The organism is Prescottella sp. GW823-FHT02E09, from assembly GCF_058797375.1.
In genome coordinates, this window is record NZ_JBXAJP010000003.1 from 227,360 (window position 1) to 284,595 (window position 57,236).

57 protein-coding genes (2 of these 57 running past the window's edge) are annotated in these 57,236 nt (G+C 68.4%); 17 read left to right on the top strand and 40 right to left on the bottom strand.

Annotated features, from left to right (window positions below; translation table 11 throughout):
• Positions 1–1,519, top strand: partial view of an AMP-binding protein gene (locus AC1RIF_RS08680; protein ID WP_492600959.1) — the 3' portion only. It extends 110 nt beyond the left edge of the window; 1,519 of the gene's 1,629 nt are visible here — the last part of the coding sequence; its start codon lies off the left edge, out of view; it ends in the stop codon at positions 1,517–1,519.
• On the opposite strand, the gene AC1RIF_RS08685 is transcribed toward AC1RIF_RS08680, so the two are convergent.
• The 5 genes from AC1RIF_RS08685 to AC1RIF_RS08705 all read right to left on the bottom strand — a co-directional run bounded on the left by AC1RIF_RS08685 (position 1,516) and on the right by AC1RIF_RS08705 (position 6,988).
• A complete protein-coding gene (locus tag AC1RIF_RS08685) occupies positions 1,516–2,823 on the bottom strand; it encodes a GAF domain-containing protein (RefSeq protein ID WP_492600960.1) in 1,308 nt (435 codons plus the stop codon). The genes AC1RIF_RS08680 and AC1RIF_RS08685 overlap by 4 nt on opposite strands.
• Positions 2,824–2,873: 50 nt before the next feature.
• Complete coding sequence (gene mftG / locus AC1RIF_RS08690; protein WP_492600961.1) at positions 2,874–4,364, bottom strand: mycofactocin dehydrogenase MftG; 1,491 nt, start codon at positions 4,362–4,364, stop codon at positions 2,874–2,876.
• 2 nt (positions 4,365–4,366) lie between these two features.
• On the bottom strand, positions 4,367–5,764 hold the full coding sequence (gene mftF, locus AC1RIF_RS08695) for a mycofactocin biosynthesis glycosyltransferase MftF (protein ID WP_492600962.1): 1,398 nt from the start codon (positions 5,762–5,764) through the stop codon (positions 4,367–4,369).
• 73 nt (positions 5,765–5,837) lie between these two features.
• Complete coding sequence (mftE, locus tag AC1RIF_RS08700; protein WP_492600963.1) at positions 5,838–6,530, bottom strand: mycofactocin biosynthesis peptidyl-dipeptidase MftE; 693 nt, start codon at positions 6,528–6,530, stop codon at positions 5,838–5,840.
• Entirely contained in the window at positions 6,530–6,988 is a 459-nt protein-coding gene (locus AC1RIF_RS08705) for a MarR family winged helix-turn-helix transcriptional regulator (protein ID WP_492600964.1), read from the bottom strand. The genes mftE and AC1RIF_RS08705 overlap by 1 nt, the downstream gene beginning before the upstream one ends.
• A 91-nt stretch (positions 6,989–7,079) precedes the next feature.
• Here AC1RIF_RS08705 and AC1RIF_RS08710 point away from each other — a divergent pair, with 91 nt between their 5' ends.
• Positions 7,080–7,427 (top strand): DoxX family protein, encoded by a 348-nt coding sequence (locus AC1RIF_RS08710; RefSeq protein WP_492600965.1) that lies wholly within the window; start codon positions 7,080–7,082, stop codon positions 7,425–7,427.
• A 42-nt stretch (positions 7,428–7,469) separates the two neighbouring features.
• Here the strand turns inward: AC1RIF_RS08710 and AC1RIF_RS08715 are convergent, their stop codons facing one another.
• From AC1RIF_RS08715 to mftA, 8 genes are all read right to left on the bottom strand, one after another.
• Positions 7,470–7,760, bottom strand: a complete 291-nt coding sequence (locus AC1RIF_RS08715) for a hypothetical protein (protein WP_492600966.1) — start codon at positions 7,758–7,760, stop codon at positions 7,470–7,472.
• Between the two features lie 251 nt (positions 7,761–8,011).
• The gene (locus AC1RIF_RS08720) at positions 8,012–9,958 is read right to left on the bottom strand and encodes a mycofactocin system FadH/OYE family oxidoreductase 2 (RefSeq protein ID WP_492600967.1); all 1,947 of its coding nucleotides are present in this window, start codon (positions 9,956–9,958) and stop codon (positions 8,012–8,014) included.
• Positions 9,959–9,968: 10 nt separating this feature from the next.
• Positions 9,969–10,781 (bottom strand): mycofactocin-coupled SDR family oxidoreductase, encoded by an 813-nt coding sequence (locus AC1RIF_RS08725; RefSeq protein ID WP_492600968.1) that lies wholly within the window; start codon positions 10,779–10,781, stop codon positions 9,969–9,971.
• Positions 10,782–10,790: 9 nt separating this feature from the next.
• Entirely contained in the window at positions 10,791–12,725 is a 1,935-nt protein-coding gene (locus AC1RIF_RS08730) for a mycofactocin system FadH/OYE family oxidoreductase 1 (protein ID WP_492600969.1), read from the bottom strand.
• 12 nt (positions 12,726–12,737) lie between these two features.
• Entirely contained in the window at positions 12,738–13,916 is a 1,179-nt protein-coding gene (gene mftD / locus AC1RIF_RS08735) for a pre-mycofactocin synthase MftD (protein WP_492600970.1), read from the bottom strand.
• Positions 13,917–13,951: 35 nt separating this feature from the next.
• Positions 13,952–15,172 (bottom strand): mycofactocin radical SAM maturase, encoded by a 1,221-nt coding sequence (gene mftC, locus AC1RIF_RS08740; protein WP_492600971.1) that lies wholly within the window; start codon positions 15,170–15,172, stop codon positions 13,952–13,954.
• 61 nt (positions 15,173–15,233) lie between these two features.
• On the bottom strand, positions 15,234–15,554 hold the full coding sequence (mftB, locus tag AC1RIF_RS08745; RefSeq protein ID WP_492600972.1) for a mycofactocin biosynthesis chaperone MftB: 321 nt from the start codon (positions 15,552–15,554) through the stop codon (positions 15,234–15,236).
• Positions 15,539–15,631 carry a mycofactocin precursor MftA gene (mftA, locus tag AC1RIF_RS08750; RefSeq protein WP_492600973.1) on the bottom strand — a complete coding sequence of 31 codons (93 nt, stop codon included), beginning with the start codon at positions 15,629–15,631 and terminating at the stop codon, positions 15,539–15,541. The genes mftB and mftA overlap by 16 nt, the downstream gene beginning before the upstream one ends.
• Before the next feature lie 124 nt (positions 15,632–15,755).
• Between mftA and mftR the strand changes: the two genes are divergently transcribed.
• The 5 genes from mftR (at position 15,756) to AC1RIF_RS08775 (ending at position 19,755) form a co-directional block, all read left to right on the top strand.
• Positions 15,756–16,397, top strand: a complete 642-nt coding sequence (gene mftR, locus AC1RIF_RS08755; RefSeq protein ID WP_492600974.1) for a mycofactocin system transcriptional regulator MftR — start codon at positions 15,756–15,758, stop codon at positions 16,395–16,397.
• Positions 16,387–17,190 (top strand): mycofactocin oligosaccharide methyltransferase MftM, encoded by an 804-nt coding sequence (gene mftM, locus AC1RIF_RS08760; protein ID WP_492600975.1) that lies wholly within the window; start codon positions 16,387–16,389, stop codon positions 17,188–17,190. The genes mftR and mftM overlap by 11 nt, the downstream gene beginning before the upstream one ends.
• Before the next feature lie 151 nt (positions 17,191–17,341).
• Positions 17,342–18,397, top strand: coding sequence for a 2Fe-2S iron-sulfur cluster-binding protein (locus AC1RIF_RS08765; protein ID WP_492600976.1), 1,056 nt, complete (start codon positions 17,342–17,344; stop codon positions 18,395–18,397).
• A 262-nt stretch (positions 18,398–18,659) separates the two neighbouring features.
• On the top strand, positions 18,660–19,022 hold the full coding sequence (locus tag AC1RIF_RS08770) for an SPW repeat protein (RefSeq protein WP_492600977.1): 363 nt from the start codon (positions 18,660–18,662) through the stop codon (positions 19,020–19,022).
• Positions 19,023–19,146: 124 nt separating this feature from the next.
• Entirely contained in the window at positions 19,147–19,755 is a 609-nt protein-coding gene (locus AC1RIF_RS08775) for a TetR/AcrR family transcriptional regulator (RefSeq protein WP_492600978.1), read from the top strand.
• Between the two features lie 10 nt (positions 19,756–19,765).
• Here the strand turns inward: AC1RIF_RS08775 and AC1RIF_RS08780 are convergent, their stop codons facing one another.
• The 3 genes from AC1RIF_RS08780 to AC1RIF_RS08790 form a co-directional block, all read right to left on the bottom strand.
• The gene (locus tag AC1RIF_RS08780; protein ID WP_492600979.1) at positions 19,766–20,533 is read right to left on the bottom strand and encodes a glutamate racemase; all 768 of its coding nucleotides are present in this window, start codon (positions 20,531–20,533) and stop codon (positions 19,766–19,768) included.
• A gap of 18 nt (positions 20,534–20,551) precedes the next feature.
• A complete protein-coding gene (locus tag AC1RIF_RS08785) occupies positions 20,552–21,754 on the bottom strand; it encodes an NAD(P)/FAD-dependent oxidoreductase (RefSeq protein WP_492600980.1) in 1,203 nt (400 codons plus the stop codon).
• A gap of 101 nt (positions 21,755–21,855) precedes the next feature.
• Positions 21,856–22,554, bottom strand: a complete 699-nt coding sequence (locus AC1RIF_RS08790) for an SDR family NAD(P)-dependent oxidoreductase (protein ID WP_492600981.1) — start codon at positions 22,552–22,554, stop codon at positions 21,856–21,858.
• Positions 22,555–22,709: 155 nt separating this feature from the next.
• On the opposite strand from AC1RIF_RS08790, the gene AC1RIF_RS08795 reads away from it, so the two are divergent.
• The 6 genes from AC1RIF_RS08795 to AC1RIF_RS08820 are packed head-to-tail and all read left to right on the top strand — an operon-like array spanning position 22,710 to position 25,930.
• The gene (locus tag AC1RIF_RS08795; RefSeq protein ID WP_492600982.1) at positions 22,710–23,186 is read left to right on the top strand and encodes an Asp23/Gls24 family envelope stress response protein; all 477 of its coding nucleotides are present in this window, start codon (positions 22,710–22,712) and stop codon (positions 23,184–23,186) included.
• Complete coding sequence (locus AC1RIF_RS08800) at positions 23,183–23,500, top strand: Asp23/Gls24 family envelope stress response protein (protein ID WP_492600983.1); 318 nt, start codon at positions 23,183–23,185, stop codon at positions 23,498–23,500. The genes AC1RIF_RS08795 and AC1RIF_RS08800 overlap by 4 nt, the downstream gene beginning before the upstream one ends.
• Positions 23,497–23,676: a hypothetical protein gene (locus tag AC1RIF_RS08805; protein ID WP_005518282.1), complete on the top strand. Its 180-nt coding sequence runs from the start codon at positions 23,497–23,499 to the stop codon at positions 23,674–23,676. The genes AC1RIF_RS08800 and AC1RIF_RS08805 overlap by 4 nt, the downstream gene beginning before the upstream one ends.
• Positions 23,669–24,658: a DUF6286 domain-containing Asp23/Gls24 family envelope stress response protein gene (locus AC1RIF_RS08810; protein WP_492600984.1), complete on the top strand. Its 990-nt coding sequence runs from the start codon at positions 23,669–23,671 to the stop codon at positions 24,656–24,658. The genes AC1RIF_RS08805 and AC1RIF_RS08810 overlap by 8 nt, the downstream gene beginning before the upstream one ends.
• Positions 24,655–25,281 carry a hypothetical protein gene (locus AC1RIF_RS08815; protein WP_492600985.1) on the top strand — a complete coding sequence of 209 codons (627 nt, stop codon included), beginning with the start codon at positions 24,655–24,657 and terminating at the stop codon, positions 25,279–25,281. Before AC1RIF_RS08810 ends, AC1RIF_RS08815 begins: the two co-directional genes overlap by 4 nt.
• 4 nt (positions 25,282–25,285) lie before the next feature.
• Complete coding sequence (locus AC1RIF_RS08820; RefSeq protein WP_492600986.1) at positions 25,286–25,930, top strand: pentapeptide repeat-containing protein; 645 nt, start codon at positions 25,286–25,288, stop codon at positions 25,928–25,930.
• Positions 25,931–25,946: 16 nt separating this feature from the next.
• Here AC1RIF_RS08820 and AC1RIF_RS08825 read toward each other — a convergent pair whose 3' ends face one another.
• The gene (locus AC1RIF_RS08825; protein WP_492600987.1) at positions 25,947–26,345 is read right to left on the bottom strand and encodes a YybH family protein; all 399 of its coding nucleotides are present in this window, start codon (positions 26,343–26,345) and stop codon (positions 25,947–25,949) included.
• A 99-nt stretch (positions 26,346–26,444) separates the two neighbouring features.
• Between AC1RIF_RS08825 and AC1RIF_RS08830 the strand changes: the two genes are divergently transcribed.
• Both AC1RIF_RS08830 and AC1RIF_RS08835 read left to right on the top strand, forming a co-directional pair.
• A complete protein-coding gene (locus AC1RIF_RS08830) occupies positions 26,445–27,341 on the top strand; it encodes a LysR family transcriptional regulator (protein ID WP_492600988.1) in 897 nt (298 codons plus the stop codon).
• A gap of 56 nt (positions 27,342–27,397) precedes the next feature.
• Positions 27,398–27,877 (top strand): ester cyclase, encoded by a 480-nt coding sequence (locus AC1RIF_RS08835; protein WP_492600989.1) that lies wholly within the window; start codon positions 27,398–27,400, stop codon positions 27,875–27,877.
• An 18-nt stretch (positions 27,878–27,895) separates the two neighbouring features.
• Here the strand turns inward: AC1RIF_RS08835 and AC1RIF_RS08840 are convergent, their stop codons facing one another.
• The 8 genes from AC1RIF_RS08840 to AC1RIF_RS08875 form a co-directional block, all read right to left on the bottom strand.
• Entirely contained in the window at positions 27,896–29,380 is a 1,485-nt protein-coding gene (locus AC1RIF_RS08840; protein WP_492600990.1) for an FAD-dependent monooxygenase, read from the bottom strand.
• A 122-nt stretch (positions 29,381–29,502) separates the two neighbouring features.
• On the bottom strand, positions 29,503–30,693 hold the full coding sequence (gene tuf, locus AC1RIF_RS08845; RefSeq protein ID WP_225019343.1) for an elongation factor Tu: 1,191 nt from the start codon (positions 30,691–30,693) through the stop codon (positions 29,503–29,505).
• Between the two features lie 89 nt (positions 30,694–30,782).
• Positions 30,783–32,885: an elongation factor G gene (gene fusA / locus AC1RIF_RS08850; protein WP_492600991.1), complete on the bottom strand. Its 2,103-nt coding sequence runs from the start codon at positions 32,883–32,885 to the stop codon at positions 30,783–30,785.
• A 151-nt stretch (positions 32,886–33,036) separates the two neighbouring features.
• Positions 33,037–33,507 (bottom strand): 30S ribosomal protein S7, encoded by a 471-nt coding sequence (rpsG, locus tag AC1RIF_RS08855; protein WP_492600992.1) that lies wholly within the window; start codon positions 33,505–33,507, stop codon positions 33,037–33,039.
• Complete coding sequence (gene rpsL, locus AC1RIF_RS08860) at positions 33,507–33,881, bottom strand: 30S ribosomal protein S12 (protein ID WP_127915634.1); 375 nt, start codon at positions 33,879–33,881, stop codon at positions 33,507–33,509. The genes rpsG and rpsL overlap by 1 nt, the downstream gene beginning before the upstream one ends.
• A 400-nt stretch (positions 33,882–34,281) precedes the next feature.
• Positions 34,282–34,824: a DUF3558 domain-containing protein gene (locus tag AC1RIF_RS08865; protein ID WP_492600993.1), complete on the bottom strand. Its 543-nt coding sequence runs from the start codon at positions 34,822–34,824 to the stop codon at positions 34,282–34,284.
• A gap of 1 nt (position 34,825) precedes the next feature.
• Positions 34,826–35,353 (bottom strand): DUF3558 domain-containing protein, encoded by a 528-nt coding sequence (locus tag AC1RIF_RS08870; protein ID WP_492600994.1) that lies wholly within the window; start codon positions 35,351–35,353, stop codon positions 34,826–34,828.
• 18 nt (positions 35,354–35,371) lie between these two features.
• Positions 35,372–36,013: a TetR/AcrR family transcriptional regulator gene (locus tag AC1RIF_RS08875; RefSeq protein WP_492600995.1), complete on the bottom strand. Its 642-nt coding sequence runs from the start codon at positions 36,011–36,013 to the stop codon at positions 35,372–35,374.
• Positions 36,014–36,188: 175 nt separating this feature from the next.
• Here AC1RIF_RS08875 and AC1RIF_RS08880 point away from each other — a divergent pair, with 175 nt between their 5' ends.
• Positions 36,189–36,317 carry a hypothetical protein gene (locus tag AC1RIF_RS08880; protein WP_492600996.1) on the top strand — a complete coding sequence of 43 codons (129 nt, stop codon included), beginning with the start codon at positions 36,189–36,191 and terminating at the stop codon, positions 36,315–36,317.
• Between the two features lie 70 nt (positions 36,318–36,387).
• Here the strand turns inward: AC1RIF_RS08880 and AC1RIF_RS08885 are convergent, their stop codons facing one another.
• The 12 genes from AC1RIF_RS08885 to AC1RIF_RS08940 all read right to left on the bottom strand — a co-directional run bounded on the left by AC1RIF_RS08885 (position 36,388) and on the right by AC1RIF_RS08940 (position 51,145).
• Positions 36,388–37,179 carry an enoyl-CoA hydratase family protein gene (locus tag AC1RIF_RS08885; protein WP_492600997.1) on the bottom strand — a complete coding sequence of 264 codons (792 nt, stop codon included), beginning with the start codon at positions 37,177–37,179 and terminating at the stop codon, positions 36,388–36,390.
• Positions 37,180–37,189: 10 nt separating this feature from the next.
• The gene (locus AC1RIF_RS08890; RefSeq protein ID WP_492600998.1) at positions 37,190–38,353 is read right to left on the bottom strand and encodes an acyl-CoA dehydrogenase family protein; all 1,164 of its coding nucleotides are present in this window, start codon (positions 38,351–38,353) and stop codon (positions 37,190–37,192) included.
• Entirely contained in the window at positions 38,350–40,344 is a 1,995-nt protein-coding gene (locus AC1RIF_RS08895) for an acetyl/propionyl/methylcrotonyl-CoA carboxylase subunit alpha (protein ID WP_492600999.1), read from the bottom strand. Before AC1RIF_RS08895 ends, AC1RIF_RS08890 begins: the two co-directional genes overlap by 4 nt.
• A 20-nt stretch (positions 40,345–40,364) precedes the next feature.
• On the bottom strand, positions 40,365–41,963 hold the full coding sequence (locus AC1RIF_RS08900) for an acyl-CoA carboxylase subunit beta (protein WP_492601000.1): 1,599 nt from the start codon (positions 41,961–41,963) through the stop codon (positions 40,365–40,367).
• On the bottom strand, positions 41,960–43,108 hold the full coding sequence (locus tag AC1RIF_RS08905) for an acyl-CoA dehydrogenase family protein (protein ID WP_492601001.1): 1,149 nt from the start codon (positions 43,106–43,108) through the stop codon (positions 41,960–41,962). Before AC1RIF_RS08905 ends, AC1RIF_RS08900 begins: the two co-directional genes overlap by 4 nt.
• Complete coding sequence (locus tag AC1RIF_RS08910) at positions 43,105–44,844, bottom strand: acyclic terpene utilization AtuA family protein (protein WP_492601002.1); 1,740 nt, start codon at positions 44,842–44,844, stop codon at positions 43,105–43,107. The genes AC1RIF_RS08905 and AC1RIF_RS08910 overlap by 4 nt, the downstream gene beginning before the upstream one ends.
• Positions 44,841–45,632, bottom strand: coding sequence for a TIGR03084 family metal-binding protein (locus AC1RIF_RS08915; protein ID WP_492601003.1), 792 nt, complete (start codon positions 45,630–45,632; stop codon positions 44,841–44,843). The genes AC1RIF_RS08910 and AC1RIF_RS08915 overlap by 4 nt, the downstream gene beginning before the upstream one ends.
• 110 nt (positions 45,633–45,742) lie before the next feature.
• A complete protein-coding gene (locus tag AC1RIF_RS08920; protein WP_492601004.1) occupies positions 45,743–46,093 on the bottom strand; it encodes a hypothetical protein in 351 nt (116 codons plus the stop codon).
• A 151-nt stretch (positions 46,094–46,244) separates the two neighbouring features.
• The gene (locus tag AC1RIF_RS08925) at positions 46,245–47,783 is read right to left on the bottom strand and encodes a DHA2 family efflux MFS transporter permease subunit (protein WP_492601005.1); all 1,539 of its coding nucleotides are present in this window, start codon (positions 47,781–47,783) and stop codon (positions 46,245–46,247) included.
• The gene (locus tag AC1RIF_RS08930) at positions 47,780–48,250 is read right to left on the bottom strand and encodes a MarR family winged helix-turn-helix transcriptional regulator (protein WP_492601006.1); all 471 of its coding nucleotides are present in this window, start codon (positions 48,248–48,250) and stop codon (positions 47,780–47,782) included. Before AC1RIF_RS08930 ends, AC1RIF_RS08925 begins: the two co-directional genes overlap by 4 nt.
• 152 nt (positions 48,251–48,402) lie before the next feature.
• Positions 48,403–49,368: an NADPH:quinone oxidoreductase family protein gene (locus AC1RIF_RS08935; RefSeq protein ID WP_492601007.1), complete on the bottom strand. Its 966-nt coding sequence runs from the start codon at positions 49,366–49,368 to the stop codon at positions 48,403–48,405.
• 82 nt (positions 49,369–49,450) lie between these two features.
• Complete coding sequence (locus AC1RIF_RS08940) at positions 49,451–51,145, bottom strand: FAD-dependent oxidoreductase (protein ID WP_492601008.1); 1,695 nt, start codon at positions 51,143–51,145, stop codon at positions 49,451–49,453.
• A 223-nt stretch (positions 51,146–51,368) separates the two neighbouring features.
• Here AC1RIF_RS08940 and AC1RIF_RS08945 point away from each other — a divergent pair, with 223 nt between their 5' ends.
• Complete coding sequence (locus AC1RIF_RS08945; protein WP_492601342.1) at positions 51,369–52,157, top strand: acyl-[acyl-carrier-protein] thioesterase; 789 nt, start codon at positions 51,369–51,371, stop codon at positions 52,155–52,157.
• Here AC1RIF_RS08945 and AC1RIF_RS08950 read toward each other — a convergent pair whose 3' ends face one another.
• From AC1RIF_RS08950 to rpoB, 3 genes are all read right to left on the bottom strand, one after another.
• Complete coding sequence (locus AC1RIF_RS08950; RefSeq protein ID WP_492601009.1) at positions 52,158–52,358, bottom strand: hypothetical protein; 201 nt, start codon at positions 52,356–52,358, stop codon at positions 52,158–52,160.
• 120 nt (positions 52,359–52,478) lie between these two features.
• Positions 52,479–56,438: a DNA-directed RNA polymerase subunit beta' gene (locus tag AC1RIF_RS08955; RefSeq protein WP_492601010.1), complete on the bottom strand. Its 3,960-nt coding sequence runs from the start codon at positions 56,436–56,438 to the stop codon at positions 52,479–52,481.
• 121 nt (positions 56,439–56,559) lie between these two features.
• On the bottom strand, positions 56,560–57,236 hold the end of the coding sequence (rpoB, locus tag AC1RIF_RS08960; RefSeq protein WP_492601011.1) for a DNA-directed RNA polymerase subunit beta. The gene runs 2,830 nt beyond the window's last position; only the last 677 of its 3,507 coding nucleotides appear in the window; the start codon falls outside the window, past its right edge; its stop codon occupies positions 56,560–56,562.

Below are 57,236 nucleotides of genomic sequence, written 5' to 3' on the forward strand. Positions count from 1 at the left end.
GGCGAACAAGACGGCGCAACTGCTCGCACGGGCCGGCATCGCGCCCGGGCAGCACGTGTCCCTGTTCCTGAAGAACAGCGTCGAGCACGTCACGTCGGTCCTGGGACTGATCAAGATTCGTGCGGTCCCGATCAACGTCAACTACCGCTACACGCCCGCCGAGCTCGAGTACATCTTCACCAACTCGGACTCGGTCGCGGTCGTGGTCGAACTCCCCGAGCACCAGCGCACCCTCGCCGGGCTGCTCGACAGCTGCCCGCTCGTGCGGACCGTGATCGTCGTCGGCGACACCACCGACGAACTGCGGACGGCAGCCGAGGCGCGCTCCGTCTCGGTGGTGCCCTTCAGCGGCGCACACGACCTCCCGGCCACCGCAGAGTTCGCGCCGCGCAGCGGCGACGACCTGTACGTCCTCTACACGGGGGGAACCACCGGATACCCGAAGGGCGTCATCTGGCGTCACGACGACTTCTTCCGCAAGCCCCTCTCCGGCGGCAACCCCTACGGCGAGGACGCGCGGAAGGATCTCGCCGAGGTCGCCGCTGCCGCGAAGGAGTTCCCCGACCTCTCGTTCCTGATCGCCGCGCCCCTGATGCACGGGGCCGCGCTGTACTCCCTGTTCACGTTCTTCACCCTCGGCGCACGGGTGGTCCTGATGCGCGACTTCGTCCCGCGCAAGGTCGTCGAGGCGATCGAGAAGGAGTCGCTGCAGGTGATCCTCATCGTCGGCGACGGCATGGGACTGCCGCTGGTGGACGAGATGGAGCGCCGCAAGGGCGAGGTCGACTTCAGTTCGCTGTTCTCCATCACCTCGGGCGGCGCCATCTGGTCGCTGAGCGTGCGTGAGCGGATGCTCGCCGTGAAGCCGGAACTGTTGCTGCGCGACAACTTCGGCGCCTCCGAGTCCGGCAACGACGGCGCGTTCACGATCGACGAGAACGGCAGCCTGCGGATGCCGCCGTCGCCCAACATGATCCTGGTCGACGAACGACTCGAACAGATCCCCGCCGGATCGGACCAGGTCGGGTACATCGCCCGTATCGGCAACGTCCCCCTCGGCTACTACAAGGACGAGGAGAAGACCGCCCGTACCTTCCCCACCCGCGCGGACGGCACCCGCATCTCGGTGCTCGGCGACATGGGCACGATCGAGGCCGATGGCACCATCGTCTTCCTCGGACGCGGCTCGCAGTGCATCAACACCGGCGGCGAGAAGGTCTTCGCGGAGGAGGTCGAGGCCGCCCTCCACGCGCACCCGGCGATCTCCGACGCCCTCGTCGTGCCGGTCCCCGACGAGCGGATGGGCCAGCGGGTCGCGGCCGTGATCGCGGTCTACCCCGATGCGGCGGAACTGACGCTCGACGGCGTCCAGGAGCACTGCCGCAAGACGCTCGCCGGCTACAAGGTCCCGCGCGCCGTGGTGACCGTCGACGAGGTCAAGCGCACCCCCGCCGGCAAGGCCGACTACCGCTGGGCCACCGCCGTCGCAGCGTCGGAATCCGTAGCGGCACAGGGCTAGTAGCCCGCACCGAACCGTCGGTCGAGCACGCGCAGGTGAGCCTCCACCTGCGCGTGCAGCGGCGAGTCACGGTCGAGGGTCGACAGGTAGGCCACCCAGGCGTCGCGATCGTGACGGCCGTGGACCGAACTGGTCCACGACGCGAGCAGACGCGCATCGCCGCCACGCAGGACCGTCGCCTGCACCCGCATGCGCAGCTCCTCCCGAACGTCCTCGATGCCGGGCGCGTCCGAGCCCGGCAACACCGGGCCGTCGTACAGGCGCAGTGCCGACACGAGGTCGCCGCGGTCGAGCAGCGACCGCACGTCCCCGACGTCGGACTCGAGCGGCCCGAGCAGTCGGTACGGTCGCGAACCCAATCGATCGGCACCGAAAACCTTACGTAGCCGTGACATCTCGGCCCGGACGGTCACCGCGTCCAGTTCGTCCTCGTCGAGCAGCACGGCGAGTTCATCGGCGGCGAGACCCTCGGGGTATTCGGCGAGCAACAGCAGGATCTCGGCGTGCCGGCGCGACAGCTCGTGCCGCTCACCGTTCACGATCAACCCCGGATGCCCCGACACCAGCACCTCGAGGCGGGGCGCCGACGTCGCCGGCGGTCGGGGCGCCGACAGGGCCTGCAACCGCAGCTCCGCCTCCGCCGCCGCCACCGTGGCACGGACGAGAGCGAGCGCCTCGGGCACCGCCACCCGGGGTCCGCCGGTGATGTCGAGCGCGCCGATCGTCCGTCCCGTCGTCGGGTCGTGGATCGGGGCCGCCGAACAACTCCACTCGTGGACAGCACGGTTGAAGTGTTCGGCCGCGAAGATCTGGACGCCGTGGTCGAGCGCGAGCGCGGTGCCGGGAGCGTTGGTCCCCACCCGATCCTCGCTCCAGTCCGCGCCCTCGACGAAGTTCATGCGCAGCGCGCGGTCCTTCGCCGCCGAATCCCCCTCGACCCACAACAAACGGCCGTGAGCGTCACTGATCGCCACGAGCAGACCGGTGTCCGCAGCGTCCTCGACCAGCAATTGTCGTACCACCGGGCGGATTGCGGACAGCGCATGAGCGGCGCGGTACTGCTCGAGCGCGGCCCCGTCGAGTGCCCCCGCGTCGTCGACGACGTCCGGGCTCACCCCGCTCCCCCGGCTACGCAGCCACGACTCGCGGACGACCGACCGGACGGCGTCGGTCGCGGTGCCGTCGCGCTCCGACTCCACGAACAGTTGATGCGCCGACGACGTCCGCTCGGCGAGCACCGCGAGGTCGTCGCCGGGACGCACCGCAATCCACGGATTGCGCGAACCGAACTCCTGACCTGCCATCGACGCCCTCCATCAATCCCCGACGCCCCCGACAGCCACTGTAATGCCGCTCACACGAAGGTGCTGGCACGCTCCGCGACCATGACGGCGGTGGCGTGCGGTCCACGACTCGGCACCGACGGCAGGATCGACGTGTCGACCACGTACAGGCCGTCGATTCCGTGGACACGGCACCGTTCGTCCACTACCGACGCCTCCTCGTCGGCGCCCATCCGGCAACTCCCCGACAGATGCAGCGACGTCCCGAGATGGTCGGAAAGCCAGTCGTCGGACGTCTCGATGCGCTCGGGCTCGAGCAACCGGCTCATCGGCCCGGAGTGCATGAGGTCGGCGGCGTGTGCCACCCCCGAGCGCAGCGCCTCCCGGTCCCCGGCCGACTCCAGGTACCGGTACGACACCGTCGGTGCATCCCCGGGATCGGCGGACACCAGACGGATCTCGCCGCGACTGCGGGGCTTCATCAGCACCACACCCAGACACGGCTTGCCGATTCCCGATCCGGGTATCAGATCACCGAATGCGGCTGTGTAGGGACGCATTTCGATGTCCTCGGCATTGAGCGTCACCTGCAGCACCGGGGTCCGCGTGGTCCGAGCGACCGGGCGTCGGTAGCGGTACGGCAGCACCACCTCGGGATGGTCGCTGAACTCCGAGCCGACCGCCGGCAGGTCCGCGACCACCGGGATGCCCAGCGCCGTCAGATGTTCAGCGTCGCCGATCCCGGACAGCATCAACAGGTGCGGGGTCGCGACGGCGCCGGCGGTGAGGACCACCGTCGACGCCCGGATCGTCCCCAGGCGCCCGTCGGTGGCGACCTCGAGTCCCACCACCCGCGTACCGGAGAACAGCACCCGGGTCACGGTCGTGTCGGACCGGACGGTGAGATTCGGCCGGCCCAGGTTGGGCAACAGGTAGGCCGACGCGGGACCCACCCGGACACCGTCACGGATGTTCAACGGCACCGGGCCGATGCCGTGCGACCCGGGCGCGTTCTTGTCGGGGTCGTCGGGATGCCCCGCGGCGTGGGCGACGTCGGCGAACGCCGCGCTCACCGGATGCCAACGGTCGGCGGGTTCGCGCCGCACCGGGATGGGGCCCGTCGAACCGTGCCACGGACCGTCGAAGTCGGCGTCGGACTCGAGCGCCTTGAAGTACGGCAGCACGTGGTCGTAGGACCACGACGCCGGCCAGTGCGCAAAGTCCTCCACCTGCGCCCGCACGAAGTACCCGCCGTTGACCGCACCCGAACCGCCGAGCACTCGGCCTCTGGCAATCCAGCCGGCGCGGCTGCTCGTGAGCTCCACCGGGTACGGCCAGATCCAGCGACTGTCGGGCCCCACCGGGAGCACACCCGCATCGACGAGTTCGGGCGGGAACTCGGCGGGAATCCGATGGCCCGGACCGGATTCGACGAGCAGAACCCGACGGTTCGGGTCCTCGCTGAGACGTCCGGCGACAACGCTTCCGCACGAACCGCCGCCGATCACGACGACGTCCGCCGACACCGGGATCTCCTGGATCTCCGGGCCGTCCCGGTCCACTGTCAGCTGCCGATGCGCGGCGTCAACGCCCGCAGGTCACGGGCACGGGCGGCCCCCTGCCACAGCCCCGCGCCGTACGCGACGTCGTCGAGACGTTTGAACGCGGTGTACCGCACCGGGCCCAGCCCGCCGGGCTCGCGGTGCGTCGACCAGTCCACGACGCCCTCGGTGATCGCCACGACCAAGGCCAGTCGCCGGATCCGGCGGGACAGCAGGACCGCGAGCAGTGTCACCGGCCAGTAGTGCCGGCACATGGCGGACGCGAGCTGCCACGCGCCACCGACGAAACCACGCGCCGCGAGGACCGCGGCGATACGCGTGGGCTGATCCAGCTCGCGGAACGTGCGGCGCAGCCGCAGCATCGTCACCAGCATGGTGGCGATGCTGCCGAGCAGCCCGATCCGGGTGCACGTCGCGGCCGCGAGGACCGCGAACAGCGTCCACTTCGACATCGCAACCGGCGGCACCATGCCCTCGTGCCGGGCCGCAAGTGGTGCCGCCCCGGTCCCGTAGAACAGCTTGCGGGTGAACCACTTCCCGAACGCCACCCGGTGGTCGTGGGCGACGTGCGAGACCGGCTCGTAGCGCAGGCGCCAGCCGCCCTCCTGGAGCCGCCAGCACAGGTCGACGTCCTCGGCGACGTGCATCGTCTCGTCGAACCCGCCCAGCTCGACCAGGACGTCCCGGCGCACCAGCATCGCGGCGCTGGGTACGTACGACACCGGGCTGCCGGAGCGGACCGCAGCCTCCTTACGTCCGAGATCCAGCGACGACCGCGCGTGCTCGTAGCGGGCCAGCATCGACCCCTCGGGTTCGAGGGCGACGATCCGCGGCGCGACCAGCGCCACCGCGGGATCACTGAAATGACCGAGCATCCGTTCGAGCCAACCCGTCTTCGGAAGCACATCCGAATCCAGAAATGCCACGAAAGGCGTTTCAGCGGAACGTAATCCGGTATTTCGTGCCGCGGCCGGACCACGCGAGGTCTCGTGCCGCAGCAGCGTCACGTGCGCCGTGCACCCGGAGAGGTCCGGCAACTCGAGCGGGGTCCGCGAGCCGTCGTCCACGACGACGACGTTGAGACCCTTCAGCGCCGGGACGAGTCGGGCGATGCCGTCTACATTGTCCCGCAGCGGCACCACGACGGTGACGTCGCTGGGCGACGGGGTGGTCATGGGGCGCGGGTTCGCGACACCGGAGTCCAGCAGGTGTCGGGCGACCACCGCGGTCTGCGAGTCGACGACCTCGAGATATCCGTCGCCGATCATTGCGGCGGCGGCCGGCGCGAGCTTGAGCATGCGCATCGGTGAGCCGCCGATCAGGACCCTGCCACCCGAGTAGGCGCGCACCTTGGGATCGATGCGGATCCCGAACCCATCGGGGAGGCGAGCATGCTGCATCAGACGATCGTAAGGCTCGATCCGACAACGGGCAGAACTTGCTGCAAAAAACCCGGACGAATCGCAACACCGGTCACACGAGCCGCCCGTCGGGGCGCACAGCCCAGCCCGCGATCGCCGCGTCGGCCCGGCGGACGAGGTCGACGAACAGTCGTTCGCCTTCCTCCGCGGACGCTCCGGTGGGGTCGCCGAGAATGCCGTTGGGCGTCGCGGCGAGCATGCCGCCCGACCGCAGCCGCGGCATCAGCTCGGCGATCGGCGCACTGTTCCCCGGCTCGGCTCGGTCCACCGCGACGGCGCGGGGTGAAAGATGTAGCAGCAGGGAAGTTTCGGTTCGTCCGGCATGCGCGTCGGCGCCGGGGACCGCACACGGCAGCCAGGCCACGTCGCGCCCCTCGTAGCGCAGCAACTCGACGGCCTTCACCAGTGCCGGACCGTTGCCGCCGTGCCCGTTGACGAACACGACACGCCGCGCCCACCGGCACACCGAGCGTCCGTACTCGACGAGCACCGTCTCGAGCACATCCGAGCCGATGGAGACGGTGCCGGGGAAACCCTCGTGCTCCCCACTCGCGCCGTACTCGATCGCGGGCGCAGCGGTCACGCCGGTCAGCGCCCCCACCACAGCCGACGCGATCCGAGTATCGGTATCGAGCGGCAGATGCGGGCCGTGCTGCTCGAACGACCCGACCGGAACCGCGACGGTGAGAGCGTCTCGCGCGATGTCCGGCCACGGGGTGGAGGCGAGGCTCGTCGAGGCGTCCATCAGTCCTCGACGCATTCGACACCGTTCGCATCCACCTGAATGCGCCCCAGAAGAGCCTGCAGCGTGGCCGATTCCTTCTGCGACAGCGCGGCGAACAGCTCGTCCTCGGCAGCGGCGAGGGCCTTCTCGATCCGGGCGACAGTACGCGCACCCTCGGGCGTGATCTCGACGATGTGCCGGCGGCGGTCCGCGGGATCGCGTCGACGCTCGGCGAGCCCCGCCGATTCGAGGTCGTTGAGGATCGCCACCAACTGACTCGGGTCGACGCCCATCGTCTCGGCGAGCTGACGCTGTCCGATCGCCCCGTGACCGAGGTGCAACAGCGTCATTGCCTGACGCGACCGAAGTCCGGTGACCGACAGCGCGCTCCGCAGCCGGATTCCGACCAGTTCACCGCGGAAGGCGAGGAGGAAGCCGAGGCGTTCGGTGGGAACTGCCGCTGCGCGCGTCGACGTCATCCTCCCACCGTATCAGGGCCCCCATTGTTTTTGTCCCGAAATCATTGATACCTTCCAACTATTAAGTCACCTCAATCCATGGGAGCCGTACATGTTCATCGCCTACGCTGTCGTCGCCGTTCTGCTGACCCTCGCGCTGGCCGCGTCCGCGTTCATGACCGCCACCCGAAACGAACAGGTGGTCACGAGCATGCGCAACGCGGGAGCGCGCGACTCCTGGTTCCCGAAACTCGCCGCACTGAAGACACTCGGCGCCATCGGACTCGTCGCCGGATTGTGGGTGCCGTGGATCGGCGTCGCCGCCGCCGTCGGCGTCACGCTCTACTTCGTCGGCGCCACCACCATGCACCTGCGCGCCGGTGACAAGAACATCGGCGGATCCGTCGTCCTCGGACTCCTCGCCGTCGCCGCAATCGTCCTGCGTCTGCTCAGCGCCTGAGCCGAGCAGGTCGACGCCGATGCGTACGGCCGGAGCGGCGCCTTACAGCCGGGCGAGGACAAGGAATGTGAACGGCACACCGTAGGCGACGGCACCGAGCAACATGCCGAAACCGAACGCCCGGAGAGGTTGCGCCTTCGTCCAGACGAGAAGAGCGAACGCGCCGACCAGAATTGGACCGATCAGCAAGGCGTTGACCATCCAGTGCCCGAACACTTCGGGCACCGCGAGCTGAAGACCGGTCCACAGTGCGGCACCGAGCATCGAACCGACGACGACCTGGACAGCGACGATGCCACTCCGTGCGACAACACCGCGCTGCGATTCCCGCACTGCACCCCTCCCGGATCGGTTCGTCGTCCCGTTCGGACACCATCCCACAGCCGACGGCGTGCGGTCGGCATTGCACGTCACCTCGCATGACGCGCCAGAGACATTCGGCCACTTGCCGTTCGAGGTCGGCGTCGCGTCGGACGACAACATCCCGACCTCGTACCCTGTGCCGCTACCACCACCGACTACCGACAAGAAACCCATCCCCGCCCACAACCGGGCAGGACCACTCGCGGCAGAGGCGTTGAGCTCTACAACGACACAGCCACGCGATGCCCTTCGAGCACTGCGGCGTGCGAGCTCCGTGGTGCGACGGCGTCCCCGATGCGGCGCACCTCGAATCGCACCGAATCTCTGCGCGACAGCACCTTCCACAGGCTGTCGTCGGGTTCCTGATGGGTCGCGCAGACCACCCAGTCGAACACGCCCGTGCGCGCCTCTCCGGTCAGGTGGTACTCCATTGCCACCCGAAGCCTGCCCGATTCCTCGGCGACACCGGAGACCCCGACATCGGTCCACTGCTCGATACCGGCGCGGTGCGCCCGCCGCTGCCATCCCTCCATGTCCAGGGTGACCCCGAGATCCTGACCGACAATCATGCCGGGCGCCGCAATCGTCACCGCGCACCCACGCGCCGCCAACGTCTCCGCAGTCGACGGCCCCTGCTGGAAACCCAGTTCGTCCACCACGAGCACACGGCCGCACGGACCAGCCCGCCCCTCGAGTACGTCCCGCGCATGGACGACGCGTACACACTCCCCTGCCCACCACGGCCGGACCGGGCGCGCACCCGTCGCCACGACGACGACATCGGGAGCCAGTCCGTCGAGCAGATCCACGTCGACGTCGACCCCTGTCTCGATCAGCACGCCCCGGCGCTCGCACTCCCCGACCAGGTTCCGCACCAGATCGCCGAGTTCACCGCGGCCGGCCGCCGACGCCGCCACCCGGATCTGCCCACCCAGCACGCCCGACCGCTCGTACAGCGTCACGCTGTGCCCACGCTCGGCCGCGGTCGCGGCGGCAGACAACCCGGCCGGGCCACCGCCAACCACCACGACACGACGTCCGGGCATGTGGGGCTGCGGCAGCGGCACCGATTCCCTGCCGGCACGGGGATTCTCGACGCATCCGAGCCACCGCCCCAACCCCATGCGTCCGACGCATTCCTGGTTGCACGACAGACAGGTGCGGATCTCGTCGGCGGCACCCCGCCGGGCCTTCGCCACGAACTCCGGGTCGGCGATCTGGCCGCGCACCACACCGATCAGATCGCAGCGGCCATCCACGAGCGCGCGCTCCGCCTCGGCGGGATCCTTGAGCCGCCCCACCCCGACCACCGGGAGCGAGACACCGCGCCGGATCGCCTCGGAGATGTGCAATGCATAGCCGCGTGGTGTCGCCATGGACGGCTCCACCAGATGCAGCGTCTCGGTCGCCACCCCCATCGTCGTGTTGATGTAGTCGACGGAGCCCGTCGCCTCCACCAGTCGGGCCACGGCCACCGCCTCGTCGAGCACGATGCCGCCGGGCACCTGCTCGTCGCCCGAGAGGCGCACGCCGAGAATCAGGTCCGGACCGATGGCCGCCCGGACCGCCGCGATCACCTCGAGCAGGAACCGCGCACGGCTCTCCAGCACGCCGCCGTAGCCGTCGGTCCGCAGATTCGTCTGCCGCGCCAGGAATCCGCGGATCAGCGAGGACTGCGACCCCTGCAGTTCGACGCCGTCGAATCCGCCGTCTCGGCAGTGCCCGGCCACGGTGGCGTAGCCGGCGACGAGTTCGGCGATCTCGTCGGACTCGAGGGCCTTGGGCACCTCCCGGAACAGCGGATCCGGCACCGGGCTCGGCGCCCACAGCGGACGGCGCGAATACATGCCCGAGCCCTGGCCGCCGTTGTGGTTGAGCTGAGCGAGGATCACCGCGCCGTGGCCGTGCACGGCGTCGGTGATCCTGCGATAGCCCTCGACCACCTCCGGGCGATACCCGTGAATCACCTTCTCGTACGGCCAGTCCGAAGGGTGGACGCACTGTTCCTCGGTGATGATCATCCCCGCCCCGCCGGCGGCCCGGGCCGCGTAGTACGCGGCGTGCTGCTCGGTGGGCAGGCCGCCGCACGCATAGTTCGTCAGGTGCGCGGTGAACACGACCCGATTGGCCAGCGTGTGCGAGCCCAGGCGAAGTGGGGAGAACAACATCGGATACTGGTCAGACCTTGGTGTTGCCCTGGTCCAGGGCCACCTGGCTGGCGGTGACGGTCTTGGAGCCGTCACCCGCGAGCCACAGCACCGCATCCGAGATGTCGTCCGGATCGGCGATCGGCTTCTCGGTGAGGATCGGCGCGAAACTCGGCCCGTAGTGCGGGTACTGCTGCAGGATCACGAGGCTGCCCTGATCGGTGCCCATGTGCGTATTGACGCCGTACGGGTGGATCGAGTTGACCCGAATCCGGTACTCGCCCAGTTCCTTCGCTGCGGCCTGCGTCAGGCCGACGAGGCCGAACTTCGACGCCGCGTAGTGCGCCTGACCCGGAAGCGCCTTCATGCCGGCCACCGAGCTGACGACGATGATGGAGCCACCGTTACCGGCCTCGATCATCGCCGGCACCGCCGCCTTGAGCGTCTTGAAGGAGCCGGTGAGGTTGATGTCGATCAGTGTCTCCCACTGCTCGTCCGACATCTCCCAGAATCGGTTCCAGTTGCAGATGCCGGCGTTGGCGACGACGACGTCGAGGCGGCCGAACTGCTCCACACCCGCGTCGACGACGGCCTTCAGCGCTGCGCTGTCGCGGACGTCGGCCTCACGGGCAAAGATCTTGGCGCCCTCGGCCTCCACCAGCCGGACGGTCTCCGCGAGATCCTCCGAGGTCGCCGCGTCGTAGGTGTTGTCGTCCGTGACGGACTTGCACACGTCCACCGCGATGATCGATGCACCCTCACGCGCCAACCGCACCGCGTGCGTGCGGCCCTGACCGCGAGCCGCGCCTGTGATGAAGGCGACCTTGCCGTCGAACTGTCCCACCGTGATCTCCTATCCCGTGACTACCTCGTACTGCGACATGGACATTGCCGCGAGTCTTCCCTCGCGGACGGCTTCGAGGACGGTTCGGGGTGCGACACAGTCGCCGACCCTCGCCACGCCCTCGCCCACGGCCAACTTCTCGTTCGGCAGCGGAAGTGAACAGTCCACCAGTACCGAGCACGGTACGCCGACACGGACACCCGTGAAGCGGTTCTGCAGCAACACTTCTCCGGATGTCCCGGCCACCGGGAGAACCGCAAGATGCGACGTCACACCGGCTTCCTGCAATCGCTTGTTCGCGCCCACCAGATCACCCGTCGGGCCGAGTCGCGATCCGATCAACTGGTCCTGTGTCGCGATCGCGACATCGCGCCCCCGCGCGGCCAGCAGCAGCGCCAGCGACACCGCCACCGGACCGCCGACGGGGTCGAACACCACGACCGGTCCCGCATCGAGCGCGGCCCCCGACAGCACGTCGGCCGCGGAGATCACCTGCAATCCTGCCTCCGGCGCGAACGGCGCGGGGCGAGACGTGCTTCCGATCGCGACGACGACAGCGGCGCCGCCACGACGCGCGTCCTCCACACCGTCCGGCCCGATCTCGGTGCCGGTCCGGATTTCCACTCCGAGTCGGCGACACTCCGCCTCGAGCCAGTCGACCAACGCCGACAACCGCTCACGCCCCACCCCGTCGGCGGCAGGTCGGAGCATTCCACCGAGCCGAGTGGTGCGCTCCACCAACGTCACCCGGAACCCCCGCATCGCGAGCAACCGAGACGCCTCGAGACCCGCAGGCCCACCACCCACCACCAGCGCCGGGACGGGACGGGCGACCTCGACCGGTTCCGGATCGACGGTCTCGAATCCGGCCGTCGGATTGCCGATACACGTCACCACCGGGTTCCGCGGATCCCGGACCAGGCAGGTCTGGTTGCACAGCACGCACGGCCGCGGCGTGGCGCCGTCACGTACCCGTGTCACCAGGTCCGGATCCGCGATCTGCGCGCGCGTCATCTCCACGAGGTCCGCGACGCCATCGTCGAGTGCCCGCTGGGCCTGTGTCGCCTCGACGACGCTGCCCTGCAACACGACCGGGACTCGGCCGGCGGCGGCCGCGCGGATCGAGCGGCACAGGTCGCTGTTGAACCCGGGCACGGAGTGGCCGTCCGGTCGATAGGCGGCGGTGGAGTACGGACCACCCCGCACGACGACGAGCAGGTCCAGTGCATCGGCCAGTGCACGAACCTGTTCGGCGGCCTCGTCCGGGGTGACACCGGCCCAGGGCGCGAGTTCGTCGCAACTGAGCCGCAGCGCCAGGATCCGGTCGGCGCCGAGCTCGGCCCGCACCGCCGCGATCACCTCACGGGTGAGGCGCAGTCGGTCGGCACCGTACGGGTCGGCACGACGGTTGGTCAGTCCCGATTGGAACTGTCGGAGCAGGGAGAACGGACCGGCATCGAGTTCGACGCCGTCCACGTCGGCGGCCACCGCGGCTCCGGCGGCGGCAGCGAAACCGTCGACGAGCGAGTCGATCTCGGCTCGCTCCATCTCCATCGGCAGCTCGCGCGACACCGGGTCCGGGAAGCGCGACGGCGCCCACAGCGCGGCCTGCGACCACGCACTCGACCCCTGCAGCCCGGTGTGCCCGAGTCCCGCGAGCACAAGCGTTCCGTGCGGGTGGCACGCGTCCACCACCGCGCGCCAACCCGGTCCGCAATCCGCAGCGAGCGGCGCGCGCTCGTACGGCCAATCGCTCGGGTGCACCGACGCGGTCTCGGTGACGATCAGTCCGGCGCCGCCCCGAGCACGACGTTCGTAGTACGCGACGTGCCGCGCGGACAGCGCGCGGCCGTCCCCCAGGTTGGTCTCGTGCGGACCGAACAGCACCCTGGCCGGGGCGATACGCCCGGCCAGGGTGAACTGCTCGGTGAGACTGCCGCGCACGTGCGCGGTTTTCTAGCCGACGCCCAGGTCGCGGCGGAAGCCCTCGGGGACCACCAGGTCGGCGGGGCTCAGGTGGTGAATCGACTTGTGGCCCAATCCCAGCACCGCGGAATCGATGCCGCCGCGCAGGATGTCGAGGACGTTCTCGACACCGGCCTGGCCGTTGGCCGACAGGCCCCACAGGTACGCGCGGCCGATCATGACGGCGCGGGCGCCGAGGGCGAGCGCCTTGACGACGTCGCTGCCGCGGCGGATGCCGCCGTCGAGCACGACCTCGAGCTGATCGCCGACCGCCTCCGCGATCGCGGGCAGCGCCCGGATCGGGGCCGGGGTGCCGTCGAGGTTGTTGCCACCGTGGTTCGACACCGAGATCGCGGAACATCCGGCGTCCAGAGCCCGCTTGGCGTCGTCGACGCGCATGACGCCCTTGAGCATGAACGGACCGCCCCACTGCTCACGCAGCCACGCGACGTCGTCCCACGTGGGCAACGGCGTGCCCATCCACTGCCCGTACGCACCGAAGAACGTGGGCGGCTCCTGGCCCGGCGCCGCCAGGTTGGGCGTCGTCAGATCCGGCACCTTGCCGGTCTTCGCGAACTCCCACAGCCACTTCGGGCGCGTGATGCCCTCGGGCGCGAACTGGAACATCGCCTTGAGGTCCATCTTCTCCGGGATCGACGGGCTGCCCCAGTCGCGTCCGTTGGAGAAGGACCAGTCCAGCGTGATGATCAGGCCGGTCGCACCCGCGGCGCGAGCCCGCTCCATGCGCTGCAGCAGCGTGTCGCGGTCGCCCACCCAGTACATCTGGAAGAAGGTCTGCGGGTTGGCCGCGGCCACCTCCTCGATGGACTTGCTCGCGAACGAGCTGAGCCCGATCGCGGTGCCCCGTGCGGCGGCGGCGCGCGCGACCGCGACCTCGCCGTCCGGGTGCACGGCCTGCACACCGGTGGGCGAGATCATCACGGGCATCGAAATGGGCTGACCCATCACGGTGGTCGAGAGGTCGCGCTCACCGGCGAGGCCGGCGACGTGCGGCGCGAACCCCAGTTCGGTGAATGCCGCGATGTTGTCGTCGACGGTCAGACCCTTCTCGGATCCGGCGACGAGCGCCGCATAGACCGACTTGGGCAGGCGTTTCTTCGCCCGCCGCTGCGCCTCCGCGACCGTCTCGAACCAGGCACTCTTGGCCATGTCAAACCTCTCGTACTGCTGTAGAAAATGTTCGTCTATTCCATTCCGGCAAGCGGATTTTCGTCACAGATCTTGGCCGGCGGACGGGTGAGCAGGGTCAGCGGAACCGGCGCCTGCGGCGTGCGACGCTCGGCGCGCTTACCGGTCCGCGAATGGTCCTGGCTGGACTTGGGCACGCTGCGGTCGGCCGCGAGTGCCGACTCTCCGTACCCCTGGACGCACTCGGGGTCCGGGCCGTCCATCGGCAGGCCGGTGAAGAACTTGGCCGCCATGCAGCCGCCGCGGCACGAGTCGTAGTGATCGCACTTGGCGCACGCGCCCCCGGTCTGCGGCGACCGCAGATCCCGGAACAGCTCCGAGTGCTGCCACACCTGCTGGAATCCACCGTCCGAGACGATGTTTCCGGCGAGGAACTGGTCGTGGATCGCGAACGGGCACGCGTACACGTCACCGATCGGGTCGATCAGGCACACCACGCGCCCCGCGCCGCACAGGTTGAGGCCCGGCAGTGCGTCGCCGTACGCGGACAGGTGGAAGAACGAGTCGCCCGTCAGGACGCCCTCGCCGTTCGCGACCAGCCAGTTGTACAACTCGCGCTGCTGCGCCTGGGTGGGATGCAGTTCATCCCACACGTCGGCGCCGCGACCGGACGGGCGCAGACGCGTAATGCGCAGCGTCGCACCGTACTTGTCGGCGAGCGCCTTGAAGTCGTCGAGCTGGCTCACGTTCTGCCGCGTGACGACGACCGAGATCTTCGCGTCCTTGAACCCGGCCTCGGACAGGTTCTCCAGCGCCCGGACCGCCATCGCGAACGAACCCGGGCCTCGCACCGCGTCGTTGACCTCGGCGGTCGCGCCGTCGAGGGAGATCTGGACGTCGACGTAGTCGCTGGACGCGAGTCGCTGCGCCACCTTCTTGTCGATCTTGACGCCGTTGGTGGAGAACTTCACGCCCACCTGGTGCTCGGTCGCGTAGTCGACGAGCTCCCAGAAGTCGGATCGCACGGTGGGCTCGCCGCCGCCGATGTTGACGTAGAAGACCTGCATGCGCTGCAACTCGTCGATGATCGACTTGCACTGTTCGGTGGACAGCTCGCGCGGGTCACGACGTCCCGAGGACGACAGGCAGTGCACGCAGGACAGGTTGCAGGCGTAGGTGAGTTCCCACGTGAGGCAGATAGGTGCGTCGAGACCGAGTTCGAACTGGTCGACTAGTCGACCCACGGCGGGGGCGGGCGGCTCGAGAACTGAGGTCATGGGGCTGCGTCCTCACATCGGGGATGTCTGGTTGGGTGCATGTGTGGAGATGAGGCAGAGATCAGGACGGCACGATCATGTGCGAGTCGGCCAGGGTCTCGAGGGCGCGCAGATACGGCCGTGCCGCACCCTCCTCGATGCCCTGCGCCGTCAGAGCTGCCCGGACGTCCGGGTGCTCCGGCAAGGATTCGACGATCGCGACGATGGTCCGATTCTTCAGGAACGAGAGCTTGCGCGTTCCGAAGTGGTAGAGCAGCGCCCCGAAAGGTTCGGGGCGCAGCGCCACCTGCGGGTGAAGCTTCCACGCCGCGTCGAGATCGATCGTGCCGGCCGACGAGCTACTGCCGGCGGCTGGTGTGGACACGATCAGTACACGCCGCACATGCCGTCGATGGAAACCTCTTCGACGAGGGACTCCTCGACGAGCTGGCCTTCGGTGACGTTGTCGCGATCGGACATCGATTCCTCCTCCAAATCGGACCCCGGGAGCGGAGTCTGCGGTCATAGTGACTTCTTCACTGTGACTCGACTCACCACTGTAATGGCATCGGGTGCACAATGACTAGTGAAGGAGGCCACACACGTGCGAACTCGCAGGAACCCGTCGTCGCGGATCGGTAGGAGACCGACCACGACGCGTGACCGCATCGCCGCGGTCGGCATCGACCTGTTCGCTGCCCGCGGGTTCGACGACACGAGCGTCGACGACATCGCCGAGGCCGCGGGAATCGCGCGTCGCACCTTCTTCCGGTACTTCCCGTCCAAGAACGCGGTGCCGTGGGGCGACTTCGACGCACACATGTCGGAGATGCGCACCCTGCTCGCGGAGATGCCCGACGACATGTCGATCCTCGACAGCCTCGTCTCGGCCGTGCTGGCGTTCAACACCTTTCCGCCCGAGGTCGCGGCGGGTCACCGCCGGCGCATGGAGCTGATCTTCGTCGTGCCGGCACTGCAGGCGTACTCGGTGGTGATGTACGACGGCTGGCGCAGGGTGATCGCCGAGTACGTCGCGAAACGACTGGACCTCGACCCCACCGACCAGCTCCCCAAGACCGTCGGCTACCTCATGCTCGGCGTCGCGCTGGGGGCGTACGAGACGTGGCTCACCGACGAGTCGCTCGACCTGATCGACCTCATCACCCAGGGCAGCCGGGTGCTCTACACCGGCCTCGCCGACCTACACGAACCACTCCTGAACGGGGCCGCCCACCATGACGCTTGATTCGCTCGCCCCCTGCGCCCCGGGCCGGTGGTCGCACGACCACGTCACCGTCGAGCGCGTCCCGAGCGGACCCATCTCACTCACCAGGACGGGCGACACCCTGCACGTGCGCCATTCACTGGGACCGGAGGCGCTCAGCGAACGCCTCGTCGCCGAGGTGACCGCATCCATCGGCGACGCGAGCTTCGGGCAGGCCGAGTTCGAGCTCACCATGGTCGGGCTGGTCCGCTCGACCGTGCCCGACGCCCTCGAGTCCTGGACGGTCTACTACCGGAACTCGCTCGAGGAGCTCCAGGGCGGCACCGCCGACTTCGCCCCGATCCACGACAAGGCCGCCGAACTGGTGCGCGGGAGCGTCCTCGACCTGGGCTCCTGCTTCGGCTTCCTGCCGCTGCGCCTGGCCCGTGCGGGCGTCCCCGTCACCGCGACCGACATCCTGCCGGGCACGATGACGCTGCTCGACGCCGTCGCACCGCAGCTCGGCATCGAGATCGACACCCTCGTGTGCGACGCCGCGGACGTCCCGGTCCCCGACGGCAGCGCCGACACCGTCACCGCAGTCCACCTGCTCGAACACGTGGATCCCGCGACGGGCGCCACGGTCGTCGCCGAGGCACTGCGCATCGCCCGTCAGCGCGTGGTGATCGCGGTCCCGTACGAGGACGAGGCCACTGCGTGCCACGGCCACGTCCGCACGTTCGACGCCGACACCCTGCGCGAACTCGGCATGTCGACGGGCCGGCCCTTCGAGGTCTTCGACCACCACGGCGGCTGGCTGATCCTCGAGGCCTGACCTCTCGAGCACTCGGCGAGGGCGCTCGAGCACGCTCCCGATCAGCGGGAGCCGGAATCGGAGAATTACCATCGCCCCGGTAGCGTCGCTACGCTGCTACGCTGAAACTAGAACACGTTCTAAACTGATCCACGAGAGGACCAGAGTTCGCATGACCACTATCGACGTGCCGCACAGCTCTCGATCCGCGGTGCTCACCGTGTCCGGGGTGATCGAGGAGACCCCCGATTCGCGGTCGCTGGTCTTCGACGTCCCCGCGGACATGAAGAGCAAGTTCCAGTACAAGCCCGGCCAGTTCCTGACGCTACGCATCCCGAGCGACCTGACCGGCTCGGTCGCCCGCTGCTACTCGCTCGCGAGCTCGCCGTTCACCGACGACGCCCCCAAGGTCACCGTCAAGCGCACCGCCGAGGGCTACGGCTCCAACTGGCTGTGCGACAACGTCTCCGTCGGTGACCAGATCGAGGTGCTGCCGCCGTCGGGCGTCTTCACCCCGAAGTCGCTCGACCACGACTTCCTGCTGTTCGGCGCGGGCAGCGGCATCACCCCGGTGATGTCGATCCTCAAGTCGGCGCTCACCGAGGGCAAGGGCAAGGTCGTCCTCGTCTACGCCAACAACGACGAGAGCTCCGTGATCTTCGCGGCCGAGCTTCGCGAGCTGGCTGCCAAGTACGCCGATCGCCTCACGATCATCCACTGGATCGTGAGCCTGCAGGGCCTGCCGTCGGCCGCGCAGTTCGCGACGCTCGCGGCGCCGTACACGTCGCACGAGGCCTTCATGTGCGGCCCCGGCCCCTTCATGGACACCGTGCACGCTGCCCTGGCCGACGCCGGCATGCCCCGCGCGCAGGTCCACGCCGAGGTCTTCAACTCCCTCGCCGGCGACCCGTTCAAGGACGTCGAGCTCGAGGAGGTCAGCGAGGAGGAGGCCGCCGACGCCGCGACCGTCGAGATCGAGCTGGACGGCGAGACCCACAGCTTCGCGTGGCCGCGCAAGCAGACCCTCGTCGACGTCATGCTGTCGAAGGGCCTGGATGTGCCGTACTCCTGCCAGGAGGGCGAGTGCGGTTCGTGCGCCTGCACCGTCCGCGAGGGCGAGGTGTCGATGGATCACGCCGGCGTGCTCGACCAGGAGGACATCGACAACGGCTACATCCTGGGCTGCCAGGCCAAGCCGGTGAGCGATCACCTGAAGATCGAGTTCTGACACTCGGTTCGAACACTCACGAGAGGCCCGATTCCACCATCCGGTGGGGTCGGGCCTCTCGCGTTCCGGCTGTGCCGGGACCCGCTCGTCGGCCGAATGTCACATGCGTTCGATCCAACTGAACCCATGTGACATTCGGCTACCGTTTCGTGGCCTGACCTGCACCAGTCTGCAACAAGAGTGCAATACGGACATATTGATCGGCCGGTCAGTCAGCGTGACACTGAGGTGAGGACACAATCCTTTCCCGAGGAGGCTGGACATGAAGGCATCAACTCGTTGGCAGGACTACGCGGCTGTCGTCCTCGGCGCCTACGCGGCCCTCTCACCGTTGTGGCTCGCCACCGACACCGGCGCCCGGTGGTCGCTGATCGTGCTCGGCGTGCTGGTCGCGCTGGCCGGCCTGGTCCAGATGGCGCGGCCCGGCATGGTCGCGGCGGACTACGCGATGGGTGTGTTCGGCGTCCTGATGTTCATCTCCCCGTGGGTCATGAACTTCAGCTCGATGACCGGGGCATCGTGGACGGCCTGGGTGGTCGGAGCGCTGACCGTGGTGGTTGCCGTCGCCGGGATGCCGGCGATGAGTGCCCGGATGCACGGTCACGGCGGGGTCGCCGCGCACTGACGAACACTGACCGACACCGAACGAGACAGAACAACACTGACCGAGACAGACCACACTCACGAGCCGTCGGTGGGGTGAGGGCCGACGCCCTCACCCCACCGACATCCGACCGGAGACACCCCCGATGCCGCATCGACGGCGCAGCGCCCAGACCGACGGAGACGCACGCGAGAGGATCCTCGACGCCGCCGAGTCACTGATCGCCGAACGCGGATTCGACGCCACCTCGACCGCCGCCGTGGCCGCGGCCGCCGGGGTACCCAAGGGGCTGATCTTCTACTACTTCGCGACCAAGGCCGACATCCTCACCGCACTGCTCGCCGAACGACTACCCGCCGAACCGCTCGACGACCTCGATCCCCTCGTCGCGCCGGGCGACCCGGCGACCAGCCTGGTCAATCTCGACACCGCCCTCAACCTGCGGGACCACCACTCGTCGACGATGCGGGTGATCATCTGGCGGGAGGCCGAGACGCACCCCGACATCCGTCACCACCTGCGACGACTCCGCTCGTACCTGCTCGAGGCGACGGTCCGTGTGTTGCAGGCCAGCGCCCCCGGCCCGGTGCAGACGGGAACCCTGCGGGCCTGCGCCAACGCGTGGGTCGCGGCGATGTTCTCGGCCGCCCGCAACGACAGGATGCACGACCTCGACGACGTCCCGCGCCGCTCGGGCGACGAGTTGGGCAGCATGGCCCGGGTGGTGGCCGCCGGGATGGTCCAGCTGGGCTGACGCGACCGGATCAGCGCGAGGGTGCGGCGAGCAGGAGCCGTCCGGCATCGAACGCCGCGGCGCTGACCGGCAGCTCGCCTCTGGTCCCGCTCAGTAGGACCTCGACGGTCCCCTGCCCGGTCGTGTCGCGCCCGAGCGCATCGATGCGGCGCAGCGTCTGCGCCGCGACGGCCTCGGCGCTGTCGAACAGCACGACCCCGTCGGGCAGGTGCGCCGCGATCTCGTCCGCGACGAGCGGATAGTGCGTACACCCGAGCACGACACCGGTCACGTCGCCGGGTGTGCGGGCCGCCGCCGACGCGATGGCCGCCCGCGCGGCCTCGACATCGCCCAGATCGATCGCATCGGCCAGACCGTGGCACGCGACCCCCACCACCGAGCTGCCGTTCGCGAACTCGTCGACCAGATTCGCCTGGTAGGCGCTCGCCGTGGTCGCTGCGGTGGCCCAGATGGCAACCGAATCGCACACCGCGGCCGCGGGCTTGATCGCCGGCACCGTGCCGATGACGGGGATGTCGTCGCCGAGATCGGCACGCACGTGCTCGAGTGCGGTGACGCTCGCGGTGTTGCACGGCAGCACCACGACCTCGGCGCCGCGATCGACCGCCCGGCGCGCGGTGCCGACCACCCGGTCGATCACCCACTGCTCGTCTCGGGGTCCCCACGGCGCGTTCTCCGGGTCGAGCGACAGCATCAGATCCAGATCCGGCCGCAACCGACGCAGCCACGCAGATGTCGGCAGCAGTCCGAGACCCGAGTCGATGAGCGCAACGATCACCCGACAAATCTAGCCGGGTCAGGCAGGGGCGGACTCGAGCAGTTCCCCGATCGGCACACCCGCCGCGATCTTCGCGCGCATCTTCATCACCGCACCGGCCGATCCGGCACCGACGACCGCGGTCAGTGCCCCGCCGCGCGAGTAGTACACGACGAACTTGCGTCCGTCGTCCTTGATCACATGGACGTCGTCGTCGGTCGAGACGGTACCGAGGGCCTGGATCTTGAGCCCGTACTGGTCGCTCCAGAAGTACGGGACCTGCGTCGGGGCGTCCGGGTCGCCGGTGCCGGTGAGCGCACCCGCCAGGATCTTCGCCTGGTCGCCGGCGTTGCTCCAGTGTTCGACGCGCTTGTGGCCGCCCGCCTCGTGACGCCACGCTGCGACGTCGCCGATCGCCCACACGTGCGGATCGTCGGTGCGGCCCACCTCGTCGCACAGCACGCCGTTGCCCAGCGCGATCCCCGAGCCGTCGAGCCAGCCGGTGACCGGCACCGAGCCGATCCCGATCGCGACGACATCGACATCGAGTTCGGTGCCGTCGGACAGCACGGCGCCACTCACCCGCTCCTGCCCGGTCAGCGACGCCAGTCCCACACCGGCGCGGACGTCGACCCCCTCGTCGCGGTGCATGCGCCCGACCAGCGCACCCACCTGCTCCCCCAACACCGATGCGAGCGGCGTGGGCTGCGGCTCGACGAGCACGACGTCCAGGCCGAGCGCGCGCATGCTCGCGGCCAGCTCGCACCCGATGAAGCCGGCGCCGACGACCAGGGCACGAGCGCCCTCCCTCAGGTCGGCGCGCAGCGCGCGGCTCTCGTCGACCGACCGCAGGACGTGGACGCCGTCCAACTCGGGCAGGCCCGGGATGCGGCGCGGGGTCAGGCCGGTCGCGATGATCAGGTGGCCGTACTCGATCTCGGTGCCGTCCGACAGCGAGATCGTGCGGTTCTCCCGGTCGAGGCCGGTCGCGGCGGCACCCAGCCGCAGATCGATCCGCTGTTCGTCGAAGAACTCCCGCGGCCGCAGTGTCGTGTCGTCGTTCTCGCCGCGCACCACTTCCTTCGACAGCGGCGGCCGGTCGTACGGCAGGTGCGGCTCGTCGCCGACGATCACCAGCTCGCCGTCGTACCCCGACTGGCGGAGCTCCTCGGCGGCGCGGACGGCGGCCAGACCGGCCCCGACGATCACGACCGGACCCACGGTGCTCTCGTTACTCGACATTGCGTCAACCCTCCATCGCCGCGACCCACGCGGGCCGTCGCAAGAATTAGAACTTGTTCTTATCAAACCTGCGGGGCCGAGCGATACTCCCTCGATCCGGGTCAGCTCCCCGCGACGCCGGGAACGGGCACCTGAGCGCCGGTGATCGCCGCCGACGCGTCGCTGCACAGGAACGCGACGACCTCCGCGATCTGCTCGGGCGAGACCCACCCGCTGCGGTCGGCGCTCGGCTGATCCGCGCGGTTCGCCGGGGTGTCGATCATCGTCGGCAGGACCGAGTTGGCGCGGATCCCGTCGCGGGCGTACTCGACCGCCAGAGCGCTGGTCAGCGCCCACACCGCTGCCTTCGACGTCACGTAGGCCGAGGCGCCGGAGAACGGCGCGAACGCCGCCTTGCTCGACACCGTCACGATCGAGCCGCCCCCGGCCTCGATCAGGTGCGGCACCGCGGCCTGCGTCGTCAGATAGAGCGGGCGCAGGTTCAGGCGCAGCATCGACTCGAAGTCCTCGACCGGCGTCTCGTGCAGCCGCTTGCCCATCGCGAAACCGCCGACCAGGTTCGCGACGGCCGTCAACGGCGCGTCCGCGTCGGAACTCGCGACGCCGACCACCTCGGCGACGCTGTCCGCATCGAGCAGGTCCGCACAAACCGGCACCACGGCCGGATGACCCCCGAGCCGCTCCACCGCCCCGGCCGAATGCCACGGCACGACGACGCGCCACCCGGCGTCCGCGAGCACGCGCGTCACCGCGACACCCAGTCCGCCCGTCCCACCCGTCACCAATACCGTTGCGCTCATTCGCCCCTCACCTCTCGACATGCGACTGTCGCCGCTGCTCGGACACACTCCTCGCTCGAACCGTAGCCGGTCGCCGCTCCCGGGAGCGCGCAGAAGTCACTACAGTTGAACCGGAACCGGGCCGACGCGGGAACGGCACCGCAAGAGGAGCGACGATGACCACTGATCCGAGTGCAGGTTCGAACGCGGGCGGCGGGCGAATCCCGTTCGGGGCAAGTGGGACGCCCGACCTGATCAGCTCGCAGGGCAGGACGATCATCGCGGACGCGGTCGTCGCGAAGATCGCGGGCATCGCCACCCGCGAGATCAACGGCGTCTACGACGTGGGCGGCGGCACCGCACGCGTCGTCGGTGCGCTGCGCGACCGTATCCCCGGCGCACGCGTCGACCACCGGCAGGGCGTCGCCGTCGAGGTAGGCGAGAAGCAGGCCGCGATCGACATCGGCATCGTCGCCGAGTACGGCGTGGCACTGCACGAACTCGCCGCCGGGATCCGCCGGAACGTCATCGCCGCAGTCGAGAACATGACCGGCCTCGAGGTCACCGAGGTCAACATCACCGTCTTCGATGTCGTGCTCTTCGACGAGACCGACGCCGGCACCGAGTCCGACGCCAAACCGAGGGTGCAGTGACAGAGCCTGTCGCACAGACACTCTCACCGGCCGAGCTCGCCGCGAAAGCGGCACTGGCGGTGCCCGGGGTGGCGGGACTGCACGGTGGCGAGTTCGGCGAGATCGCCACGTATCTACCTGGTCGGCGGGTGACCGGTGTGCGGGTCGACGACGACCGCTGTTCCGTCCACGTCACCGTCCGCTACCCCGCCGACCTGTTCGCCACCGCCGAACGGGTCCGCGGTGCCGTCCGCGCGGTCGTGAGCGTTCCGGTGGACGTGACGATCGAGGACCTCACCGACATCCCCGACGACGAGACAGGACCCCAACGATGAGCAGTACAGGCATGGGACTGATCGCGGGACTTCTCCTGGCGCTGGCCGGAATCCTCGGCGGCTTCAGCGGTTTCGTCTTCGCAGTGCTCCTCGGCGCGGTCGGGATGGCGATCGGCGCCCACCGCGACGGCCACCTCGACCTCGGCGCCCTGCTCCGATCCCGCGGCCGTGGCTGAACCGGACACCGAACCGAGCGACGCCCCGTCGATGCATGCGGCGATCGACGAGCCGGGGTCACGTGGCAGCCTGGTCATCAAGGATCGGGCAATCGCGAAGATCGCGACCACCGCGGCCCTCCATGTGCCCGGTGTCGTGCCGCAGGGTGGCGGGCTCACCCGCTTCACCGGCCGCGAGCTGCCCCGCGCCGACGTCTCCACCGGCACGCGCGCGGTGGCGGTCAACCTTTATCTCGGCGTGCACTGGCCGTGCGACGTCGCGGAACTGACCCGGCGTGTGCACCAGGAGGTGGCCGAACGGGTCGAGAGCCTGACCGGAATGCCGCTGCACCAACTCGGCGTCCTCGTCGCCGGCACCGGACCCGACGCTCCGGGCGACTCGGACATCGCGTGCCCGACGCCCACCCCTGCCGACACCGTCACCGCGCCGCGGCCACCGACCGCCGCGCCCGCAGCCGTCCCCGCGGCGATCGTGATCGCGCTGGGCCTACTCGGCTTGGCCGCCGTCGCCGTTCGCGAACTGCTCATCGCTCGCGGCACGATCTCGGGGGCGCCCTGGCTGCGGAACACGTTCGAATGGCTCGGACGTCTGCACTGGGAGCAGTGGCTGGTCCCGGTCGCGCTCGCCGGTCTCGTCGTCGGCATCCTGTTCGTGTTCCTCGCGCTCGCCCCACGCACCCGCACCCACGTTCCGCTGCGCGCCGACGACGGCGTCGCCACGGTGTGGATGCGGCCCGTCGACGTCGCCCGCATGTGCAGTGCACGGGCCGGCGCCGTGCCCGGCGTGGTGTCCGCACACACCACCGTGGACCGGCGCCGCGCCACCGTTCATGTCATCACCGACGCCGCCGTCGGCGGACCCGACACCGACAGCCTTCGCGACGCGGTCGTCGACGCCGTCGGGAACGGACTCTCGCTCCTGGGACGATCACTGAAGCTGCGCGTCAAGACGCGCACGAACCGCAAGCAGGCCCGGTCGTGAAGCGGAGCGCGGCGGCGCTGAACCGCATTCTCGTCCTCGTCGTCGGCCTGGTGCTCGCCGCGGCCGGGGCGACGGCACTCGCCTGGGACCGCGGCGTGACCTCCGTCCGCGACGCCGTGGCCAACTTCGACCGAGACCGGCTGACCGAGGTCCCCGATCAGAGCTGGTGGCACGCGGCGCTCGGGGTGACCGTCGGCGTCTGCCTCGTCCTGGCGGTTGTCGTCCTCGCAGTCGACCTCACCCGGAGGCGCGCCTCACCCAGCCAGTTCCTCGAGTCGTGGACGGACACTCCGGTCTCGATCGACCTCGGCCCGATCGCGAACGGCGTCGCCACCGAAGTCGAACAACTGCCCGGGGTGCGGCGCGCACGGGGTCGCGCCCTGTCGGACCGGGGGCTCGCGACGATCCAGGTGACTATCGAAGCCGATCCACACTCCGACCTCGCCGCGCTCACCCGCGCGTCCGAGCGGATCGCGGCCACCACGACGTCCGCACTCGGCGGCGCCGCCGTCGCCGACGTCGCGGTGCGCGTCCTGCTGCACCTCGACCGCGCCGACCATCCACCGGTGGCCGCACCCGACACACCCGGCACTCAACCCTCCGCCGGCGAAGGTGCAGACTGACACCATGCGCGAACCGGGCCCGGACCTCTCGAACACCGACTCCGACCTCGAGGGCACGGACGTCGACGGCGAGGACTTCTCCGACGCCACCTTCGCCGGCGAGACCTGGCAGCACCGCAACTACACCGGCTGCACCTTCCGGGACGCCGACCTGTCGAACCTCGTCACCGAATCGGTGACGTTCACCGACTGCGACTTCACCGGCGCCGACCTCACCGGCTCGCGGCACAGCGGGTCCGCGTTCCGGAACTGCCACTTCGAGTACACCCGCATGTGGGACAGCACGTTTCTGCATTCGAGCTTCATGGGTTCGGTGATCCGGGAGTCGCGGATCCGCCCGCTCACGCTCGAGGAGGTCGACTTCACCCTCGCCTCACTCGGTGAGATCGACCTGCGCGGCGTCGATCTGTCGGGCTGCCGACTGCGGGAGGCGAACCTCGTCCAGGCGGACCTGCGCAAGGCGATCCTGCGCGGCGCCGACCTCACCGGCGCACGCACCTCAGGCCTGCGCCTCGACGACGCCGACCTGGAAGGTGCGCGCGTCGACGCCGCCCTGTGGACCTCCGCCAAACTGACCGGCGCGTGCATCGAGATGCACCAGGCGGTGAGCTTCGCGGCCGCGAACGGACTGCGGGTGGCCGGCCACTGACCGCGCGCTCGCCCGACTACTCCGCCGGCTGGACGAACTCCGGCTGATCGAGCACCCGCAACCAACTGCCGTCCGGCTGCCGGCGCACCACCTGCGCCCGCGCACCCGCCCCGTCCCCGGGCGGCGTCGACGTCAGGGCAAGCCCTCCACTCACGAGCGTCGGCAACGGCGGCTCCGGCTCGAAACGAGGCGCGTGGGCCAGCACCTGTGCCCACAGATCGCGAATCGCTGTCCGCCCGACCGTCACCGATCCGGGCGGGTACGCCATCACCGCCCCCTCCTCGTACAGTGCCGCGACACCGTCGGCGTCGCCCGCGTTGGACCGTTCGACGAACAGGCGGGTGAGGTCCTCGGGTGTCATGGCCTTCTCGTTGTTCTCGAACTGTTCGGACTGCTCGCTCAGCGACTTCGTCATGTCTGTTCCTCTCCTGCCGCGGATTCGGTACATCGAGCATCCGACGACGCAACCCAGAAGTCCAACAGATAGTTCCACTCGAAAGTAGAATCTTCAGCTATGGAACTGCGTCAGCTCGAGTACTTCGTCGCGGTGGCCGAGGAAGCCAACTTCACGCGTGCCGCGGCCCGCGTCCACGTCAGCCAACCGGGCATCAGTGCACAGATCAGGCAACTCGAGAACGACCTCGGCGCGGCCCTGTTCGACCGCTCGACCCGCATTGCCACACTCACGGTGGCCGGCGAGGCCGCACTGACGCACGCCCGTGCCGCACTGGCCGCGGCCCGGGCCGTCCGTGACTCGGTCGACGACGTCAATCAACTGGTCCGGGGTCGACTCGAGATCGGCATGGTCACGGCCTGCACCGTGACGCCGCTGTTCGACGCCCTGTCCGCGTTTCACCGCGCGCATCCGGGTGTCGACGTGAACCTGACCGAGGACAACTCCGATCGACTCGTCGACGGCGTCCGCGGCGGCACGATCGACCTGGCGCTCGTCGGCGTCGCGGGTGACGCGCCCGTCGATCTGGCCTCGTCGACGCTCGTGAGCGAACGCCTGGTCGCCGCCGCGGCCACCGGTCATCCGCTGACCCGGCTGCCGTCGGTGACGCTGGCCGACGTGTGTGCGCATCCGCTGGTCACGCTGCCGACGGGCACCGGCATCCGCAGCGTCCTCGAGCAGGGGTGCGCGGAGCTGCGCTGCCGACCGGACATCGCCCTGCAGGCCAGCGCCCCCGATGCCGTGGCCGACCTCGCGATCCGCGGACTCGGCGTCGCGATCCTGAGCGAATCCATGGCCGCGTCGTACCCGAACCTGGCATCGCGGGTGATCACCGACGTCACCGTCGACGCCGTGCTGGCACTCGTGTGGCAGCGGGAACCCTCCCCCGCGCTGCGTGAACTCCTGGCGCACACCCGGCGCGCGTTCGGGGATCACCACGGAGCACCTGCACGCTGAAGCCTGTCAGCCTTATGGTGAGGAAATGGCTTGCACCCTCGGTGAGGAGCAGATCCATGGCGGACACCCCCACTTCTGCGGACCCCAAGGACGTGGTCAACTTCCAGTTCGAGCAGATCGTCAACAATCGGCGACATGATCTGACCCCCGCGGTGTTCCACCCGCAGATGCGCATCCACCGGATGGGTGTTCAGGGCGCGGTGCGGCACCTGCTGGCCACCGGACCTGATCACGGGGGCACCGACCCGGAGGGGTCCGAAGCCGGATTCGACGACATGGCAGCGATCCTCGACGCGGCGTTCCCCGATTTCAGGCTCGATGTGGGAGCTCAGATCGCCGAGGGGGATGTCGTGGTGACCCGGGCGACCTTCGTCGCCACGCACACGGGCGAGTTCCTCGGCATTCCCGCGACCGGACGCAGGATCGAGTTCGACGAGGTCCTGATCATGCGGGTCGCCGACGGCAGGATCACCGAGGTGTGGGCCCTCGCGGACGAACTCTCCCTCCTGGAGCAACTCGGCGCGGTCGGTCGGTAGGGAGACGGAACTCCGACGTCACGGCGCTCCTGTCCAGGCACGGTATGTGCTCTCCCAACCCGACGGGCCACGGCCGCGCAGGCTCGGACCGGCCCACGCGATGTAGCCGTCCGGGCGGACGAGCAGTGCCGGACCCCTGTCCGTGCGTCGAGTCTGGGTGAGGTGGGCGGGCACGCTGGTCGGCACGGGGACGGCGTCGTTCTCGTGGACCAGGACGAAGCCCGGATGTTCTCTCTGGACCGCAGTCAGCCGGCCCTCGCGCAGCGGTACCTCGGTGGCGCGCTTGCCGACGAGACGGTGTTGATGCCTGTCCCGGGGATAGTGCAGTGTCACACCGGAGAAGCTGCCCGCGATCATGTCCCGGGTCGGCCCGAATCTCGAGATCACCGGCGCGACGACGTCTCGCAGCGCACGGGCCGGCGCGGGGCCCGCGGTGACTGCTCGCATCATCAGACCGCTCTGCAGGATGACCCGCTTCCCCACAGGGTGCCGCTCCCGGTGGTACGAACGCAGGACACCGGAATCGGCGCCCGACAGCACGGCGTCGAGTTTCCAGGCGAGGTTGGCGGCGTCCTGGATGCCGGTGTTCATTCCCTGGCCTCCCATCGGCGAGTGCACGTGCGCGGCGTCGCCCGCCAGGAACACGCGCCCGTGCTGGTAGTCGGTCACCTGCCGCTCGTCGCAGTGGAAGCGCGACGACCACGAGAATTCCTCCACCCCGACGTCCCGCCCCATCGCGCGAGCGAGTACGGCGATCACCTCGTCCTCCTCCACCGGGTCGGTATCGGGAAGAGGGCGCGTCCGGTCCCAGGTCATCGATCTGAACCATCCGGGCCGGGCGCTGCCGTAGGGCGCCAGGAAACCGAAACAATCGCTGGTGGTGCCGAGTGTGAGACCCGCTCCTGCGGGCCCGGCGCTCAGCCGGACATCGGCCAGTGCCACAGATGACAGCACCGTCTCGCCGGGAAAGTCGACGCCGAGCAGTCGGCGGACCGTGCTGTGGGCGCCGTCCGCGCCGACGACGTACTCTGCGCGCCACACGTCGCTGTCGACGCCGTCCTTGGGACGGGAGGTGACCGTCACGCCGTCCCGATCCTGCTCCAGGGCCGAGACTTCCCGTCCCCGCAGCACCGTCGCGCCCTGGGCGACGGCGTAGCGCTCCAGGGCCTGGTCGACGTTCGTCTGCGGTGTGATCGACACGAACCGGTAGCGCGAGGGCAGCCTGCTCAGATCGAGCGCCGCGCCGGCGAACAGGTTGATGCGCGACGCCGTGCCGGCATTCGCCTGCACTTCGTCGGCCAGTCCGCGGCTGTCGAGCACCTCGAGGGTGCGGGGCATCGTGACGAAGGCCCGGCTGGACGGATTGATCGACGCCCATCGCTCCAGAACCACGACCTGACGACCGGCACGGGCGAGGTCCCCCGCGACGGTCATGCCGGTGGGCCCTCCCCCGACCACCAGCACCTCGGTCTCGTGCGTGCTCGAGGATTCTCGAGAGGTCATCGCCATTCCTCGTCCGACACCAACTGGGTCGGACCGAATGCTACGCCCCGGAAACGCGCAATGGCGCCCACTCCCGAAGGAGTGAGCGCCATTGACGGGATCAACCGTCAGTGATCAGAAAATCACTTGATGATCTTGGTGACGCGACCGGCACCGACGGTGCGGCCACCCTCACGGATCGCGAAACGCAGGCCCTCGTCCATGGCGACCGGCTGGATCAGCACGACGGACATCTCGGTGTTGTCACCGGGCATGACCATCTCGGTGCCCTCGGGCAGGGTCACAACGCCCGTCACGTCAGTCGTACGGAAGTAGAACTGCGGACGGTAGTTGTTGAAGAACGGCGTGTGGCGGCCGCCCTCGTCCTTGGACAGGATGTACGCCTGGCCCTCGAACTCCGTGTGGGGAGTCGTGGTGCCCGGCTTGACGACAACCTGGCCGCGCTCGACATCTTCGCGCTTGATGCCACGAACCAGCAGACCGACGTTGTCGCCGGCCTGGCCCTGGTCGAGCAGCTTGCGGAACATCTCGATGCCGGTGACCGTGGTCTTGGTCGAGGTCGGGCGGATGCCGACGATCTCGACCTCTTCGTTGACGTTGACAACGCCACGCTCGATACGTCCGGTGACGACGGTGCCACGACCGGTGATCGTGAAGACGTCCTCGACGGGCATCAGGAACGGCTTCTCGGTCTCACGAACCGGGTCCGGGATGGACTCGTCGACCGCGTCCATCAGATCCTCGATGGACTTGACCCACTTGGCGTCGCCCTCGAGAGCCTTCAGAGCCGAGATCGGGATGACCGGAGCATCCTCGTCGAACTCCTGGCCGGCCAGCAGTTCGCGGACCTCCATCTCGACGAGCTCGAGGATTTCCTCGTCGTCGACCATGTCGGCCTTGTTCAGCGCGACCAGGATGTAGGGCACGCCGACCTGGCGAGCGAGCAGCACGTGCTCGCGCGTCTGCGGCATCGGGCCGTCGGTGGCCGCCACGACCAGGATCGCGCCGTCCATCTGAGCCGCGCCGGTGATCATGTTCTTGATGTAGTCGGCGTGACCGGGGGCATCGACGTGAGCGTAGTGACGCTTCTCCGTCTGGTACTCAACATGCGAGATGTTGATCGTGATGCCGCGAGCCTTCTCCTCGGGAGCCTTGTCGATCTGATCGAACGCGAAGCTCTCGTTGAGGTCCGGGTACTTGTCGGCGAGCACCTTGGTGATGGCCGCGGTGGTCGTGGTCTTGCCGTGGTCGACGTGACCGATGGTGCCGATGTTCACGTGCGGCTTGGTCCGCTCGAACTTCGCCTTCGCCACTGGATGTCCTCCTGGACTGATTGTGCTTGCGGTATGCAGCAGTGCGGTTGGTTATTACGTTGGTCGTGCTTCGGCCGACGAAACCGAGGTTACTCGCCGGTCGCCTTGGCGATGATTTCCTTCGAGACGTTCGAGGGAACCTCTGCGTAGGAATCGAACACCATGGAGAAGTTCGCTCGGCCCTGGGTCTTCGACCGCAGATCACCGATGTAACCGAACATCTCCGAGAGCGGAACCAGCGCCTTCACGACACGGGCACCACTGCGTTCCTCCATGGCCTGGATCTGGCCACGGCGGGAGTTGAGGTCGCCGATCACTTCACCCATGTAATCCTCGGGCGTGGTGACCTCGACAGCCATGATGGGCTCGAGAATGACCGGGCCGGCCTTGCGGGCGGCTTCCTTCAGCGCCTGCGAACCGGCGACCTTGAAGGCCATTTCCGAGGAGTCGACGTCGTGGTAAGCGCCGTCGAGCAGGGTCAGCTTGAGGTTCACGAGCGGGTAGCCGGCGAGAACACCGTACTGCATCGCATCCTGTGCACCGGCGTCGACCGAGGGGATGTACTCGCGCGGAACGCGGCCACCGGAGACCTTGTTCTCGAACTCGTAGCTCGCGCCGTCCTCGCCGAGGAAGGGCTCCAGGGCGATGATGACCTTGGCGAACTGGCCCGAGCCACCGGTCTGCTTCTTGTGGGTGAACTCGTGCTTCTCGACCGCCCGGGTGATGGTCTCGCGGTACGCGACCTGCGGCTTGCCGACGTTGGCCTCGACCTTGAACTCGCGACGCATACGGTCGACGAGGATGTCGAGGTGGAGCTCGCCCATGCCGCCGATGACGGTCTGGCCGGTCTCCTCGTCGAGCTCGACGGAGAACGTCGGGTCCTCTTCGGCCAGCTTCTGGATCGCGGTGCCCAGCTTCTCCTGGTCGGACTTGGTCTTGGGCTCGATGGAGACCTGGATGACCGGATCCGGGAAGGTCATGGACTCGAGAACGATCGGGTTGTCCTGTGCACACAGGGTGTCACCGGTCGTGGTGTCCTTCAGGCCGATCATCGCGTAGATGTGGCCGGCCACGGCCTCGTCGACCGGGTTCTCCTTGTTGGCATGCATCTGGAAGAGCTTGCCGATGCGCTCCTTCTTGCCCTTGGTCGCGTTGAGGACCTGGGCACCCGGCTCGATACGACCCGAGTAGACGCGCACGAAGGTGAGCTTGCCGAAGAACGGGTGCGCAGCGATCTTGAAGGCCAGAGCCGAGAACGGCTCGTCCTTGCTCGGCTTGCGCTTGAGGATGGTCTCCTCGTCGTTCAGCTTGTGACCCTCGACCTCGCCGATGTCCAGCGGGGTCGGCAGGTAGTCGATGACCGCGTCGAGCATGGGCTGGATGCCCTTGTTCTTGAACGCGGTGCCACACAGCACCGGGTACAGCTCGGAGGTGACCGTCAGCTTGCGGATGGCGCCCTTGATCTCCTCGACCGTGAGCTCCTCGCCGCCGAAGTACTTCTCCATCAGCGCTTCGTCGGACTCGGCAACGGTCTCGAGCAGCTTCTCGCGGTACTCGGCAGCCTTGTCGGCCAGCTCCGCCGGGATCTCCTCGATCGTGGGTGCGGTACCGATCTCCGTGACGCCACGCCAGGTCAGCGCGCGCATCTCGACGAGGTCGACGACGCCGTCGAAGTCTTCCTCAGCGCCGATCGGCAGCTGCAGGACCAGCGGCTTCGCGCCGAGGCGGTCGATGATGGTCTGCACGGTGAAGTAGAAGTCCGCGCCCATCTTGTCCATCTTGTTGACGAAGCAGATGCGCGGAACGTCGTACTTGGCAGCCTGGCGCCAGACCTGCTCCGACTGGGGCTCGACGCCCTCCTTGCCGTCGAACACGGCAACGGCGCCATCAAGAACACGGAGGGAGCGCTCAACTTCCACCGTGAAGTCGACGTGACCCGGGGTGTCGATGATGTTGATCTGGTTGTTGTTCCAGAAACAGGTGACAGCAGCGGAGGTGATGGTGATACCACGCTCCTTCTCCTGCTCCATCCAGTCGGTGGTCGACGCACCGTCGTGGGTCTCACCGATCTTGTAGTTCACACCGGTGTAGAAGAGGATGCGCTCGGTGGTGGTGGTCTTACCGGCATCGATGTGCGCCATGATGCCGATGTTGCGGACCTTGTTCAGGTCGGTCAGCACTTCCTGTGCCACAGGATTCTTCCCCGCTCGTTGATCGTGTCGGCCCTTCTGGGGCCACGTCTTTTCTTCTTGTCAGCCGGCCCGGTGACGGAACCGACACAGTAGTGACAACGCCAGGCCGAGGGATTCGGTGCCGGTGAGGCTCCCTCGGCCTGGCGTGGTATCACCAGCGGTAGTGCGCGAACGCCTTGTTGGCTTCAGCCATCTTGTGGGTGTCCTCGCGACGCTTCACAGAAGCGCCCAGGCCGTTGCTCGCATCGAGAAGTTCGTTGGCGAGACGCTCGACCATGGTCTTCTCACGACGTGCACGCGAGAAGGTCACCAGCCAGCGCAGGGCCAGCGTGGTGGAACGGCCCGGACGAACCTCGACCGGGACCTGGTAGGTGGCGCCACCGACGCGACGGCTGCGAACCTCGAGGGCGGGCTTGACGTTGTCGAGCGCGCGCTTGAGGGTGACGACCGGATCGGTGCCGGTCTTCTCACGAGCCTGCTCGAGTGCTTCGTAGACGATGCGCTCGGCGGTGGACTTCTTGCCGTCCATCAGGATCTTGTTGACGAGCTGCGTGACCAGCGGCGAACCGTAGACCGGGTCGGCGATCAGCGGGCGCTTGGGAGCGGGGCCCTTACGTGGCATTAGCTCTTCTCCTTCTTGGCGCCGTAGCGGCTGCGTGCCTGCTTGCGGTTCTTGACACCCTGGGTGTCGAGCGAGCCGCGGATGATCTTGTAGCGCACACCCGGGAGGTCCTTCACACGACCGCCGCGAACGAGCACCATCGAGTGCTCCTGCAGGTTGTGGCCCTCACCCGGGATGTAAGCGGTGACCTCGACGGAGCTGGTCAGGCGCACACGGGCGACCTTCCGCAGCGCGGAGTTCGGCTTCTTCGGGGTGGTGGTGTACACGCGAGTGCACACGCCACGACGCTGCGGGCTGCCCTTGAGGGCCGCGGTCTTGACCTTGGCGGCCTTGTCGCGGCGGCCCTTGCGGACCAGCTGGTTGATGGTTGGCATTTACCGGCTTTCTTCTTCGTTTCGGACTGCTCGTACAGGAACCCGTTCAAGCAACCTTGGCTGTTCTGAAATTAGGGATCCATCGGTTGGGGCAAGAGAGCTGCTGCCCCTCACCCGCCCCTCATGTGCACACGAGGTCGGGCGTGTCGCGCACCCCTACACAGGCAACCGGATGCTCGTACCTGCAGAAACCACAGAAACGCGCGCACGGCAATGCCTCGCATAGGCACACAGATCGGGCCCGAGCACGCGAGACAATGCCTGCGTAGAGACCCCCGCGGTCGGACACGACCCCCAACGATACCCGGCGGCTCCGTTCGAGGTCAAAGCGGGCCGAACATGGTATGCCCGGCGTGGTATGTAGGTCCGGAAATCGGCGGGCAAGACGGACCGGTCGGACTCAGGCACTCTGCTTCAACGTGAGTTTCGCGAGCGCGACCGCGCCGTCACACGGATCCGGGTGTCCGGGCGACTGGAACTGCACCCACCAGCCCACCACACCGCCGGCCGGGCCACCCGCGGAGACCCCGCAGCTGGCCGGGTCCTGCGGCGGACGCGACAGCACCGCGCGCCGCCCCTCGACGCCGACCTCCTGCACGTCGTACCCCAGCTGCTCGGACGTGCGGCGCTCGATGCCGAGCGAGCCGGTCTCGAACCAGTTGAACGTCACCCGGACGGGACCACTCGGGCCCCCGACGGTCCAGCGGCAGATCGCGCCGAAGAACCCCCGCTCGATCGAGTCGCCGCCGACCGCGCCGGCGATCTGGTCCGGCGCGACGACGTCACACTCGGTGAGCAGCGACGCGAACCTCGACGACGCGCCGGCGTCGGTCGCGCCGACCGGGGTCGGTGTCCCGGAGACCGTCGACGCACAGCCCGCGAGCACGAGCACGCCGGCCAGGAGGATGGCCGGAGCGGCGGCGGGTGCGAGAATCCGGGTCACGTCACTTCCCCCTCGACGCGGTGAGCTCCGCGAGCTGTCGTGCCGCGGCGCACGGGTCGGCCGTCGGTACCGAGTCGACGTACGCGACCGACCAGTGCACGAAGTCGTCGCCGAACTCGACACCCAGCTCGCACAGCCTGCTCGATACGGATGCTTCGAACCCGGGGTGCCCCGCGATCTCGATGTCGGACGCCGGACGCCCGATCAGTTCGCTACCGGCACGTTCGCGACCGATCGGACTGCCCCGATACCAGGAGAACGACACGTGCGGCCCGCCCTGCCCGGCCCCCGGCGACACCTGCCACTCGCAGCCGACCGAATTGCGGACCACCGTCCCGAAACCCGGGACGCCGAAGGCCGCGGCCACCTCATCGTCGGTGACCGATCCGCACTCCCCGAAGAACGGGCCGGACGCGCGCACGGTCGACGTCGACGAGCCGTCCGATCCGCCGGAATCGCCCGTCGCCGCGCCGCAGCCGGTGACCAGCACAGCGACACCCGCCAGCACCCCCACCAGCTTGTTCGACATGGAGCGGAACTGTACCGGCTACGACACCGGCGAGGCGGGCGCCGACACGGGCGCGCGCTGCGCGTCGAGCGGCGGCAGCGCGGCGTCGAGTTGGGCCGCCCAGCACCGCACGATCTCGGCGCGCCGACGCGAGTCGTCGGTGAGGACGTCCGCAAGCCCCAGACCGCGCGCCAGATCGAGGGTCGCCTGGACCAGCCGTCGGACCGCCGGGTTCGAATCGTCCACGCCGAGACTCTCGACGGCGGTACGGTGCGCGATGCGGCCGAACCGGTCCTCGAGCGGCAGGACCCGCGCCCGCAGTTCCGGGTCGGCCGCCGCTGCCGTCCACACCTGCAGCGCCGCCTTGAACAGCGACCCCGAGTAGTACTCGACGAGCCGCGCCACGACCGCCTCGGTCCGACCGACCCCGTCGGGCGGCAACTCCGTCGCCTCGCGGCGCGCCTGTTCCATCCGACTGTCGAACATGAACTCGAGCGCCGCCGTGATGAGGTCCTCGCGGGTCGGGAAGTGGTGCTGTGTGGCACCGCGGGAGACGCCGGCGCGTTGCGCGACCACGGCGACCGTCGTCGCGGACCACCCGAAATCCGCCAGGCAGTCGACCGTGGCTTCGAGGAGCCGGTGCCGGGTCAGCCTGCTCCGGTCCTGCTGGGGTGCGCGCATGTCGTCGCTGTCCTCTCCTACCTGCCCTACGAATTTCCGTATCCGAAGTTAACATCGCGGAAGTTAGGGTTACCTACGTCACATTCTCATTGCGAAACGAACTCGGGCACGTTATTAATTTTCCCTGAGGAAGGATTGCCTTCCCTACCAACATCGCATCCACAGGAGCATCACTATGGGTTCTGCTGAGTTCATCCCGGTCTTCGACTTCCTCATCGACTTCACCGATGCCGCCGGCGACTTCTTCGGCGCCCTCAGCTTCTTCGTCGGTTCGCTCGAGACCGTCTCCGGCTTCCTCGGCTGATCGACGCCCGACTCGCACGGGACCTGCTCCGCGATCGCGGGACAGGTCCCGTGGTCGTATCGTTCCTGCGCTACGCGGACGCCCATGACGGCTGCCGCTTCTGCATGAACGCCGTGATCCCTTCCACCGCGTCCGCCGACCCGAACAGCGCCGCCGACTGCGCGGCGAGGACGTCCCCGTAGCGGTCGAAGTCCTCGAGCATCCGCATCGTCGTGAGCTTCTTGGATTCGGCCAGCCCCTGCGGCGAGCACTTCCGCAGTGTGGCAACCAACTCCCGAACGGTGCTGTCCGAGTCCTGCACCGCCTCGCTGATCAGTCCGATCGCCTCCGCCTCGTGCGGGCCGAACTTCTCGCCCGTGAGAAAGTAGCGCCCCGCCGCGCGCGCCGTGAGCCGCGGAATCACGGTGAGCGAGATGATCGACGCCGCCAACCCGAGACGCGCCTCCGTCAGCGCGAACGTGCTGTCCGGCCCGGCGACGACGATGTCGCACGCACCCACCAATCCCATCCCGCCGGCACGAACGTGTCCGTCCACTCGGGCGATCACGGGCTTCGGCAGCTCGACGATCGCCCTGAGCAGCCCGACCATCTGCCTGGTCCGCCCGGCGGCGAGTTCCGCCGGGCTCGCATCGACGGTCGAGGCGGCCCCCGATGCTTCCGACAGATCCGCACCCGCACAGAACGTGCCACCGGTGTGTGTGAGCACGACGGTGCGGGCGGCATCGTCGGCCGCGGCGTCGGCCAACCCCTGCAGCAGTTCACCGACCAGCCGGCTCGAGATCGCGTTGCGGTTGTGCGGCGAGTCGAGTGTGAGCGTCGCGCAACCGTCGGCGACGTCGTATCGAACGAAACGATCCGTCACGAGTACCGCCTCAGTACGACTTCGGCAGGCCCAGCGAGTGCTGGGAGACGAAGTTGAGGATCATCTCGCGGCTCACCGGCGCCACCCGTGCGATCCGCGCCGCACCGAGCATCGCCGACAGCCCGTACTCCTTGGTGAGCCCCGCGCCGCCATGCGTCTGGATCGCCTGATCGAGAGTCCGGATGCTGGCCTCGGCGGCCGCGTACTTGGCCATGTTCGCGGCCTCCGCGGCACCGAAGTCGTCGCCGCTGTCGTAGAGGACGGCTGCCTTCTGCATCATCAGCTTGGCCAGTTCGAGCTCGATCTTGCACTGCGCCAACGGATGTGCCAGACCCTGGTGGGCACCGATCGGCGTCTTCCAGACGGTGCGTTCCTTCGCGAACTTCACGCCCGCCTCGAGTGCCCAGCGCCCCATGCCGATCGCCATCGCCGCACCGAGGATGCGTTCCGGGTTGAGGCCCGCGAACAGCTGCATCAGCGCCGCGTCCTCCGATCCGACGAGCGCGTCGGCGGGCAGCCGGACGTCGTCGAGGAAAAGGGTGAACTGGTGATCCGGCTCGATGACGTCCATGTCCATGCGCTGCGCGACGAAGTTCTCGGAGTCGGTGGGCACGATGAACAGCGCGGGCTTGAGCTTGCCCGTCTTGTGATCCTCGGTGCGGGCCACGATCAGCACGGCATCGGCCTGGTCGACGCCGGAGATGTAGACCTTGTTGCCGCGCAGGATCCAGTCCTCACCGTCACGCCGGGCGGTGGTGGTGATCTGGTGCGAGTTGGAGCCGGCATCGGGTTCGGTGATGCCGAATGCCATGATCTTGGAGCCGTCCGCGAGCGCGGTCAGCCATTCCTGCTTCTGCGCGTCGGTCCCGTACTTGCCGATGATGGTGCCGCAGATTGCGGGCGAGACCACGACCAGCAGCAGTCCGGCGCCCTGCGCCGCGAGTTCCTCCTGCACCAGGGCGAGTTCGTAGATGCCCGCTCCCCCGCCGCCGTACTCCTCGGGGAGGTTGACGCCCAGGAACCCGAGCTTGCCGGCCTCGTTCCACAACTCCGTGAGCGGCTCGCCCTTGCGGGCCTTCGGCAGCACGTAGTCGACGTAGTCGAAGCGCTGCGCGAGCTTGGACACCGCCGTCCGCAGCTCCTTCTGCTCCTCGGTCTCGATGAAGCTGCTCATGCGGTTTCTCCTTCTGCGACTTCTGCTTCCACGATTGCCAGGACCGATCCGACGTCGACCTGCTGGCCGACGGCGACGGGTAGTTCGGTGAGCACACCGGCGGTGGGCGCCTTGACGGTGTGCTCCATCTTCATGGCCTCCAGCCACAGGATCGGCTGCCCGGCCTCCACGCGATCGCCCGCCGCGGCGCCCAGCCTGATCACTGCGCCCGGCATCGGCGCCAGCAGCGACCCCTCCGCGACGACGGTCGACGGGTCGACGAATCTCGGTACCGCCGTGAGCGATACCGGCCCGAGGGCCGAGTCGACACACACCCGGGCGCCGTAGCGGGCGACGTCGAACCCGCGCTGAAGGCCCGCGACGTCGAGCACCACCCGGTCGGACGCCGACGACACCAGCGCGACGTTCTCGAAGCCCTCCGCGGTCAGACCGGACCGGGTCTGCAGGTAGCGGATGTCGTACTCGCCATGTGCTCCCGCGTACTGCTTGTGCTGCGACTGCGAGGGCAGGTTCCGCCAGCCACTGGGCAGACCGGCGTTCACCGGCGCCGCAGCACGATTGACGGCGGCATCGGCCAGCGCGGCCGCGAGCGCGGACAGCTTCTCGGCTCTCTCGTCGGCGAGCGGACGCGCCAGCCGGTCGAGCCCGTGGGTGTCGAAGAACGCGGTATCGGTGTCGCCCGCGAGGAACGCGGGGTGCCGCAGGACGTTCACCAGCAGGTCGCGGTTGGTCTGCAGACCGTGCAGCCGGGTGCGGGCCAAGGCGGACGCGAGCACCTGTGCGGCCTGCGTGCGGGTGGGCGCGAACGAGATGACCTTCGCGAGCATGGGGTCGTAGAAGACGCTCACCACCGAACCGTCTTCGACGCCCGAGTCCAGGCGCACCCCGGTCCGGTCGAGAACCTCGAACTCCGCGGTGCTGCCGGGCAACTCGATGCGTTCGACCGTGCCGCTCTGCGGTCGCCAATTGTGGGCGGGATCCTCGGCGTACAGCCGGACCTCGATGGAGTGGCCGCGCAGCGCGGGCGGGTCCGCAGGCAGCTCGGCGCCCGACGCGACCTGCAACTGGAGCTCGACGAGGTCGAGTCCGGTGGTGCACTCGGTGACCGGATGCTCCACCTGCAAGCGGGTGTTCATCTCCAGGAAGAAGAAGTCGCCCTGTTCGTCGGCGAGGAACTCGACGGTGCCGGCGCCCTCGTACCCGATCGCGTTCGCGGCGAGGCGGGCGGCCTCGAACAGGCGTGCGCGCATAGCCGGAATGCGTTCGACCAGTGGCGACGGAGCCTCCTCCACGACCTTCTGGTGGCGGCGCTGGATGGAGCACTCGCGCTCCCCCACCGCCCACACCGTGCCGTGCCGGTCGGCCATCACCTGGACCTCGATGTGCCGACCGGTCTCGAGGTAGCGCTCGCAGAACACCGTCGGATCACCGAACGCCGACTGCGCCTCGCGTGCGGCCGCCTCGATCTCGCGGGGTAGCGCCGACAGCTCGCGGACCACCCGCATGCCGCGGCCGCCGCCACCGGCGGAGGCCTTGACGAGGACCGGCAGATCGGCCTCGCTGACCGTGGACGGGTCCAGCTCGGCGAGGACGGGGACGCCGGCCTCGGCCATGATCCGCTTGGACTCCACCTTGGAGCCCATCAGCTCGATGGACTTGGCCGGCGGCCCGATCCAGGTGAGCCCGGCGGCCTCGACGGCCTGCGCGAAATCGGCGTTCTCCGAGAGGAACCCGTATCCGGGGTGGACGGCGTCGGCTCCGGCGGCACGCGCCGCGGCGATGAGTGCGTCGCCGCGCAGGTACGTCTCGGCCGGCGTCGAACCCGGCAGCCGGACCGCGGCGTCGGCCTCGGTGACGTGCGGGCTCGCGGCGTCGGGATCGGAGAAGACCGCGACCGTGCCGACCCCGGTACGCCGGCACGTCGCGAAGACGCGTCGGGCGATCTCGCCGCGGTTGGCGACCAGAACGGACGTGACGGGGGAAGTACTCACAGTGCTGTTCACTCGGTTCCTCACATCCGGAAGACACCGAAGTTCTCGGTGCCCTCGATCGGGGCGGTGGCAATGGCCGACAGGCACATTCCCACCACCGTGCGGGTGTCGCGGGGGTCGATGACGCCGTCGTCGTAGAGGCGACCGGACAGGAACATCGGCAGCGACTCGGCCTCGATCTGGTTCTCGATCATCGCGCGCATCCCGGCATCGGCCTCCGCGTCGAACGCCTGGCCGCGGGCCTCGGCGGCGGCTCGGCCCACGATGGAGATGACACCCGCGAGCTGCGCACCGCCCATCACCGCCGACTTGGAACTGGGCCACGCGAACAGGAACCGCGGATCGAACGCGCGGCCGCACATGCCGTAGTGGCCGGCGCCGTACGACGCCCCTAGCAGGATCGAGATGTGCGGGACCGTGGAGTTCGAGACGGCGTTGATCATCATCGAGCCGTGTTTGATCATGCCCCCTTCCTCGTACTCCTTGCCCACCATGTATCCGGTGGTGTTGTGCAGGAACAGAAGTGGCGTGTTCGACCGGTTCGCGAGCTGGATGAACTGGGTGGCCTTCTGTGACTCCTCGCTGAACAGCACGCCCCGCGCGTTGGCGAGGATGCCGATCGGGTAGCCGTGGAGTTCGGCCCAGCCGGTGACGAGTGAGGACCCGTACATCGGCTTGAACTCGTCGAAGTCGGATCCGTCGACGATGCGGGCGATCACCTCGCGCGGATCGAACGGGATCTTCAGGTCGGCCGGGACGACTCCCAGCAGCTCCTCCGGGTCCTCGAGTGGATCGATCACCTCGGCACGCGGTGCGGGCCCCTGCTTGCGCCAGTTCAGACGCTTGACGATACTGCGGCCGATGCGGATCGCGTCGGGCTCGTCCACCGCGAAGTAGTCCGCGAGACCCGATGTGCGGGCGTGCATCTCGGCACCACCGAGCGCCTCGTCGTCGGACTCCTCACCGGTGGCCATCTTCACCAGCGGCGGACCGGCCAGGAAGACCTTGGAGCGTTCCTTGATCATCACGACGTGATCGGACATGCCGGGGATGTACGCGCCACCGGCGGTGGAGTTGCCGAACACCAGCGCGATGGTGGGGATCCCGGCTGCCGACAGCTTGGTCAGGTCGCGGAACATCCGCCCACCCGGGATGAAGACTTCCTTCTGCGTCGGCAGGTCGGCGCCGCCCGACTCGACGAGCGAGATCACCGGCAACCGGTTCTGGACGGCGATGTCGTTGGCGCGGAAGCCCTTCTTCAGGGTCCACGGGTTCGAGGTGCCGCCGCGGACCGTGGGATCGTTTGCGACGATGAGGCACTCGACGCCGCTGACGACGCCGATGCCGACGATCGTGGACGCGCCCACCGGGAACTCGGTGCCCCACGCCGCGAGCGGTGACAGTTCGAGGAACGGCGAATCCGGGTCGAGCAGCAGTTCGATCCGCTCGCGAGCGAGCAGTTTGCCCCGCTTGTGATGCCGCTCCACGTACTTCTCACCACCACCGGCGAGCGCCTTCGCGTGCTCGGCCTCGATCTCGGCGAGCTTGGTGGTCATCGACTCCGCCGCCGACGCATACTCCGGTGAGTTCACGTCCAGCGTCGATCGCAGGATCGTCATGCCTGGTACCCCAATCGCTTCGCCGCCAGGGAGGTCAGGATCTCCGTGGTCCCGCCCCCGATGCCCAGAATCCGCATGTCCCGGTACTGCCTCTCCACTTCGCTCTCCTGCATGTACCCCATGCCGCCGAACAACTGCACGGCCTGGTTGGCCACCCACTCGCCGGCCTCGACGGCGGTGTTCTTCGCGAAACACACCTCGGCGACGAAGTCCTCATCCGACGTGAGCGACCGCTCGACGAGGGCGCGCGTGTAGACGCGGGCGACATCGGTGCGTCGGGTCATCTCGGTGACCGTGTTCTGCACGGCCTGCCGCGAGATCAGCGGACGGCCGAACGTCTCGCGGTCGCGGCACCACTGCAGCGTGAGGTCGAGGCAGCGCTGCGCGCTCGCGTACGCCTGTGCGGCCAGCGCGATCCGCTCGGTGAGGAACGCCTGCGCGATCTGCACGAAGCCCGAGTTCTCCTCGCCGACGAGGTTCTCCACGGGAACGCGGGCATCGACGAACGCCAACTCGGCGGTGTCCGACGCGCGCCAGCCCATCTTGTCGAGCTTGCGCGCGACCTCGAATCCCGGTGTGCCCTTCTCGATCACGAGCAGCGACACCCCGCCGGCCCCCGGGCCGCCGGTGCGCACCGCGGTGACGACGAAGTCGGCGCGCACCGCGGAGGTGATGAACGTCTTGGATCCGTTGACGATGTAGTGGTCGCCGTCGCGGACGGCCGTGGTGCGCAGATGGCCGACATCGGAGCCGCCGCCGGGTTCGGTGATCGCCAGCGAGCCGATCTTCTCCCCCGCGAGCGTCGGCCGCACCCAGCGATCGATCTGGGTGGGATCACCCGCCGCGACGAGGTGCGGCAAGGCAATCCCGCACGTGAACAGCGATGCGAACAGCCCGCCCGATGCCCCGGCCTGGTGCATCTCCTCGCAGATCACGACCGCGTCCACCAGGTCGCCGCCGTCGCCGCCGACTTCCTCGGGGAAGCCGGCGCCGAGCAGACCCAGAGCCGCGGCCTTGCGGTGCAACTCGCGCGGGATCTCGCCGTCGCGCTCCCAGTCGTTCAGGTGCGGCAGGATCTCCTGCTCGACGAAGCCGCGGACCGTCTTGCGTAGCTGATGCCGTTCGGGTGTGTCCCACACACTCATGCGTGCCCTTCCTGAAGCTCGTCGGCGTAAGAGGGAACCAGGTCGATGGGGATCTCGATGTGCCGCGAACGCAGCCATTCGCCGAGCCCCTTGGCCTGCGGGTCGAACCGGGCCTGCGACGCGACGCCGCGGCCGAGGATGCCCTCGATCACGAAGTTGACCGCCCGCAGGTGCGGCAGCACGTGCCGTGTCACGTTCAGGGCCTTCGCCTCCGGCAGCATCCGTTTGACCTCGTCGACGGTGAGGGCGTGCACCAGCCACCGCCACTGGTCGTCGGTGCGGACCCACACCCCGACGTTGGCGTTCCCGCCCTTGTCGCCACTGCGGGCGGCGGCGATCGCGCCGAGCGGCGCGCTCACCGTCTCGGTCGACGGAAGCGATTCCGGCAGAGACGGTTCCGGGACGTCCCCGAGTTCCCGGGTGACAACGCTCGGGGGAATGTCGATGCGCGTGCCGTCCGACAGCACCGCGACGTGCGGCACCTCGTGCGCATCGACGTAGCCGGGCGTGAACACCGCGTAGGGCTGCCCGTTCGACGGCGGCGCCGTCAGCGTGAAGCCCGGATAACTCGCGAGCGCCAGTTCGACCGCGACCGACGAGAACGCCCGTCCGACGACGTTCGGGTCGGTGTCGCGGACCGTGCAGCGCAGCAGCGCGCTCGCCGCCTCCTCGGTGTCGGCGTCGGGGTGGTCCGTCCGCGCGAGGGTCCACTCGAGTTCCTGCGGCCGCACAGTCAGCCACGCATCCAGCTGCTGCCGAACCAGATTCGCCTTGGCATCGATGTCGAGTCCGGTGAGCACGAACGTGGCCTCGTTCCGGAAACCGGCGAGCGCGTTGAGCGACACCTTGTACTGCGGCGGCGGGGCCTCGCCGACCACACCGGAGATGCGGACGCGGTCCGGGCCGTCGTCGGAGAGCACGACGGAATCCATGCGCGCCGTGGCGTCCGGGTTCGCGTAGCGGCCGCCGGTGATCTCGTACAGCAACTGGGCCGTCACGGTCCCCCGGCTCACCGCCCCGCCGGTGCCGGCGTGCTTGGTGATGACCGACGAACCGTCGTCGTGGATCTCCGCGATCGGGAAGCCCGGACGCCCCAGGTCGGCGATCTCGGTGAACCACGAGTAGTTGCCACCGGTTGCCTGTGTGCCGCACTCGATCACGTGACCGGCCACCACGGCGCCCGCGAGACGGTCGAAATCGTCTCGGGCCCAACCGAAGTGTGCCGCGGCCGGCCCGACGATCACCGACGCGTCGGTGACGCGCCCGGTCACGACGACGTCGGCGCCGGAGTTCAGGCACTCGACGATTCCCCACGCCCCGAGATAGGCGTTCGCGGTGAGCGGTGTGGTCTCCCGGTCGAGCCCCAGTTCGGCGGCCCGCGAAATGAGGTCGTCGCCCTCGACGTGCGCGATCCTCGCGTTCAGCCCCAGCCGATCGTTCACCTCGCGCAACGCGTCGGCCAGGCCTGCCGGGTTGAGCCCGCCGGCGTTGGCGACGATCCGCACGCCGCGGTCCAGCGCGAGCCCGAGGCAGTCCTCGGCCTGCCGCAGGAAGGTCTTCGCGTAGCCGCGCGCCGGATCCTTCATCCGGTCGCGGCCGAGAATGAGCATCGTCAGCTCGGCGAGATAGTCACCGGTGAGATAGTCCAGCTCGCCACCCTCCAGCATCTCCCGCATCGCGGAGATGCGGTCGCCGTAGAAGCCGGAGCAGTTCCCGATCCGGACCGGGGCGTTCACTGGGCGGCCTTCGCGTCGCGGCCGGCGCCGGACGGCCCCGCGAATGCCTGCGCGATCCCGAGCCATGCCTCGGCGTCGGCACCCGTCGCACGCAGGTCGGTGTCTCTGCGGTGCGCGCGCTGCGTGACGAGCAGGCAGAAGTCCTCGGCGGAACCGCTCACCCGCTGCTCCGCATCCGCGGGGCCCCACGCCCAGACGGCGCCGTCCGGTGCGGTGAGCTCCACGCGGAACTCGTCGGCCGGCGGGGCCAGTTCGTTGACGCTGTACGCGAAGTCACGGGTGCGCACTCCCAGCCGCGCGATGTGCTGCAACCGATCGGTGGGACCACTCACGGCGCCGAGCGCCTCCGCGACGTCGTGCCCGTGCGCCCACGTCTCCATCAGCCGGGCGGTCGCCATCGAGGCCGCACTCATCGGCGGCCCGTACCACGGCAGCTTGGTGCCGGCAGGAACCTCCGCGAGCACCGCAGCCAGCCTGTCCCGGACCTCCCGCCAGTCGGCCAGCAGTTCCCGAGGCGGGCGCTGCGCCTCGATCTCGGCACCCTCGTCCACGAAACCGAACGGGTTCTTCCATGCCTCCGCCAGTTGTGCGGTGAAGGCGTCTCCGTCGGTGGCGGCCAACAGTGCGGCCCGGTCGGTCCACGCGAGGTGGCCGATCTGGTGCGCGACAGTCCAGCCCTCGGCCGGCGTCGGGGTCGCCCACCGCTCGTCCGGCAGATCCGCGACGAGCGCGTCGAGCGCGTCGCCCTCCGCACGCAGGTCGTCGACGATCTTGCTCACGTCAGCCACATACCCTCCTCGAAGTCTGAGACCAGCATCACACCGAGGAGATTAAAAATCAAGCACGCATGCTTGTTTATCGGTCGACGCAGGTCTCGACCGGGGGAAATGCTCGCCTGTCAGGCGCTTGCCGCGCCGACCCACGACCGGCGGCGCCCGCCGTTGAGCGACCATTCGAGATCCGGGGTACGGGTCACCGGGTGCAGCCGCTCGATCGCGAAGTTCGTGATCGGAAGACGCTCCACCAGGTGCTGCTCGGCGAGCATGTTCCCGGTAATCCCCTGCTCGAACAGCGAATACGCCGTGTGATTGACCGAATGGACGGCGACCTGCAGCGCCGTGAGTGCGGTGGGATGAGGCCCGAACTCGGCGAGCGCGTATCCGCCCCCGATGGTGGTCCCCACGACCGCGTAGTAGTGCCAGTTCGAAGTGTTCTCCGGGTTGTGCGCGACGCCAGGCTCTACAGCCATGATGCGCCCCTTCCCTACTCGAGGCTCCTGTCGTGACGATAGGACTGCACCCCGACAAGTTCGGGGCGACGCGCCGAGAATCCCCCGAGAACGCGAAGAGCCCCCGAGCGATTCGCATCGCTCGGGGGCTCCACCGGATGGCCCGGAAGGGTCAGTGCACCATCGCCGGCTGGACGGTCTCCGTCGTCGCGACGGTGCGCTTGCGCGGCAGGAAGAACGCCGGGATCAGGGTGACGAGAACGAGCGCGAACGCCACCATGAACGTGTTGCCGAACGCGTCGGCGGCAGCGCTCAACACGTGCTCGACCGTGCCGGGAGGCTCCTGTGCCACGACCTCCGGAACATGCTGCATCGCAACCTTCTGGTTGTCGAGGTCACGCGAGAGCAGCTGGTTGGTCAGCACGACGGACATCGTCGCGGTACCGATCGAGCCGGCCGTCTGCTGGACGATGTTCATCAGAGTCGAACCGCGGGCGATCATCTCGTGCTTGAGGGTGACCATCGCGGCGGTCATCAGCGGCATCATGGTGCAGCCCATACCCAGGCCCATCACGAACAGCGAGCCGAGCAGCAACCAGTACGAGGATTCCGCCGACAGCTGCGTGAACGTGAACATTCCGAGTGCGATCAGCGGCAGACCCGTGAGGACGATCTTTCCCGGACCGATCTTGTCGACCAGACGACCCGCGATCGGCATCGTGACCATCGCGCCGATACCCTGCGGGGCGAGCAACAGCCCGGCCGCCAGCGTGGACTCGCCGCGCACCTGGATGAAGTAGCTCGGGAACAACAGACCCGCACCCATGAACGCGATGATGAACATCGTGGTGGTGAGGACGGCCACCGTCAGCTGACGATTCTTGAACAGGCGCAGGTCGATCAGCGGATGGTCCTTGCGCAGCGCATGGAAGACGAAGCCGACGATGAGCACCAGGCCGATGCCGACGGGCACCAGCACCTCCGGAGCAAGCCCCTTGCCGTGCTCGGGAATCGACGAGACGCCGTACAGGAACAGGGCCAGACCCGGCGACAGCAGGATCATGCCGACCAGGTCGAAGGGCTGCGACGGGCTCGGCTGGTCCTTCGGCAGCAGCTTCACCGCTGCCGCGAGCGCGATGATGCCGATCGGCAGGTTGATGAGGAAGATCCAGTGCCAGCTGGCGGCGTCGATCAGCCAGCCACCGAGGATCGGTCCACCGATCGGACCGAGCAGCATCGGGATGCCCAGCACCGCCATGACGCGGCCGACGCGCTCCGGGCCGGCAGCCCGCGTCATGATCGTCATACCGAGCGGCATCAGCATGCCGCCGCCGAGGCCCTGGAGGACGCGGAATCCGATCAGCGACGTGATGTCCCACGCGAACGCGCACGCGACCGAACCGATGACGAACAGCACGAGGGCGCCGATGTACAGCCGCTTGGTGCCGAACCGGTCCGCAGCCCAGCCGGTGACCGGGATGACGGTGGCCAGCGCGAGCGTGTAGGCGGTCATGGTCCAGGCGACGACCGCGTAGCTGGTGTCGAACTCCTGGGCGAACGTCGGCAGCGCAACGCTGACGACGGTGACGTCGAGGATGGACATGATGGCGCCGAGCACCACCACGGAGGCGATCTTGAGGACCGCGCCGTCGATCTTGTCCGACTCGGGCGCCCCGGTTGGGGGCGCCGCCGGCGAGTTGGGCGTCGTCATGTGCAGAATTCCTGACTTCGAGCCCGCAGGGCGTCGCCTGCGAGTATGGGTTGAAGGGCCTCGAGCAACCGCCGGCGATCCGGCTGATCCAGCCGTCCCGCGAACGCGCGAAGCTCGTCAAGCTTGTCCTCGAGGTGACGAGAGACCAGGGCTCGCCCTGCCTCCGTCAACGAGACCCGTTTGATCCGGCGATCGTCGGGGTCTTCACGGCGCTGTACCAATTCCTGGCACACCAGCTGGTCGATGTTGCGACCGGCCGCGGCCACCGACATCCGCAGACATTCGGCGACCTCGTTGATCGCGATCGGCTCCCCGTGCTGTGCCAGCACGAAGAGCGCGCGGACCTGCGAGAACGACAGATCCATCGCGACGAGGGTGTCCATCGACTCGGACTCCCCCATTCCGAGAAGACGCATGATGAACTCCTCGAGCGCGTCGAATACCTCGTCTGGAGTCACATCTGCCACGAACGTCGATAGTAGCGGCCATGCAACTATTGCAACAACGCAAGGATGTCTGGGCGCCGCCCGAAACAGCGACCCATCCACGACACCATGCACCCCCCACCTGCGGCAACAGGTTTTCCGGCCAGGAGGGGGTCAGGTGATGAGGAACACAGTCAGTCCTGGATGAGGACGGCCTTTCCGAGCACCCGGCCGGCCTCGAGATCGGCGAGCGCCTCGGCCGCCGACGCCAGCGGATAGCGCGCTTTCACGATGGGACGCAAACCGGCGCGCACGTGCTCGACCAGCGCCGCGTGGGTTTCGGCGAGCGCCGACGGCTCGGTCCGCAGGAACTCACCCCATGCGGCGCCCACGATGCTGATGTTCCGGAACAGCACTCGGTTGACCTTCACCGACGGGATTCCCCCGCCGGCGAAGCCGATCACCACCAACCGGCCCTCCGGTGCCAGCGCGCGGACGGCGTCGTCGAACGAATCGCCTCCCACCGGATCGACGACGACGTCGGCACCCCGATCACCGGTGAGTTCCCGCACGCGTGCCGCCCAGCCGTCGGTCAACCGCACCACCTCGTCGGCACCGATCTCACGCAGGAAGTCGTCGGTACCGTCACGTCGCACCACCGCGATCACGCGGGCGCCGTGCGCCTTCGCCAGTTGGATCGCCGACGTCCCGACACCGCCGGCGGCGCCCAGGATCGCGACGGTCTCGCCCGGCTGCAGACGCGCCCGTCGCGCGAAGGCGAACTCCATCGTCTGGTAGTTGATGATCAGCGACGCCGCTTCCTCGAATGTCAGCTCGTCGGGAATCGGAAGCACCAGATTCGGGTGGACCGCGACGCGTTCCGCGTAGCCGCCGAGACTCGAGACTGCGAGCACGCGCTGACCGGGCTCGAACCCGCTGCCCTCGGGTGCGCTGAGCACGACGCCCGCCACCTCGGTACCGGGCACGAACGGCGGTTCGGGCCGGATCTGATACTTGCCGTAACTGATCAGCAGGTCGGGGAAGCACACGCCGCTGGCCTTGACGTCGAGGAGGACCAGCCCGGTCGAATCCGGTTCGGGCACCTCGCGAACCGCCATCGCCGCCGGACCCGCCAGATCCGTGACCACCACTGCGTGCACTTCCCACCTCCGAGATCTCCGAACACCGTCGACCGGGCGTGTGCCCTCCCGACGAAGCTACCCGGGCCGGGGCGACGACCGGTCAGTTACCGAACAGGCTGCGCCGCTTGCGCCCGACCGCCACCATCTCCGCGGTGTCCGTCATCTTCACCCGGGGTCGCCCCGACTCCAGGCCCCGGCGGCGCTCCGCCTCGTCGATGGCTTCCCACCCGCGGCGCGAGATCCGCTCCGGCCGTCGGCGGGCCAGCAGCTTGGACAGGTCCTTCCGGCCCAACGCCGGTGTGGGCAGGCGCTTCGCCTCGAAGTCCTCGACGATGCGCGCGACGGTCTCCTTGGCGCAGGTCTTGTTGGTGCCGATCACGCCACTCGGACCGCGCTTGATCCACCCGGTCACATACACGCCGTCGAGCGTCGCACCGGCGCCGACGACGACACGGCCGCGATCGTTCGGGACCACCCCGCGGCGGTCGTCGAACGGCACCCCCGCGAGCGGTCGCCCGCGGTAGCCGATCGAACGGAGCACCAGGGACGCGTCGATCCGCGTGATGTCCTTCGTGGGATGCGCCGCCAGACCACCCGACGCATCCTCGACCAGTTCGTTCGACACCACCGTCACCGCCTCGACCCGGTCGGCGCCGAGGATCTCCGTCGGCGACGTCAAGTACCGGAACACGATCCGCTTGTTGCCCGGATGCGCCGCCCGCTGCGCGAACTCCCGCGCCAGCCGCACCTTCATCGCGACGGCGGGTTCCACAGCGCCCGCATCGATCAGCGCCTGCGACCTGACGTCCAGTTCCACCGCCGCCGGATCGATCACGACGTCGACGCCGGGCAGATCACCGAGCGCCAGGAACTCCGGGGTCGTGTACGCCGCCTGTGCCGGCCCACGACGCCCCAGCAGCACGACCTCGCGAATGTTGCTCTCGCGCAACGCCGCCAGCGCGTGATCGGCGATGTCGGTCTTGGCGAGTTCGTCGGGATCCAAGGTGAGGATGCGGGCGACGTCGAGCGCCACGTTGCCGTTACCGACGATCACCGCCCGCTCCCCCGACAGGTCGAACACCCGGTCCGCGTAGTCGGGATGCCCGTTGTACCAGGCCACGAACTCCGTTGCGGCATGGCTACCGGGCAGGTCCTCACCGGGGATCCCGAGCGTGCGATCGCTCGAGGCGCCGACCGCGTAGATCACCGCATGGTGATGGCTCAGCAGATCGGCGTGGCTGATGTGCTTGCCGACCTCGACGTTGAGATGGAACTGGAACGCGTCGCGTCCGAGCGACCAGTCGAACATCTCGGTGACGACCTTGGTCCCCGGGTGATCGGGGGCGACACCGGCACGGACGAGCCCCCACGGGGTGGGCAGCTTCTCGAACATCTCCACCTCGACGTCGGAGCGCTTCAACAGCTCCTCGGCTGCATAGCACGCGGCTGGACCGGCGCCGACGATCGCGACGCGGAGCGTGCCCAGGTCGCGGACCGGCGGGGTGGCCGGCGTGAGCGGGATCCAGCCCGGCTGCAGCGGGTGGCGCGTGTAGTAGTCGGCGTTGATCTCCCGGTAGCGGGACAGCGACTCGGTCAGCTGGTCCTCGGGGAAGATCGCATTCACCGGGCACGCATCGACGCAGGCACCGCAGTCGATGCACGCCTGCGGCTCGATGTAGAGCATCTCGGTGGTCGCGAACTGTGCTTCCTCGGGCGTCGGGTGGATGCAGTTCACGGGGCACGCCGAGACGCAGCTCGCGTCGTTGCAGCACGCCTGGGTAATGACGTAGGCCATGTTCGATTCCCGTTCTTCGCGCCACACCAGACGTGATGCACGCCCGCTGCCCCCACCGATGTGACGGCCTTCATGTGACGTAGAGTTACAGCTACAGGACTGTACTAGGACCGCCGATCCCGAACAAGCATCACTGTCGAATCGTGTGACGCCCCGCCCTGGAACTGCCAGAATCGCTGGCGACACCCGCCGAACCGAGGGAACCACCGTGCCTGCCGAGCAGATCGTCCCCACAGCGAAGTCCGTCACCGCAGCCCAGTCCGACAGTGCAACGCACAGCCTCGCGCCCGCCCCTCCCCACGGACAGGGCTTCGAGACATCCCGCCCGATCCGTACCGGGGACGTCGACGCCGCCTACCGGCTGAGGCTCGACGGGATCGCCCGCTACCTGCAGGACATCGGCACCGACAACCTGACCGCCTACGGATTCGACCGCACCGATCCCCTGTGGATCGTGCGCCGCACCGTGATCGACGTCCATCGGCCCGCGGTCTGGCCCGACCGCATCCACCTGCGGCGCTGGTGCGCGGCACACTCCACCAGGTGGTCGGCGATGCGGGTCCGGATGACCAACGACGAGAACGCACTGATCGAGACCGAGGGGTTCTGGATCAACATCGGCACCGACACCGGCATGCCGGCACGGATCAGCGAGGAACTGCTCGCCGACCTCGGCCGCACCACCGACGAGCACCGGCTCAAGTGGAAGCCGTGGCTGCCGGCGACCCCACCCGACACCGACGAGGACGACCACACGTTCCACCTGCGGGCCACCGACATCGACCCGTTCAACCACGTCAACAACGCCACCTACTGGCACGTCGTCGAGGAGTACCTCACCGACCGCCCCGACCTTCTCGAGGCCCCGCACCGGGCCGTCGTCGAGCACCTGAGCCCGATCCTCGCCCGCGACCACGTCCGTATCCGGACCCACGACGACGACACCACGCTGTCGCTGTGGTTCCTCGTGGCGGACGAGGTTCGGGCCGTGGCCCGCGTGGCGAAGCTGTAGCTAGAACACCTTCTTCGCCACCACCGCGAGACCGGCCAGAACCAGCGTCACGAGCAGTGCGGTGCCGAATCCGGTGAGCCACCACAGGACGCCGAACACGACGATCGCCGGCGCCGCGACGATCAGGGCGATGGTGGGGCTCTCCCGGACAACCTCGAGCGCCGACTCGGCCCTCACACGATCGATCTTCTTGCCAGCCATGTCGTCCTCCGCAGGGTCTGCTCGGTCCGGTCGGTCCGCGCGATCTCTCCTCCCCAGAATGCACGAAGGTCCCGCCCCCTGCATCGGGGACGGGACCTTCGAGTCAGACGTTCCTACCGGCTAGCGGTAGTCGGTGCCGAAACCGTAGTCGTCCAGCGGAACAGCAGCGCCAGTCCCGGTGCCGAAGCCTTCCGGGCTGTAGTACTGATCGTCGTACGACGGAACCGCGTAGGCGGCAGCCCGTGCCTCTTCGGTGGGCTGAACCTGGATGTTCCGGTACCGGTTGATGCCGGTGCCGGCCGGGATCAGCTTGCCGATGATCACGTTCTCCTTCAGACCGATCAGCTTGTCCGAGCGGCAGTTGATGGCCGCGTCGGTCAGCACGCGAGTGGTCTCCTGGAACGACGCGGCGGACAGCCACGAGTCGGTCGCCAGCGATGCCTTGGTGATACCCATCAGCACCGGACGGCCGGCCGCGGGCTCGCCACCCTCGGCGACGACGCGACGGTTGGACGCCTCGAACTCCGCGCGCTCGACGAGCGAGCCCGGCAGGAACTCCGTGGCACCCGAGTCGATGATCGTCACGCGACGCAGCATCTGGCGCACGATGACCTCGATGTGCTTGTCGTGGATCGACACACCCTGGCTCCGGTACACCTCCTGAACCTCGTTGACGAGGTGGATCTGCACCTGACGGGGGCCCATGACACGCAGCACCTCGTGCGGGTCGGCAGCACCCTCCATGAGCTGCTGTCCGACATCCACGTGGTCGCCGTCGGCGAGCAGACGCTCGCTGCCGTCGTCGTGCTTGAACACGCGCAGACGCTGACGCTTCGAGAGCTTGTCGTAGACAACCTCTTCGCCACCGTCGTCCGGGACGATGGTGATCTTGTAGAAGCGATCGCCGTCCTCGAGCTGCACCCGACCGGTGACGTCCGCAATCGGCGCCTTGCCCTTCGGGACACGAGCCTCGAACAGCTCCTGGACACGCGGCAGACCACCGGTGATATCGGCGGCACCCGCCGCACCACCCTGGTGGAACGTACGCATGGTCAGCTGGGTACCGGGCTCACCGATGGACTGCGCGGCGACGATACCGACGGCCTCGCCGATGTCGACGAGCTTGCCGGTCGCCATCGAACGGCCGTAGCAGGTGGCGCAGACGCCGGTCGCCGTGGTGCAGGTGAGCACCGAGCGAACCTTGACCTGCGTGACGCCCGCTGCGAGCAGCGCGTCGATCGCCGGATCGCCCAGGTCGTGGCCACGCTCGACGATGACGTTGCCGTTCTCGTCGACCGCGTCCGCGGCCAGGGTGCGGGCGTACGTCGAGGTCTCGACGTGCGCATCGCGGATGATCGTGCCGTCGGCCTGCTTCTCGGCGATGTGCGTGATGATGCCGCGCTCGGTGCCACAGTCGACCTCGCGGACGATGACGTCCTGCGAGACGTCCACCAGACGACGGGTCAGGTAACCCGAGTCGGCGGTACGGAGCGCGGTATCGGCCAGACCCTTACGAGCACCGTGCGTGTTGATGAAGTACTCGAGAACCGTCAGGCCCTCCTTGAAGGAGGACTTGATCGGACGCGGGATGAACTCACCCTTCGGGTTCGTCACCAGGCCCTTCATACCGGCGAGCGAGCGAACCTGAGTCATGTTTCCGGCCGCGCCGGACTTCACGATCATCGGGATCGGGTTGTCGTCGGGGAAGTGCGCCTCCATGGCCTTACCGACCTCGTCGGTGGCCTCGGACCAGATCTTCACGAGAGCACTGTTGCGCTCGGCGTGGTTGAGAGCACCGCGCTGGTACTTCTTCTCGATCTGATCGGCCTGCGCCTCGAACTGCTCCATGATCTGGGGCTTCTCCGGCGGCACGAGGACGTCGGAGATCGAGACCGTCACGCCGGAACGAGTGGCCCAGTAGAAGCCGGTGTCCTTGAGCTTGTCGACGGTCTGCGCGACCACGATCATCGGGTAGCGCTCGGCGAGATCGTTGATGATCGTCGCCTGACGCTTCTTCGGCATCTGCTCGTTGACGAACGGGTAGTCCGCCGGCAGCAGATCGTTGAACATGACGCGGCCGAGAGTCGTCTCGGTGGTCCAGGCGTCGCCGTAGCTCCAGCCCTCGGGGAACAGCTCCGACTCGACCTCGCGCGACGGACGCTGATGCGTCAGACGCACCTTGATCTTCGCCTGCACGGACAGCACGCCACGGTCGACGGCCATCTGAGCCTCGGCCGGCGACGAGTACACGCCCTGCTCCGCCTGGTCGGCGGTGGCCGGCTGGTACTCGCCCAGCGCACCTTCGACCTCGCGGGTCAGGTGGAACAGACCGGTCACCATGTCCAGACGCGGCATGGCGAGCGGGCGGCCCGACGCGGGCGACAGGATGTTGTTCGAGGACAGCATCAGGATGCGGGCCTCGGCCTGCGCCTCTGCCGACAGCGGCAGGTGGACGGCCATCTGGTCACCGTCGAAGTCGGCGTTGAACGCCTCACACACGAGCGGGTGCAGCTGGATGGCCTTGCCCTCGACGAGCTGCGGCTCGAACGCCTGGATGCCCAGACGGTGCAGCGTAGGTGCACGGTTGAGCAGCACGGGGTGCTCGTTGATGACCTCTTCGAGGACATCCCACACCTGCGGACGCTGACGCTCGACCATGCGCTTCGCGGACTTGATGTTCTGCGCATGGTTGAGGTCGACCAGACGCTTCATGACGAACGGCTTGAACAGCTCGAGCGCCATCAGCTTCGGCAGACCACACTGGTGCAGCTTGAGCTGCGGGCCGACGACGATGACCGAACGACCGGAGTAGTCGACGCGCTTACCGAGCAGGTTCTGACGGAAGCGGCCCTGCTTGCCCTTGAGCAGATCGGACAGCGACTTCAGCGGACGGTTGCCCGGACCCGTGACGGGCCGGCCACGACGGCCGTTGTCGAACAGCGCGTCCACGGACTCCTGCAGCATCCGCTTCTCGTTGTTGACGATGATCTCGGGGGCACCGAGGTCGATCAGTCGCTTGAGGCGGTTGTTGCGGTTGATCACGCGGCGGTACAGGTCGTTCAGGTCGGACGTGGCGAAACGGCCACCGTCGAGCTGCACCATCGGACGCAGCTCCGGCGGGATCACCGGCACGGCGTCGAGGACCATGCCCATCGGCGAGTTGCCGGTGGACTGGAACGCCGCGACGACCTTGAGGCGCTTGAGGGCGCGGAGCTTCTTCTGCCCCTTGCCGCTGCGGATGGTCTCGCGCAGCAGCTCGGCCTCGGCCTCGATGTCGAAGTTCTCCATCAGCTTCTGGATGGACTCCGCGCCCATCGCGCCGGTGAAGTACTCGCCGTAGCGGTCGACCAGCTCGCGGTACAGGCCCTCGTCCACGATGAGCTGCTTGACGCTCAGCTTGGTGAACGTGGTCCAGATCTCGTCGAGGCGGTCCAGCTCGCGCTGCGCACGGTCACGGAGCTGACGCATCTCGCGCTCGCCGCCGTCCTTGACCTTGCGGCGCACGTCGGACTTGGCGCCCTCGGCCTCGAGCTCGGCGATGTCGGCCTCGAGCTTCTGCGCGCGGGCCTCCAGATCGGCGTCACGCTGATCGGCGACGGTCTTCTTCTCGACCTCCATCTCGGCCTCGAGCGTGGAGAGCTCGTTGTGACGCAGCTCGTCGTCGACACCGACGATGACGTAGGCGGCGAAGTAGATGATCTTCTCGAGATCCTTCGGAGCCAGGTCCAGCAGGTAGCCGAGCCGGCTCGGCACACCCTTGAAGTACCAGATGTGGGTCACGGGAGCGGCGAGCTCGATGTGGCCCATGCGCTCACGGCGCACCTTCGCGCGAGTCACCTCGACACCGCAGCGCTCACAGATGATGCCCTTGAAGCGGACACGCTTGTACTTACCGCAGTAGCACTCCCAGTCCCGGGTGGGGCCGAAGATCTTCTCGCAGAAGAGGCCGTCCTTCTCGGGCTTGAGCGTGCGGTAGTTGATGGTCTCCGGCTTCTTGACCTCGCCGTAGGACCAGTTGCGGATGTCCTCCGCGGTCGCGAGACCGATGCGGAGTTCATCGAAGAAGTTGACGTCGAGCACGTAACTTCCTTTCCCCAGAGGGATTGTGGATCAGCGGGTGAGATCCGCTTCTCCTGACTGCCAATTCAAATGTGCTCTAGCGCCCCCGGGCCGCGACGGGTCGCGGCCCGGGGACCGAAAACTAGTTCGCGAGATCGTCCACGGTTGCGGCCTCGTTCCGGGACAGGTTGATGCCCAGGTTCGCGGCGGCACGCTCGAGGTCCTCGTCGTCGCCGTCGGCCATCGCGATGGCTGCGCCGTCCGAGGACAGCACCTCCACGTTGAGGCACAGCGACTGGAGCTCCTTGAGGAGCACCTTGAAGGACTCGGGGATGCCCGGCTCGGGGATGTTCTCGCCCTTGACGATGGCCTCGTACACCTTCACGCGGCCGACGACGTCGTCCGACTTGATGGTGAGCAGCTCCTGCAGGGTGTAGGCGGCGCCGTACGCCTGCATCGCCCAGCACTCCATTTCACCGAAGCGCTGGCCACCGAACTGGGCCTTACCGCCGAGCGGCTGCTGGGTGATCATCGAGTACGGACCGGTCGAACGCGCGTGGATCTTGTCGTCGACCAGGTGGTGCAGCTTGATGATGTACATGTAGCCGACCGACACCGGGTACGGGAACGGCTCGCCGGAGCGACCGTCGAACAGCGTCGCCTTGCCGTCCGACCCGACCATCTGCTCACCGTCACGGTTGGGCAGCGTGGCACCGAGCAGACCGGTGAGCTCGTCCTCCTTGGCACCGTCGAACACCGGGGTGGCGATGTTCGAGTCGGCCGGCGCGGACAGCATCTCCTCCGGCAGGTTCTCGGCCC

Excerpts from the sequence above, each read along its gene's own strand:
- AC1RIF_RS08685 (WP_492600960.1), bottom strand. The coding sequence starts at position 2,823 with ATGGCAGGTCAGGAGTTCGGTTCGCGCAATCCGTGGATTGCGGTGCGT.
- mftF (WP_492600962.1), bottom strand. The coding sequence starts at position 5,764 with ATGCAGCATGCTCGCCTCCCCGATGGGTTCGGGATCCGCATCGATCCC.
- mftE (WP_492600963.1), bottom strand. The coding sequence starts at position 6,530 with ATGGACGCCTCGACGAGCCTCGCCTCCACCCCGTGGCCGGACATCGCG.
- AC1RIF_RS08705 (WP_492600964.1), bottom strand. The coding sequence starts at position 6,988 with ATGACGTCGACGCGCGCAGCGGCAGTTCCCACCGAACGCCTCGGCTTC.
- AC1RIF_RS08710 (WP_492600965.1), top strand. The coding sequence starts at position 7,080 with ATGTTCATCGCCTACGCTGTCGTCGCCGTTCTGCTGACCCTCGCGCTG.
- AC1RIF_RS08720 (WP_492600967.1), bottom strand. The coding sequence starts at position 9,958 with ATGTTGTTCTCCCCACTTCGCCTGGGCTCGCACACGCTGGCCAATCGG.
- mftD (WP_492600970.1), bottom strand. The coding sequence starts at position 13,916 with ATGGCCAAGAGTGCCTGGTTCGAGACGGTCGCGGAGGCGCAGCGGCGG.
- mftC (WP_492600971.1), bottom strand. The coding sequence starts at position 15,172 with ATGACCTCAGTTCTCGAGCCGCCCGCCCCCGCCGTGGGTCGACTAGTC.
- mftA (WP_492600973.1), bottom strand. The coding sequence starts at position 15,631 with ATGTCCGATCGCGACAACGTCACCGAAGGCCAGCTCGTCGAGGAGTCC.
- mftM (WP_492600975.1), top strand. The coding sequence starts at position 16,387 with ATGACGCTTGATTCGCTCGCCCCCTGCGCCCCGGGCCGGTGGTCGCAC.
- AC1RIF_RS08765 (WP_492600976.1), top strand. The coding sequence starts at position 17,342 with ATGACCACTATCGACGTGCCGCACAGCTCTCGATCCGCGGTGCTCACC.
- AC1RIF_RS08770 (WP_492600977.1), top strand. The coding sequence starts at position 18,660 with ATGAAGGCATCAACTCGTTGGCAGGACTACGCGGCTGTCGTCCTCGGC.
- AC1RIF_RS08775 (WP_492600978.1), top strand. The coding sequence starts at position 19,147 with ATGCCGCATCGACGGCGCAGCGCCCAGACCGACGGAGACGCACGCGAG.
- AC1RIF_RS08785 (WP_492600980.1), bottom strand. The coding sequence starts at position 21,754 with ATGTCGAGTAACGAGAGCACCGTGGGTCCGGTCGTGATCGTCGGGGCC.
- AC1RIF_RS08790 (WP_492600981.1), bottom strand. The coding sequence starts at position 22,554 with ATGAGCGCAACGGTATTGGTGACGGGTGGGACGGGCGGACTGGGTGTC.
- AC1RIF_RS08795 (WP_492600982.1), top strand. The coding sequence starts at position 22,710 with ATGACCACTGATCCGAGTGCAGGTTCGAACGCGGGCGGCGGGCGAATC.
- AC1RIF_RS08805 (WP_005518282.1), top strand. The coding sequence starts at position 23,497 with ATGAGCAGTACAGGCATGGGACTGATCGCGGGACTTCTCCTGGCGCTG.
- AC1RIF_RS08820 (WP_492600986.1), top strand. The coding sequence starts at position 25,286 with ATGCGCGAACCGGGCCCGGACCTCTCGAACACCGACTCCGACCTCGAG.
- AC1RIF_RS08825 (WP_492600987.1), bottom strand. The coding sequence starts at position 26,345 with ATGACGAAGTCGCTGAGCGAGCAGTCCGAACAGTTCGAGAACAACGAG.
- AC1RIF_RS08830 (WP_492600988.1), top strand. The coding sequence starts at position 26,445 with ATGGAACTGCGTCAGCTCGAGTACTTCGTCGCGGTGGCCGAGGAAGCC.
- AC1RIF_RS08835 (WP_492600989.1), top strand. The coding sequence starts at position 27,398 with ATGGCGGACACCCCCACTTCTGCGGACCCCAAGGACGTGGTCAACTTC.
- AC1RIF_RS08840 (WP_492600990.1), bottom strand. The coding sequence starts at position 29,380 with ATGACCTCTCGAGAATCCTCGAGCACGCACGAGACCGAGGTGCTGGTG.
- rpsG (WP_492600992.1), bottom strand. The coding sequence starts at position 33,507 with ATGCCACGTAAGGGCCCCGCTCCCAAGCGCCCGCTGATCGCCGACCCG.
- rpsL (WP_127915634.1), bottom strand. The coding sequence starts at position 33,881 with ATGCCAACCATCAACCAGCTGGTCCGCAAGGGCCGCCGCGACAAGGCC.
- AC1RIF_RS08870 (WP_492600994.1), bottom strand. The coding sequence starts at position 35,353 with ATGTCGAACAAGCTGGTGGGGGTGCTGGCGGGTGTCGCTGTGCTGGTC.
- AC1RIF_RS08875 (WP_492600995.1), bottom strand. The coding sequence starts at position 36,013 with ATGCGCGCACCCCAGCAGGACCGGAGCAGGCTGACCCGGCACCGGCTC.
- AC1RIF_RS08880 (WP_492600996.1), top strand. The coding sequence starts at position 36,189 with ATGGGTTCTGCTGAGTTCATCCCGGTCTTCGACTTCCTCATCGACTTC.
- AC1RIF_RS08890 (WP_492600998.1), bottom strand. The coding sequence starts at position 38,353 with ATGAGCAGCTTCATCGAGACCGAGGAGCAGAAGGAGCTGCGGACGGCG.
- AC1RIF_RS08900 (WP_492601000.1), bottom strand. The coding sequence starts at position 41,963 with ATGACGATCCTGCGATCGACGCTGGACGTGAACTCACCGGAGTATGCG.
- AC1RIF_RS08905 (WP_492601001.1), bottom strand. The coding sequence starts at position 43,108 with ATGAGTGTGTGGGACACACCCGAACGGCATCAGCTACGCAAGACGGTC.
- AC1RIF_RS08920 (WP_492601004.1), bottom strand. The coding sequence starts at position 46,093 with ATGGCTGTAGAGCCTGGCGTCGCGCACAACCCGGAGAACACTTCGAAC.
- AC1RIF_RS08925 (WP_492601005.1), bottom strand. The coding sequence starts at position 47,783 with ATGACGACGCCCAACTCGCCGGCGGCGCCCCCAACCGGGGCGCCCGAG.
- AC1RIF_RS08940 (WP_492601008.1), bottom strand. The coding sequence starts at position 51,145 with ATGGCCTACGTCATTACCCAGGCGTGCTGCAACGACGCGAGCTGCGTC.
- AC1RIF_RS08950 (WP_492601009.1), bottom strand. The coding sequence starts at position 52,358 with ATGGCTGGCAAGAAGATCGATCGTGTGAGGGCCGAGTCGGCGCTCGAG.